General features: G+C 33.2%; 46 protein-coding genes, 1 tRNA gene and 2 pseudogenes (1 of these 49 only partly in view). 23 read left to right on the plus strand and 26 right to left on the minus strand.

The window, feature by feature from the left end; genetic code table 11:
• Positions 1-83: the beginning of a hypothetical protein gene (locus tag ACUN28_RS29815; RefSeq protein ID WP_445423499.1), read on the minus strand. Its footprint begins 100 nt before the window's first position; 83 of the gene's 183 nt are visible here — the first part of the coding sequence; its start codon is at positions 81-83; the stop codon falls past the left edge of the window.
• A gap of 398 nt (positions 84-481) precedes the next feature.
• On the opposite strand from ACUN28_RS29815, the gene ACUN28_RS29820 reads away from it, so the two are divergent.
• From ACUN28_RS29820 to ACUN28_RS29845, 6 genes are all read left to right on the plus strand, one after another.
• Positions 482-667, plus strand: a complete 186-nt coding sequence (locus ACUN28_RS29820; protein WP_445423500.1) for a DUF5659 domain-containing protein — start codon at positions 482-484, stop codon at positions 665-667.
• Positions 668-699: 32 nt separating this feature from the next.
• A complete protein-coding gene (locus ACUN28_RS29825) occupies positions 700-1,857 on the plus strand; it encodes a hypothetical protein (protein ID WP_445423501.1) in 1,158 nt (385 codons plus the stop codon).
• A 132-nt stretch (positions 1,858-1,989) separates the two neighbouring features.
• The gene (locus ACUN28_RS29830; RefSeq protein ID WP_445423502.1) at positions 1,990-2,235 is read left to right on the plus strand and encodes a hypothetical protein; all 246 of its coding nucleotides are present in this window, start codon (positions 1,990-1,992) and stop codon (positions 2,233-2,235) included.
• Positions 2,236-2,446: 211 nt separating this feature from the next.
• Positions 2,447-2,695 carry a helix-turn-helix domain-containing protein gene (locus tag ACUN28_RS29835; RefSeq protein WP_445423503.1) on the plus strand — a complete coding sequence of 83 codons (249 nt, stop codon included), beginning with the start codon at positions 2,447-2,449 and terminating at the stop codon, positions 2,693-2,695.
• 601 nt (positions 2,696-3,296) lie between these two features.
• Positions 3,297-3,506: a hypothetical protein gene (locus ACUN28_RS29840; protein ID WP_445423504.1), complete on the plus strand. Its 210-nt coding sequence runs from the start codon at positions 3,297-3,299 to the stop codon at positions 3,504-3,506.
• Positions 3,507-3,562: 56 nt separating this feature from the next.
• The gene (locus ACUN28_RS29845) at positions 3,563-3,745 is read left to right on the plus strand and encodes a hypothetical protein (RefSeq protein WP_270785352.1); all 183 of its coding nucleotides are present in this window, start codon (positions 3,563-3,565) and stop codon (positions 3,743-3,745) included.
• Positions 3,746-4,161: 416 nt separating this feature from the next.
• On the opposite strand, the gene ACUN28_RS29850 is transcribed toward ACUN28_RS29845, so the two are convergent.
• Positions 4,162-4,677: a hypothetical protein gene (locus tag ACUN28_RS29850; RefSeq protein ID WP_445423505.1), complete on the minus strand. Its 516-nt coding sequence runs from the start codon at positions 4,675-4,677 to the stop codon at positions 4,162-4,164.
• Positions 4,678-4,719: 42 nt separating this feature from the next.
• Complete coding sequence (locus tag ACUN28_RS29855; protein ID WP_445423506.1) at positions 4,720-5,958, minus strand: hypothetical protein; 1,239 nt, start codon at positions 5,956-5,958, stop codon at positions 4,720-4,722.
• Positions 5,959-6,218: 260 nt separating this feature from the next.
• On the opposite strand from ACUN28_RS29855, the gene ACUN28_RS29860 reads away from it, so the two are divergent.
• Complete coding sequence (locus ACUN28_RS29860) at positions 6,219-6,713, plus strand: hypothetical protein (protein ID WP_445423507.1); 495 nt, start codon at positions 6,219-6,221, stop codon at positions 6,711-6,713.
• A gap of 113 nt (positions 6,714-6,826) precedes the next feature.
• On the opposite strand, the gene ACUN28_RS29865 is transcribed toward ACUN28_RS29860, so the two are convergent.
• On the minus strand, positions 6,827-8,134 hold the full coding sequence (locus ACUN28_RS29865) for a putative phage abortive infection protein (protein WP_445423536.1): 1,308 nt from the start codon (positions 8,132-8,134) through the stop codon (positions 6,827-6,829).
• A 324-nt stretch (positions 8,135-8,458) separates the two neighbouring features.
• Between ACUN28_RS29865 and ACUN28_RS29870 the strand changes: the two genes are divergently transcribed.
• The 4 genes from ACUN28_RS29870 (at position 8,459) to ACUN28_RS29885 (ending at position 10,282) form a co-directional block, all read left to right on the plus strand.
• Complete coding sequence (locus ACUN28_RS29870; protein ID WP_445423508.1) at positions 8,459-8,917, plus strand: hypothetical protein; 459 nt, start codon at positions 8,459-8,461, stop codon at positions 8,915-8,917.
• An 82-nt stretch (positions 8,918-8,999) separates the two neighbouring features.
• Positions 9,000-9,072 (plus strand) — tRNA-Val (locus tag ACUN28_RS29875).
• A gap of 152 nt (positions 9,073-9,224) precedes the next feature.
• A complete protein-coding gene (locus ACUN28_RS29880) occupies positions 9,225-9,596 on the plus strand; it encodes a hypothetical protein (protein WP_445423509.1) in 372 nt (123 codons plus the stop codon).
• 44 nt (positions 9,597-9,640) lie between these two features.
• Positions 9,641-10,282, plus strand: coding sequence for a tyrosine-type recombinase/integrase (locus tag ACUN28_RS29885; protein ID WP_445423510.1), 642 nt, complete (start codon positions 9,641-9,643; stop codon positions 10,280-10,282).
• Between the two features lie 156 nt (positions 10,283-10,438).
• On the opposite strand, the gene ACUN28_RS29890 is transcribed toward ACUN28_RS29885, so the two are convergent.
• Positions 10,439-10,927 carry an NUMOD3 domain-containing DNA-binding protein gene (locus ACUN28_RS29890; protein ID WP_445423511.1) on the minus strand — a complete coding sequence of 163 codons (489 nt, stop codon included), beginning with the start codon at positions 10,925-10,927 and terminating at the stop codon, positions 10,439-10,441.
• Positions 10,928-11,287, minus strand: coding sequence for a GIY-YIG nuclease family protein (locus ACUN28_RS29895; protein WP_445423512.1), 360 nt, complete (start codon positions 11,285-11,287; stop codon positions 10,928-10,930).
• Positions 11,288-11,767: 480 nt separating this feature from the next.
• Between ACUN28_RS29895 and ACUN28_RS29900 the strand changes: the two genes are divergently transcribed.
• Positions 11,768-12,952, plus strand: a complete 1,185-nt coding sequence (locus tag ACUN28_RS29900) for a hypothetical protein (protein WP_445423513.1) — start codon at positions 11,768-11,770, stop codon at positions 12,950-12,952.
• 417 nt (positions 12,953-13,369) lie between these two features.
• Here the strand turns inward: ACUN28_RS29900 and ACUN28_RS29905 are convergent, their stop codons facing one another.
• Complete coding sequence (locus tag ACUN28_RS29905) at positions 13,370-15,205, minus strand: hypothetical protein (RefSeq protein ID WP_445423514.1); 1,836 nt, start codon at positions 15,203-15,205, stop codon at positions 13,370-13,372.
• 378 nt (positions 15,206-15,583) lie between these two features.
• Between ACUN28_RS29905 and ACUN28_RS29910 the strand changes: the two genes are divergently transcribed.
• Entirely contained in the window at positions 15,584-16,165 is a 582-nt protein-coding gene (locus tag ACUN28_RS29910) for a hypothetical protein (protein WP_445423515.1), read from the plus strand.
• 286 nt (positions 16,166-16,451) lie between these two features.
• Here ACUN28_RS29910 and ACUN28_RS29915 read toward each other — a convergent pair whose 3' ends face one another.
• The 6 genes from ACUN28_RS29915 to ACUN28_RS29940 form a co-directional block, all read right to left on the minus strand.
• On the minus strand, positions 16,452-16,811 hold the full coding sequence (locus ACUN28_RS29915; RefSeq protein WP_445423516.1) for a hypothetical protein: 360 nt from the start codon (positions 16,809-16,811) through the stop codon (positions 16,452-16,454).
• A 95-nt stretch (positions 16,812-16,906) separates the two neighbouring features.
• The gene (locus ACUN28_RS29920) at positions 16,907-17,668 is read right to left on the minus strand and encodes a TRADD-N-associated membrane domain-containing protein (protein ID WP_139893383.1); all 762 of its coding nucleotides are present in this window, start codon (positions 17,666-17,668) and stop codon (positions 16,907-16,909) included.
• A gap of 318 nt (positions 17,669-17,986) precedes the next feature.
• Positions 17,987-18,523, minus strand: a complete 537-nt coding sequence (locus tag ACUN28_RS29925) for a hypothetical protein (RefSeq protein WP_445423517.1) — start codon at positions 18,521-18,523, stop codon at positions 17,987-17,989.
• Between the two features lie 30 nt (positions 18,524-18,553).
• The gene (locus ACUN28_RS29930; protein ID WP_445423518.1) at positions 18,554-19,390 is read right to left on the minus strand and encodes a hypothetical protein; all 837 of its coding nucleotides are present in this window, start codon (positions 19,388-19,390) and stop codon (positions 18,554-18,556) included.
• Between the two features lie 34 nt (positions 19,391-19,424).
• Positions 19,425-19,868 carry a hypothetical protein gene (locus tag ACUN28_RS29935; RefSeq protein ID WP_098952926.1) on the minus strand — a complete coding sequence of 148 codons (444 nt, stop codon included), beginning with the start codon at positions 19,866-19,868 and terminating at the stop codon, positions 19,425-19,427.
• A 72-nt stretch (positions 19,869-19,940) separates the two neighbouring features.
• Positions 19,941-21,077: a competence protein CoiA family protein gene (locus ACUN28_RS29940; protein WP_445423519.1), complete on the minus strand. Its 1,137-nt coding sequence runs from the start codon at positions 21,075-21,077 to the stop codon at positions 19,941-19,943.
• A 187-nt stretch (positions 21,078-21,264) separates the two neighbouring features.
• On the opposite strand from ACUN28_RS29940, the gene ACUN28_RS29945 reads away from it, so the two are divergent.
• Together ACUN28_RS29945 and ACUN28_RS29950 are read left to right on the plus strand one after the other, a co-directional pair.
• The gene (locus tag ACUN28_RS29945; protein ID WP_445423520.1) at positions 21,265-21,768 is read left to right on the plus strand and encodes an Arm DNA-binding domain-containing protein; all 504 of its coding nucleotides are present in this window, start codon (positions 21,265-21,267) and stop codon (positions 21,766-21,768) included.
• Positions 21,722-21,925: pseudogene (locus tag ACUN28_RS29950) on the plus strand (DUF3898 domain-containing protein); the annotation flags it as partial. The gene ACUN28_RS29945 and the pseudogene ACUN28_RS29950, both read left to right, overlap by 47 nt.
• 702 nt (positions 21,926-22,627) lie before the next feature.
• Here the strand turns inward: ACUN28_RS29950 and ACUN28_RS29955 are convergent.
• Both ACUN28_RS29955 and ACUN28_RS29960 read right to left on the minus strand, forming a co-directional pair.
• Complete coding sequence (locus ACUN28_RS29955) at positions 22,628-24,517, minus strand: hypothetical protein (protein WP_445423521.1); 1,890 nt, start codon at positions 24,515-24,517, stop codon at positions 22,628-22,630.
• A gap of 282 nt (positions 24,518-24,799) precedes the next feature.
• Positions 24,800-24,985 (minus strand): annotated as a pseudogene (locus tag ACUN28_RS29960) (hypothetical protein); the annotation flags it as partial.
• 374 nt (positions 24,986-25,359) lie between these two features.
• Between ACUN28_RS29960 and ACUN28_RS29965 the strand changes: the two are divergent.
• The 3 genes from ACUN28_RS29965 to ACUN28_RS29975 all read left to right on the plus strand — a co-directional run bounded on the left by ACUN28_RS29965 (position 25,360) and on the right by ACUN28_RS29975 (position 27,586).
• Positions 25,360-25,869 (plus strand): recombinase family protein, encoded by a 510-nt coding sequence (locus tag ACUN28_RS29965; RefSeq protein WP_445423522.1) that lies wholly within the window; start codon positions 25,360-25,362, stop codon positions 25,867-25,869.
• A 52-nt stretch (positions 25,870-25,921) separates the two neighbouring features.
• Positions 25,922-25,999 (plus strand): hypothetical protein, encoded by a 78-nt coding sequence (locus tag ACUN28_RS29970; RefSeq protein ID WP_445423537.1) that lies wholly within the window; start codon positions 25,922-25,924, stop codon positions 25,997-25,999.
• A 327-nt stretch (positions 26,000-26,326) separates the two neighbouring features.
• Complete coding sequence (locus tag ACUN28_RS29975; RefSeq protein ID WP_445423523.1) at positions 26,327-27,586, plus strand: hypothetical protein; 1,260 nt, start codon at positions 26,327-26,329, stop codon at positions 27,584-27,586.
• Positions 27,587-27,910: 324 nt separating this feature from the next.
• Here ACUN28_RS29975 and ACUN28_RS29980 read toward each other — a convergent pair whose 3' ends face one another.
• From ACUN28_RS29980 to ACUN28_RS30000, 5 genes are all read right to left on the minus strand, one after another.
• Entirely contained in the window at positions 27,911-28,039 is a 129-nt protein-coding gene (locus ACUN28_RS29980; protein WP_445423524.1) for a hypothetical protein, read from the minus strand.
• Between the two features lie 592 nt (positions 28,040-28,631).
• Positions 28,632-29,690 carry a DEAD/DEAH box helicase family protein gene (locus ACUN28_RS29985; protein WP_445423525.1) on the minus strand — a complete coding sequence of 353 codons (1,059 nt, stop codon included), beginning with the start codon at positions 29,688-29,690 and terminating at the stop codon, positions 28,632-28,634.
• 86 nt (positions 29,691-29,776) lie between these two features.
• The gene (locus tag ACUN28_RS29990; protein ID WP_445423538.1) at positions 29,777-30,319 is read right to left on the minus strand and encodes an HNH endonuclease signature motif containing protein; all 543 of its coding nucleotides are present in this window, start codon (positions 30,317-30,319) and stop codon (positions 29,777-29,779) included.
• A 197-nt stretch (positions 30,320-30,516) separates the two neighbouring features.
• Entirely contained in the window at positions 30,517-30,738 is a 222-nt protein-coding gene (locus tag ACUN28_RS29995; RefSeq protein WP_097819102.1) for a helix-turn-helix transcriptional regulator, read from the minus strand.
• A 149-nt stretch (positions 30,739-30,887) separates the two neighbouring features.
• Entirely contained in the window at positions 30,888-31,715 is an 828-nt protein-coding gene (locus ACUN28_RS30000) for a hypothetical protein (protein ID WP_445423526.1), read from the minus strand.
• 505 nt (positions 31,716-32,220) lie between these two features.
• Between ACUN28_RS30000 and ACUN28_RS30005 the strand changes: the two genes are divergently transcribed.
• Complete coding sequence (locus tag ACUN28_RS30005; RefSeq protein WP_445423527.1) at positions 32,221-33,543, plus strand: GIY-YIG nuclease family protein; 1,323 nt, start codon at positions 32,221-32,223, stop codon at positions 33,541-33,543.
• 217 nt (positions 33,544-33,760) lie between these two features.
• On the opposite strand, the gene ACUN28_RS30010 is transcribed toward ACUN28_RS30005, so the two are convergent.
• Complete coding sequence (locus tag ACUN28_RS30010; RefSeq protein ID WP_445423528.1) at positions 33,761-35,194, minus strand: ATP-binding protein; 1,434 nt, start codon at positions 35,192-35,194, stop codon at positions 33,761-33,763.
• Between the two features lie 1,018 nt (positions 35,195-36,212).
• Here ACUN28_RS30010 and ACUN28_RS30015 point away from each other — a divergent pair.
• The gene (locus ACUN28_RS30015) at positions 36,213-36,806 is read left to right on the plus strand and encodes a hypothetical protein (protein ID WP_445423529.1); all 594 of its coding nucleotides are present in this window, start codon (positions 36,213-36,215) and stop codon (positions 36,804-36,806) included.
• A gap of 437 nt (positions 36,807-37,243) precedes the next feature.
• Here the strand turns inward: ACUN28_RS30015 and ACUN28_RS30020 are convergent, their stop codons facing one another.
• Positions 37,244-37,594 (minus strand): hypothetical protein, encoded by a 351-nt coding sequence (locus ACUN28_RS30020; protein WP_097819107.1) that lies wholly within the window; start codon positions 37,592-37,594, stop codon positions 37,244-37,246.
• A 147-nt stretch (positions 37,595-37,741) separates the two neighbouring features.
• Positions 37,742-37,975 carry a helix-turn-helix domain-containing protein gene (locus ACUN28_RS30025; protein ID WP_445423539.1) on the minus strand — a complete coding sequence of 78 codons (234 nt, stop codon included), beginning with the start codon at positions 37,973-37,975 and terminating at the stop codon, positions 37,742-37,744.
• Between the two features lie 543 nt (positions 37,976-38,518).
• Between ACUN28_RS30025 and ACUN28_RS30030 the strand changes: the two genes are divergently transcribed.
• Positions 38,519-39,337, plus strand: a complete 819-nt coding sequence (locus tag ACUN28_RS30030) for a hypothetical protein (RefSeq protein WP_445423530.1) — start codon at positions 38,519-38,521, stop codon at positions 39,335-39,337.
• Between the two features lie 439 nt (positions 39,338-39,776).
• On the opposite strand, the gene ACUN28_RS30035 is transcribed toward ACUN28_RS30030, so the two are convergent.
• Positions 39,777-40,175 carry a hypothetical protein gene (locus tag ACUN28_RS30035; RefSeq protein WP_445423531.1) on the minus strand — a complete coding sequence of 133 codons (399 nt, stop codon included), beginning with the start codon at positions 40,173-40,175 and terminating at the stop codon, positions 39,777-39,779.
• A gap of 193 nt (positions 40,176-40,368) precedes the next feature.
• Between ACUN28_RS30035 and ACUN28_RS30040 the strand changes: the two genes are divergently transcribed.
• Entirely contained in the window at positions 40,369-41,787 is a 1,419-nt protein-coding gene (locus ACUN28_RS30040; protein WP_445423532.1) for a right-handed parallel beta-helix repeat-containing protein, read from the plus strand.
• Positions 41,788-42,072: 285 nt separating this feature from the next.
• On the opposite strand, the gene ACUN28_RS30045 is transcribed toward ACUN28_RS30040, so the two are convergent.
• Both ACUN28_RS30045 and ACUN28_RS30050 read right to left on the minus strand, forming a co-directional pair.
• Entirely contained in the window at positions 42,073-42,366 is a 294-nt protein-coding gene (locus tag ACUN28_RS30045) for a hypothetical protein (protein WP_330540603.1), read from the minus strand.
• Positions 42,367-42,370: 4 nt separating this feature from the next.
• Positions 42,371-42,571, minus strand: coding sequence for a helix-turn-helix transcriptional regulator (locus tag ACUN28_RS30050; RefSeq protein ID WP_000933887.1), 201 nt, complete (start codon positions 42,569-42,571; stop codon positions 42,371-42,373).
• Positions 42,572-42,912: 341 nt separating this feature from the next.
• Between ACUN28_RS30050 and ACUN28_RS30055 the strand changes: the two genes are divergently transcribed.
• A partial coding sequence (locus ACUN28_RS30055) for a DNA/RNA helicase domain-containing protein (RefSeq protein ID WP_445423533.1) occupies positions 42,913-43,799 on the plus strand: 887 nt, incomplete at its 3' end.

Consider the following 43,799-nt stretch of genomic DNA (forward strand, 5'->3'; position numbering starts at 1 on the left):
TTACGAGCTTCTTCCTCATAAGCTTCAAATTCAGCTCGTGACAGTTTAAACCGAACTTCAACATATTTGCTTTTATCTGACATGTTTTTTTCTCCTTTTTCGTCTATTAACGTCAAATTGCGTCTCATAGTATATATACATGGTTAAAGTGGAAGTAAAGACAGTTAAAAAAAATAACATGACAACATTGCTAATTATGATTCACGACAGTTCTTCAGCTGTTGTTTGACACCATAATTGAATTGCATTATTCGGCAGTTTTTTATGAATGATTGTTTTGAAATAGATGTACCATTTTCCCTTCCTCATATATGAATTACTTATATGAGCTAGCGATTTTGGTACATCTATTTTTCATTCAGCATACAAAAAGAAACAGCATATATAAGCGCTTGCGATTTTTTTATTTTGGCTGCCTTACCTACTCCGAAATGTTCAATATAATAGTACAGACAAAACTTCAAACTGGAGGAAATTCACAATGAATGGTAGCAAAAAGAAGCGCATTTTTAAATTTAACGTGGCAAATTTCTTAATTAAAAACGGTGCAGAACTGTTAGAAATTCGAGCTGGGGAAGTGAAAGACGACCCCAAAGCAATCACATTCTTATTTAGAAATGATGAGAAGTTGTCGGAAGCATTGTTAAATTTGCAACACCGAATTTAACTGCTTAATAACAACTAAGGAGCAATACTTACATGAAAAATCTAACAAATTTAAAAAAGAAAGAGATGTATGATTATTTTGGCTTGGATAGCACATTAAAACACAGCAAAGGTCAGACCGAAAAGAAAAAACTTGATTCATTTTGCAAATATGAAGATAACGGAAAAAAAGGTCCTGCCATCCGTTATAACATTTTGGAAATATACGATGTTCCAAAAGAAAAAGTACATGGTAATGCTGGCAGAGAACCAATAAACAAAGGCGTTATCGACAAAACTTCATTAAAATATCAAATGGCGGAAGCTCTTATTGAATTTGGTAAACCAGATTATTATGAATCTAAAAGATACTACTTAGGAGAAATGGGATTCACAAAAGGTAATTTACAACATATTCAAACCTTGTTTGAACATCGTAACTACAATGAGCTTGATACGATAGACAAATTTGTATTTACACAAATACAAAATTTACAACTTTCCTTGAATCGATTAATACGTGGTGCTTTCGATTTAATTCGCAATGGAACTTTTGATAATGTTACTTTACAAGAAGAATTGTGGGTAGCATATGAGGATAAAGAACATAGAGAAGCTTTAGAGCTCGAGGAACTATACCCGTTATACGAAGAAGCACGTGCTGAAGCACGTGAAATTGTAAAGCAAGGTTATGGAAACGATATGTTTTTTACCACGAGGGAAAAATTCATTACCGCTGAGTATGAAGGTCTTATTTATAATGAGCTAAAGTACAAGCCCTTATCTGATAATAGCATAGCGTATTTTTACAAGAAATATGCCATTGATAAAAAAATGGAAAAACCTGTGGTCAATTTTGATTACGAAACGGGATATTATGATGGTGGATTTGAATACGCATATGAGCACGACTATTTTAATTATCCAGACGCTCCCATTGATTTGTTCGAAGAATTTGTTTCGCATAGGAAAAGATGTTCCATAAAAAATATTGAAAAATTGCTGGAAGAAGGAGCAACTGGGGGGTTTTTCAGCAAGAAAATCATGATTGACTTTGCTGAAAAATTGTTCGATTTCATGTTTTTGAATGGAACTTACCTTCGATTCAAACAAGGTTATGAATCTATGATTGAAGATGTCAAAACATCGTATCAACAAAAAATTGAAGAAACTGTTGATGAAGCTTTGTCAGAGCTAGCATGGAACATGTAAAAACGAGCCATATTATTGGTTCGTTTTTTTATTGATTTCATGTTTTACATGGCCTGATTTCTTCTTGTCAGTAGGTTTCTAGAGACATATAATGAAATTGATATTTTACCAATATATGGAAGGATGAAGCGAATGAAAAGACAAAATGTCCATTCAGCAATAGGAGCTTTAACGACATTGTTTTATGTGCATCGTGATACAGAAATGGGGATTAGAACTTTAGAACGCTACATTGAATGGGGTCTTTTAGAAAATGCTAGTTTAATAGCCGAAATAATGGAGGAAACGAGATGTTGTGACTTATTGAATGTAATAAGGTTGTTCGATAATGTGGCTGCTGAACAAATTGAAGGTATCTTGAAAGGTGTGAAATCCTGAGGTAATTTCAAATTACCTTAAATCCCAAGGTCATCTCGAATGACCTTCAAAGTCGTTTGTACCGACTTTAGAAATCATTGAAATAACCTGTAATTATATTAATGATTCCGATGTGCAAACTTTGCACGTCGGAATTCCAAGAATGCAAGTTTTACATGTTACAACGGTCTATGTTATACATAGGCCCATTTTTTTATAAGGAGCGATTGCTATGAGCGACGTATATGTAATGCAACCATTCGATAAACGTCAATGGGCATTCGATAATATTATGACCACTCCAGAAGCTATTGAATATTTAGGAATATCACGAGCTAGAATGAGCCATTTGATAAAGAATGGAAAGATAGTTCCTTTAAAGAAGCAAGGTTGTGTCTCGTTGTTCCTACGTGAAGATTTGGAAAAGAAAAAAGAAGAATTGATAGCTTTGAGGAAGGTATACCGCCCCTATGAAAATTGACCTGATGAATATAGGATATGCACCAGACCTGATGCAACCTACATTTGCATGAGACCTGAACGGAATACTGTTCCGGTCTGCTATCTGATAGAAATAATCTTTCTATCAGACCTGCTCCGATTACTATTCGGAGTAGAGACCTGCCATATACATTGTATATATCAGACCACTGTGCTTAGTAAGCGCTCTGGTTTTAATGAAGGCGATAGTATCGCATTCATACCTGCATGAGTTATTAACTCACTCAGCTTTGACCTGACCGGAACTACTTTCCGGTCTGCTACACTAAAAGAGTGTAGGAGCTTCATATAATTTAGGGCGCTGCCTTAACCTGCAGATGAATCTCCGAAAATTCGGAGGTTAAATTCTTGTCGAAAAATGTCTCAACAAATGTTTGTCCAATTGTCAAAAGGAGAAAGGATACCAATGAAAAAGAAAAATGTACCTACAAAAGTCATCTATAAATATTCGCTATTCCAATATCTTGTAAAGAAAGATTGTCAGTTTTTATATTCCACACGTAATAGAACCAACCCTGAATGGCAATGTTACATGTTCCTTCATGATGAAAAATTAGACCAAGCGTTAGACGAATATCCAAATGAAAAGTATATTTACGATGAAAAAAACAATAGATTTTGAACGTGTGAAAACGATATTGTTATTCGTGTCGGTAATAATAATGATGCTAATGTTTGCTATTACCGTGTGGGGCGATTTGTTTCATAAAGACGATGAAACTATAAGGCAAGAACAAGAGCATGAAGCTCGTCGGCTACAACGTTTAGAAATGATAAAGGATATAAACTAAAAAAGGGATTTACCATAATTTGTCGAAGTATGTAAGGTTGAAGGGCGGTGAATAATATGCAATATAAAGAAGGTGCAGAATTAAGAGCAAAATGGAAAGAAGAAGGCGACAAACCTTGTTCTCATCCTTACACAGAAAAAGAGTATAACTTGGGAGCTCAAACTGGTGACCGTGTGTGTACTACATGTGGATTTGATGCCAGCCCTGAATATTTTAAGGAATTAGATGCAAACAAATGATTTAAGAGAACACTCCTACAGGGGTGTTTTTTATTTTCACTTGTTATTTCAAGGGTATATATAATGTATATACCCTAAGGGTCTAAACATTGTTTATGCCCTTTTATTATTTTAGGGGTCTACACAGTATGTAGACCCTTAAAGGAGGGAACGTTTCGCTCCTACCTTCAAGGGTACGAACATTCTTCGTAACCCTATAACTAGCGGTTATTGTGCTAAAGGAGGTCGTGTTTCACGATTCCCTTAGGTGTCTAGCAAAATGCTACATACCCAGTTTGTAGGTGCTTCGTGTTTCATTAGGTACCCTCTAAAACGGAGCATACCTCATCCACAGGTACTCGGTGATTTACCGAGTACCCAATTAACAAGGAGTGAACGTTTTGTTCCTCCCTTTTTATGTTAATACTTAACGAACATTAAATTACTAAATCATTTTTAATTTTCATTATTTTATTTTGTAATTCTTCTAATTCCGATATTTTATGTTCAAAATTCATTGTCAAAAAGAAAGAATCTTTACTGTCCCCTTGATATCTCGATAAAAATTTACCATAATCTGATTCAAACATTGATATCAGTGCTTTTGTTTCTAAAAAATATTGGTAGCTTTCATGAATAATATAATCATCTGGAATTTTTTCTAATTGATTAAGTCCTTTTTTAATAACTTCGTAGTAAATGGTGAACATTTGATTCTTTTGAAAATAAACCAAATCAATAGGTGCTATTGCATCTATACCTTTTAAAGATTTTTTTATATCTTCTACAACATGATTATATACATAAGTAGCTTTTAAGAAATTATTATGCTCTTTTCTCTTTTCTTTCAATACATCATAACTTTGATTTTTTCTCATTATTATAAAAGCTACCATTCCAGCAAGAAAAGAACCAGTTAATGGACCAATTATTACAGTTAAAAAATCTTTCAAAAGCTTTCTCCCCTTAAATATCGAAAATATATTATTATTTTATCAGTACATTTTCTTCCTGTATTTTCCTTCGTATCCAAAAATACCAGTTAACGCCCTTTCAAGAAAATAAACGCCTTGTTCATAAACAATAGTTTGAGTGTTGACATCTAATTGATGCGCATTCATTTTTTTATCTGGATGAACAAGATTGTTTCTAAAATCCACGAACATAAATACGCCGTCTTTTTGATACTTCTTAACAATATCTTCATCTAAAAGACGTTCATATATAATTTCTTTTGAAATATTTAATTGATAACAAAAGAGTTTTAAAATATCAGTGGCTCTTAATTTTTTATACCCTTCTTTATCTAACATTTGTTCCTGGTTAACAAGGTAGGTCCATGCTAACTGTTCCAACGCTATTTGGGTAGAAATAATCTTATTCTCAATCATACCATTCCCTTTTATCTCGAGATACCAATTAAGAACAATTTGCAACACATCTTTCCACAATTCTTGTTTTAATTTTGTTGCCACATTTGAAAAAAACTTATTAAATGCGTCAACTCCCCCTTTTGGCACCCATCCATAGCTATCTTGAAAATGATTCATTGTATTATCTTTAATTACATAATTCTCCCAAACTTTGCTTTCATTTTTAAATCCGATTTGAATTGGAATAGACACACTCTGAGCACTACAAAAAGATAAATACCATTCAAGAATGAACAGGATTTCTTCAATTTCCTCAGTATTAAAACACGTTTTATCTTTTTTCGAGATAGAACCCACATGAGTTATTTCATTACCTCTATTTTTTCTTAAATTATCGTAATGAGTTTCAATATTTTTATCAGGTCTAAACTTAAATTTTATTAACCAATCATCATACACAAATTCATATTCTGTTTCCTCATAAATCGTTAGCCCTATGTGACTACAATTCATAATAAAAAAAACGACTTCGTCAACCTCTATATCCTCTGTCCTAATACCATTTAAATACATTGTAAAACCCTCAAGAACATCCTCATTATAACTACATTCAGAACCTGAAATATTCATTATATGATTTTTCATTGTCCTAATACCATAGCCATGTGGGAATGAATCCATCCCTACTTTCAAGCCCATAGGGATATCTGTAGTTAATAAAATCTTGGGATATGGTGAGTTTTGCAGAATTATTTTATTATAAATAGGTATAAGTTCTTCTTGATTTTGATAAATAATTTCCCCTTCATAAATGTTAAATAGATTTTCACCTAACACATCAACATACAATTCATCTTTCATATTATATTACTCCTCCTAATACATTAAGCCGTTCTTTGTTTAGTATATTTATTTAATTATATCAATTTAAAATTCTATTGTAATTCAATTGGCTTCATTATTTAACAAAACAAATAAAATCGTTATGGCTTTATGAGTTTAATATTTTCTTGATGTTATCTATTAAGTTGTTCCCTGAACACCAATCACGATACGAGCTTATCCCGTACACCTAAAGTATAATAGCAATATACTAATTGAATTGTACGGAGGTCAGTCACATGGAGAAAATACCTTTAATTGAAAAAACATTTGCTAACGATAAAAATTCTATTACACTTCGTTATCCAAATGTACGATATGCTAAAGGGAATTATTTGCTAAGATATACACGACCAATATCACATGAAATGATTATGTATAATATGAAATTGTGTGGATTCGACGTTATTTCTTTTGGTGAACATAACGGTGCTAAAACAATAATCGGTACAAGATGTTCTAACATTGACTGTAATGACACATGCCAAAAACCATATTTTCGTTATATTTCAGCAGAAAGGTTACCCTTGTGTAAAACATGTGTCTCAATAACTAGAGGAATAAACCAAAGCAATAAACGTCCAATCTTGGCTTTTAAAAATTCTAAAAAATTCAAATTTGAGTCTATAGAAGAAGCAGGTAGACAATTAAACATTAGTGGCAGAGATGTTTACAATTACTTGAAAACCGGTAAAAAACATTCATCTGGTTATCGTTTTGAATTTCTTGATTAATCATCACAACCACCAGTTCGTCGAGCTTGGTGGTTTATTTATATTCCGAATACATTCCTATTACATACAAAAAAGACATTGAATTACTCATCCAATGTCTCTCTTCTCAGTTATTAAATTGAATTAGTTTCCGTTGTACCTTTAGCAGCATTTAAACTAGCTAATTCTTTTACATCATTTTTCCAAATAAAGTCTTTTTCAATTAGATGGTCATCAAAAAAGTTAGTCCCTGCAATTAATTCTTTGAATTTTTTTCCTTTTTCAGAGTATGAAATATTATAAAATAACATCAACAACTCAAAGGAAGAAAGCTGAGCTCTAAGTATCCCTCTATATTTACGCTTTTCTTCATTATCTCGTTCTTGCGATTCACTATCAAAAGTATTGTTTTGTATTAGTTTTACAATTCTATATAAATTACGATAGTAATGACCAATTATATTTTCTTGTCTCTTATACAGATTTTCGTATGAATCTTGCTTTATTTCTATCAATGTATCATCATCGTAATTCATTTTAAATTCAGTTATATATTCATGTTTTATCTTAGTTTCACTTTCATTTTCAAAATGCGATTTAAAGTCAAAATCCTCCAGTACCTCTCCGCACTTTTCACGCTTATCTTTAATATCCTTTTCAAAATCCCGTATAACATCACCTTCTATTTTATTCCATCCTCTATTCGTTCCATCATAAAGCGATTTATAGAATGCTTCTTCTTCACTAAAATCCTCTTCGCCATTTTCATTTGTAGCTGGCATGAAATAACTATCAAACTGATGTCTATAATGCCATAATTCCCAACCAATTAATGTTTGTTTGACTAAGTCATTTAAACTGTCAATATTTCCTGAATTAACTTTATTATTTATAAATTCAGTCCTGTACTGATTGTATATTCGATTATCATATGTATTTTTTAGTTCTCTGTATAACGCTAATATAGCTTTACGCCCTGCATAATCCCCATATTGAATTTCTTTTAAAATATTATGTTGCAGATTAATCATATTAAAAAAAGTAGTTTCAAACTGCTGTTGTTTCATTGTTTCATTTGTTATTCTGGTTTCTTTCCTTGCCTCTTCAGCTTGTGCTACTGACGCTTCTGTTTGTTTTACTAGTTCTTCAATATTTCTCTGGCTAATTTTTATCTCTTTACGTTGCATAATGATGGTGGCTAATAAAAAAACAGTACTAGCTGCTGTTAAAAACGCTACAGTTGTTCCTCCAATAAAATCACCAATTGGACCCAAATCCCTCACGTCTGTATAATTAACTATTTTCAGGCCGTCACTTTTAGGTACGAAATACTCATAAACTTTAAAAGGCATTTTTACTGCTATAAATAATAAAGCTATTCCAACTATCACTAAAAGTATCGTTACAAAATCACCAAATTTTTTTTTGAATTTAGTCCACATTTTTCGCACAATATTTCTCCTTTATTACTATAATTAATTAATTTATTATAGCAATTAATCTAGTTATTTACTATATTCCCACTAGATACTTCAGCTTAACGAGTTATATATTTTCTCGATGTTATACTATTACGTACAACAAAACCACGCCCAGTGACGAGCACGGTTCGTTTACTTGTATTCAACTTCCACCGTAGGTTGTTTATCGTCTTTGGCATACAACCAGTCAATTCGCTCAACATCATAACTTTTCGAGGAAGTTTCTCCTGTCATCTGTATTTCTTTTCAATATAATACTAGTACACATGTATTGGAGGAATGAACATGATAGATAAAAAGAAACACAGATTATATTCTACATGGAAAAATATGATGGCTAGATGTTATATCAAAAGTCACCCAAATTATAAATATTATGGTGCTAAAGGAGTGACAGTCTCCGAGCGATGGCATAGCTTCAATAATTTTATATATGATATTGATAACATTATGCCAAACGGTCATTTATTATATAGCTCTGATTATCAATTAGATAAGGATAAAAAAGGTGGGATACTATATTCCCTCAAAAATTGCAGTGTTATATCCAAAGAAGAAAATAAAAAAATAGCATATAAAAAACAGCAACGGAGAATTATTGCAATTAACAAAACTGAAGAAATCTCATTTCATTCAGTCTCAGAGGCGAGACGAGCTCTTAATATTAAACGTCCCACCCTTATCAATTATTTAAAAAATGGGAAGCAACATCCTGCGGGCTTTTATTTTAAATATTACAATTAAAAACTGTTGTAAGGTGTCACTCATTTCTGTATAATTAATTTAACAGAATTTTCGGATATGTTGGTGCATCAACGTTAGTTGGGACCCCGTAGCTCAGCAGGGAGAGCGCCACCTTGACAGGGTGGAAGTCGTGAGTTCGAGCCTCTCCGGGGTCATAGTTGTAGAAACCGTGTCAAATTAATGTTTGATGCGATTTTTATTTTCCGTTGACTTAACATTGACTTGACGCAGGGTGGCGGTCGACTACAACGGGTAAGTTATACGCCTCCTATTTCGTTTTCAAAAACGAAATAGGAGGCGGTTTTTTATGACATCTAATAATGAAAGAACCGATTCTAAACGTAAAGGAAAACGTGTGAAGAAAGAGTTAAGGACATTTATGGCACATACGATTGACGACTTATTCGAGAAATTCTACCATGCTAAGGTTGCTGAAGGACGAGCTGAACATACTTTGCGTCAGTATAAAGAAAACTTTCGATACTTTACGTATTTTCTAGATTATAAATATCTTAGTAGAAATATCGATACAATTACGACCGATGTGATCCGCAACTACGTAGTATTTATGAAGAACGAGAAGGTACAATTTGAAGACCATAATTACAAACCAGATGATTGCAAAAAGGTGGGGCTCTCCCCTTCTACGATTAATACACGCCTGAAAACTTTCGGGTGATGTTTCGTTTCTTTGTTGATGAGGTGTTGATTGAGGGTAATCCAATGAAGCAAGTGAAAGACGTAAATGAACCGCAAGAAGAAATCGTCGTGCTTACAGTTGATGAATTACGAAGATTACTAAATACACCAAATAAACGAAACTACAGTGATTTTCGAGATTACGTTATTATGAATCTCTTATTAGACACATTTTTGCCTATTAGCGAAGCACTATCGCTTACCAGCAATGATATTGATTTCTCTACCAAAGTTATTACAGTTCGTGCATCTGTTGCCAAAAGTCGTAAAGCACGTATTGTCCCGATTAAAAATACGACAGCAAACTTACTGAAAGATTTGATAAAGGAGAATGAAGAGTTTGAAACGGATCACGTCTTTGTTACAAACCACGGTGAACCGATGAATCGGAATCATATTCGCAGACGACTGAAGAAGTACGCTGAGGCAGCTGGAATTACGAAGAACGTTCATCCCCACTTGTTCAGACATACAGGTGCTACGATGTTTCTAGAAGCTGGCGGGGATATACGTCACTTACAGATGTTACTCGGACACGCTGACCTACGCATGGTGATGCGGTATACGCATTTATCTAAGCAGGCGTTAATTAATCAGCATGATAAATTTTCTCCGTTGAATGCCGTGATTGGGAAGCTGAACAAGGAGCAAAGGATATTACGTTAGGCGTCATCTTCAGATGGCGTTTTTTATTTTATATAGATGGTTGGCATAACCGTAAGCATATTCACAATGTATTATACAACAATAGAGCCTCAGATTATCCCGATTTGTTAATCAATATAACTGTGAGGTTAAATACTTCTGATAGTCTTTAGAGATTTATATACTAAGATAATAGTACGTCGGATACTTATCTGATTTGAGCCTATCACGTAAAGTTTTCTTTGTTTTTCCTAATGTACGTACTGCCTCCATCAAGCTTGGATACTTTACATCATTTATACTTATATGTTTACTGTTGAGTGAACTTGCTCTCATCTTAAGCTTCTGTTCTTCAGACTTAGGAACACCTTTCAGCTTCCCTTCGTTCTTTTTCGAGATAATACGTCGCGTTTCTTCTGAGTGCGTTTTACCATAGCAGGGGTTCTTTTCGCCGTCATAACGCCCCTTCATCATCTCACTCTTCAGCCGTTTGTACTCTTCAGTATGATTCTTCCCGAGTATACCATTCGCTTCACCATAATTTGCGCATTTTTCTCGAAGATGCTGTATTACTTCTGGTGTATGCTTTCTATTATAAAATGGATTCTTTTCACCTGTCTGACCCTTCAGTTTCTCAATACGCTGTTTATTCGCTTCTTCAGACATCTATCCACTTGGCGGTTTTCCATAGAAATGGTGTTGATCTCCTCTTAAATTTTCTGTCTTAGATGACCAAGAGCGATTATACAAAATTTTGTTGGGTTTATACTGATCAATAAACAATTGCTCCATTTCTACAGCGAGTTGTAAATCCTCATACTTATTTCCAGTATCTATAATGTCAATAAGATTGAACTCAAAAGACTCTTCTCCATGTTTATTCAAAGTACGTTGCAGATGAATGATATGGTGTTTATTAGACTTTAGTAGTTGTATGTGAGTATTCCACCGTATTCTAAGATTGACTGTTCTTCCTACATAAAATTTCTCATCGATTTTGTTTCTAATAGCATAAATATATTGCATAAGAACCACTCCCCCAAAAAACTAACCTTCCTCACCCCCATTATGGTCCATTTAATGATAATTGAAACTTCGAGTTTTTATTTCCACGTTCGTCCGCCGTTTGGCGTAATCCGATGTAACATTCGGACCTTCTCTTGTGATAGGGTGGCCCCCTCGTGCTGATACGTAGTGAAAGTTATACGTACTCAACTGAATTGATATAGTTGTAGACGATGAACCATCTGTTTCATAGCTTAAGAGTTGTGGAAGAATTCCTTTTTCAACTAACAAGGTGGTTTAGTGGAATAAGAGGTAACTAAATTTTCATTTCCATATTACTTATAGGATACAGTAAATTTAAAAAATCATTTAAATTCAAGGGTTAATATGGTATACATAATAAAGAAGTACTTACAAACAAATCCAGTACCAGATTGTAAAATAATCTACTCAAACTATAAAACGAAGTTCAATAACAGTAATTGCTTAGAGGTGAAAAAGATGGCAGTAGGTCCAATAATACAAGGTTTTACTTATCAAACATTAATCTTTTGGATAAAATCTTGTAAACTATTAATTCCAAAAGAGAATATTAAGGAAGTATCTTTTGAGGCTAATGATAAACGGTCATTTGACGATGTTAAGGTTGAATATGAAACAGAAATTGATGGTGACAGTAATACACCTAAAATAAAATTTGATTATTTTCAAGTCAAATTTCATACCCACCCGAAACTAATAACAATGGACAATTTAATTGATCCAGCTTTCGTAAATGCTTCAAAACATTCGATATTACAGAGACTAAAAAAAGCTGTAGCTTCACAAAAAGAGAACAACAGTCGTTTTTATTTTTTAAGTCCATCGGTAATTAATCCGGAAGATAGACTGTACAAATTAGTGAATACAAATGGACAATTTAATTTAGAAAAATTGTTTGAAGGTAAAACAAAAACATCCCAAATGTTCCAGTTGAGGGATTGCTTGAAACAACATTTAAAAGTTGGTGATGAAGAACTTAAGGTAATATTTAAGGCTTTTCGTTTGGTTTCAATAAAAAATTATGATCAAACTTATGACCACTTTAATGATTCTCTTTCTGCAGCTGGTTTAAAGCGTCTAGATACAACTCAAAGACAAAATCCCTATGAATCAATTTATAACAATTTATTGAGAAAAGGCCAAAACACCTTTACTAGAGAATCTTTGAAAAAGATAATGACCGAAGAAAATCTAATTGAGAACAAAAATAGCTCTAAGAGCCGAGATCGTTTGCAATACGAGGTACTTCTTGATCACATTAAAAGAGAACGAATTATTGATATTATTAAGGATGCAACAGGGTATGGAAATAATCCATCACTTTATATAATTGAAACAAATGATAAAAAGGATCTAATAAATTTTGTAGATCAAGAAAGTCAAAAAGGGTTACAGGACTTTGACGAAAAACAATCATATTATATATACGAAGGGTTAATAAATGAGATAAAAGAATTTACTGGTTATCTATGGGCATATCGTCCAAACGGTCAGTCAGGTGAATTGAGATTAAGATGTGACATTAACAAGCGTGAAGATCCGGACATCTATTCTGAAGCAACACAAAGGGCTCATGAACACTACAAGGCTATCGACCAAGCTTACGACAAGCTGTCTGATTATTACGAGAATAATCTACATTAATGCAAATAACATAGTTAAATGTCTGTTTTTTAACAGGTGTATAGAACACTCAAATAAATAATTGAAAGAGATTTCTTCTTCAACTAGCAGGAGTTTTAATTCAAGAACAGGACTGTCAATAGACGGTCTTTTTTTTACACTTTAAGCGTCATAACTTAAAGGTTTTGACACTCTTTTATCAAAGTGATAATTTCAACATGTCGCTTTGGGAGATAATTGGCAATTGTTTTAAGTGCTATTTTGCACTCTGGGTAAATATAAAAAAGTCCAATTTTCCAGCATTAGAATTAGGAAATTAGACCTTTTTTGTTACTCCACAAACGCGCCCGATTGTGGAAAAAAGCATATTTTAAACTGATAAATTTTAGCTGTTTCGATTATAAAAATTTCTACCAATAACGTGTCTATCAGATACATTTACAATAAATCTTTAACCTTATCTCTCATTCTGCTGACTAATACGATATTTGGTGATGTCCGGCTTAATTTAGATTGTACTTTATCTACAACTTTTCCAACTGATTCGTAACGCTCACCAGTTTTCTCAATCACTCTCCCGATTTGTTTGGTTATAAACCCAGAAAAAGGAATAGCTGTATTGGCAATTTCTTGTGTTAAGTCCAAACCTACACCCTTCACATCCCAAGAATCTAATCTTCTTTTGTTTCGTTCATACTGTTTAACACTTTCATTAAAATTACTCACAATAACATCAATCTCTTGGGCTGTTTTGTTATGCGTTAGATTACCTATCAATGCTCTAAACCTTCTTACTTCATTACCTGTAAACGTTTGAGCTAAATCAATCACAGGCACATGCTGGGCAATTGTTAGTAATTTCCCTGTCGCAATATTAGGAGTAGTTTCAATCTCTAGTTCCCAGTCTTGTTTTACACCTGAATATAAATATGCCAAATTCTCTTCATTAAACGTTAACGGACCTGTTGGACATAATACTGCCCCAGTTGCAGCTGCCCATTCAATTGAATTGGATGCTTGCATAATCTCAATAAAATAATCTTTACCAGATATGTTTTTAATCATACTACTTATAAATGGTCCTAATCCCACATTAAACGTGGCAAGCGCCCCCCTAACAGATAATAACTCATGCATTGAACTCCAGGAGTTAGATAATTCTTTTACCAAACCGTTTAACCAAACTCCTTCACCATTCATTCTCGATGCAAGAGATAGCAATTCCTGTAATATAGCTTGCTTTTCTTCTAGACTATTTGGAACAAATAAAAGAGGGTTCCTTATTTTCAAATCTGTAATAGTCTTACAAGCCAATTCTCTTGAAAGCATAATAGAAGAAGGGTCTATCGCAACAGCTTTTTCAAGTAAATCTGTTTTGTATCTAAAAATTGAATGTGGTAGTATAAGCTTTACCTTCCCTAGTTCAATTAACTTTATTAATTCTTCTTCTGTAACTCCTAAAGAATTAATAAAGTCTAAGTACATTGATTCAATAGGCAATATAATTTGTAGCTTATCAAATAATGTTAAATAGTTTCTAATATTCTCGGCAGTAGCCATTTGACCGTTGATTAGACAACTTGTTTTTTCTTCTCTTTGATTAGACTGAGTTTTATCATTTTCCGTGTCAGTAAACAATATCTCTTTATTATCTGACCAAATCTGCTCATCTGATTCCCACTTTTCCATTAGGTCTTTAGAAAAATTTTGATTTGAGAACCTACTCACAGAGATGGAAAAGGGGTCATGTTTACTTTCTTTTATCTGGACATTTAAAGATTGTTCGAAAATATAATTAATTTTTGCATTATCACCTATTAACTTGTGTAACGATAGTTCAAATCTAACTTGTTCTTCTTTTGACAGTTCCCTCTTTATTTTTACATCCAAAGTTTGATTATTGTTATTAAAATCTAACCAAAACAAAGGAAATTCCCTAGATAATAACAAAGACAATTGTTTATTTAAATCGAATATATTAAATGGATTACCTTTTAAATTTATTATTTCGGTATATGATCGTTCATTAATTCTAGATGCATTATTAGGTATTACATTTGATATTGTTACTGGACAACCTGCAACTCTTATTTCATTATTAAATACATCTTTTATACTTTTTCCATTTCCCTCGATTGCGGTTAAACCTGGATTTTCACAGTGGATAATATACTTATTTCCTACCCTGAATATGCCAGTTGTTTGTATATGTGGTTGTAAAAGTCTAAGTCTTTCATAACTATAAATTGCATAATTTTTTAGGTGATCAAGCAATTAAGTTTTCCCCTTTCTTTCACAAAATATCTTTTCATTCAAAAGGCCTTTCTTAATATTACCATTTTCATCTGCTTCAACTATCGAATTCCATTTATAACCTTAATTGGATATTTTATGTAATATTATATGGTAAATATGTAATTTATCTTGATAAATGTTATTCAACAATCTGGCCCGATTGCGGAACAAAATTAAAAAACGCCCTTTAATCAAAATGGTAACATGTTAATATTTTACACGCTAGATATATTTTACAAAACTCGTAGAATGTATAATGATTTAGATCATAACAATCATTTAAATTTAAACGATGAGTATTGATACGATTTTTTAAAAATAGATTATGGTAATACTGTTTTAAATGAAGTAGTATTTATGTTCCGTACTAAAGTTTCAGGAACAGAAGAAAACAAGGGAAACATTCTTATTGATGTTGTAAAGGAAGAAATTATTAATGCGATAAAAGTAGCTAAACACGCTAATTCTTTTATTCATTTTTTAGAAGATACAAATTTTATAGGCAATCGTTATAAAATACATTATTCAATAGAATTAGTGAAATATGATAATGAAATTTACAGTTCCATCTGCATAAACTGTAAAAATCAGCGATTGTATCATAATATTTCAAAAGAGGTATATGAATTTAGAGAGGTTAGATATTTGCTTTTCCATGAATATAATTATGAATCCATTAAAAACATATCGAGCTTAGTGCTAGCACCTGTTTTGGCAAAACAATTAGATTTCTTGTGGAACAAGGAGAGATATGAGGAATCAAAGGAAAAATACTTCCTTGATCCAAGAGGTTTAAACGCAGAAGATACATGGGAAATTATAAAAAGCAAAATGGAAGAAAAGCGCAAATATTGGCATGATAGATATGAACAGGCAATATTTGCACTCTCAAAAGAACCTTTAGAGTTTACCTACCTACCTTTACGCGATATAAAGTAAAATAATACATACTATAAAAACAACGTCATAATACTTATTAGGAAGAAGGTTATTTAACATTCATGTATTCATACATTCTCTTCCTTATAAGATCTCCATTTAAAAATCTGAATTATATCAATAAATTAATTCACCTTTCAGTTCTTCTACTGCACAACAAAGACATAAACTTGTTTCTCCAGTAGAAGTAAAAGACCAGCTTACCTCTCCACTAGATAGACATTAATATGTGTTGTTATTAATTAGTACTATCATACTCCCCCTCCTTTAAGGTAAAATGAGAATTTTACCCTATCACATTTAAGTTTCCATAATTACCTAATGATAATTGCAGACGATATTTTTCTGCTTTTATCATCCAAGCATATGCATCTTGTAAAACTTTTTTCTTGTTTTCTGATTTATTTAGCACTTCACACTGCAATATCTTTACTTTACAACAAGGACAAATATCTCTGATTGTATGGGCATTTACTGCTCCAATAGCATTGTTTTTTATATTAATGAAAAAGTATAGACAAAGAGAATGTTCTTCTATTGTAGTTATCTTCATTAGTGAAGTTCCATTCTCATTCCCAAAAGCACCATCTACACTCATATCTACTTCAACATCTTTGATATTTAAATTCACTGTTGGACTTGTCATTGCTTCCACTCCTTTAGATAAAACTCTTATTTCACTCAATTCAAAGAGCAATTATTCATAAAAAAATCTGAGTCTTATTATAAATAATTGCTCTTTTATTTAGCGTTGCTACTTCTTTCTATTAAATTAACAATTATTTTTTCTTGTAACTCTATTTTTTTAGCTTCATCATTTATGCTATTTGTTAGTTCGATTGCCACCATAGTATCTTGCGTTTTTTCTAGTTTTTCGTAAAAAAAGTTTAATTGTTCTAAGCTCTTTTTATAAACATAAAAATACATTCCACCTATTACCTCAAGTAGAACTGATGATACGATAGATATGGTAGACGCTGTAACATTTCCTTTGAAATACATAAACCATATGCCAATCAAAATTGTTATTAGTCCTGCAATTATTGCAATCATACTTGCTCTAAAGCTTTGTCTTGCTTGACTCTTGTTTATAGTATAATATTCCGTAGTCTGATTAAGATTTAATTGTATCGTATTAAATACGTTGTTTTCCACTTCGGAATCCTTGTCTTGGACTTTTTCTTTTAACTTTTCTCTTTCCACAGAAAGTTTCTCTAATTCAACATCAAACGGATTTTTAAAATCAATGGGATTTTTAGAAAAAGCTAATATTGAAGCTGGTATTAATATGATTGCTAAAAATATAGATGCAAAGATACCAATTGCAACTTGATAGTCTTCAAAATATTCTCTGTAAAATAAAATTGCAATAACAATACCTACAAGAAGTACTAATGATGCTATTAGTACAAAAATTCTAAGTCTCTTTCTACTTCTTAAGCTGTTGGTTAGCAATTCCATTAACTCTATAAAGACTCCATCGACAAACTTAAAATTAATCATGAACCTACACCGTCTCTTTTGCTAGTATTTTTAATTAATTTACAATATCCACCCTTATTGTCTATTTTGCCAATAGCCTTTAATATTGTAAGGACTCCAATAGTCTTTAATCATAGCGTTCTTATTCTTGTCCCTATAACCCTTGTCTATGGCTTCTTGGAAGTTCTCAGTTCGACACTCAATATCACAGATTCCTAGCTGCCCACGCTCGTACACTTGGAGACATTAGAAGCCGATATACCGCTACACATAACCTTCTGCTCTTCCTTCTTTTTTTGATAGTAATTCTACTTTAGCGAAAATAATCATCCCTGTTATTTAACTGCAAAACAGAAAATTATTTACTTCTTCAATCAAGCTATTATTGTTGTGTTCCAAGAATAGTAACTTATGATTCTCTCTTTGATATTTATACATAGTTTTTTCATTGGTAGAGCTATGGGTAAGAAAATTTAGCATAATTGAATTAAAATTATTTACTCTAATATTATCAATTCGTTTTAAATCTTCCTTTATAGCTGAATTGCTCATCTTATTGACAGCTTTCATTGAGACTACTACTTGGATATCGTTATTTTTATAAATTACCAAATCAGGTATATTATAGCTTTCTATCCCATCTACTCGAACTTGTGGCTTAATAGAAAAGCCTTCCTTATTTTCTATTAAATATAAAAACATCCTATTAGCAAGATATTCACTAATTCCAGTAAGGTTTTCAGAAGTCCCACATCTTTCTTTGTGGATTCTTAAAAAAGACTTATAAAATTGAGAATAGTCGTTACAAGTGAATTTATTTATATTGCTTTCAATATAGGAATCCAGTTGATCAAACCATAATTTCATAAAGTCCATATCTGTACCCCTTTGTATAAAAAATAATTATTATTTAACCAACTCTACATCAGCTGCTTCTTTTTCTAGATCTTTCAGTAAGAAATCCAATTCTACGATAGTTTGTAATGCGTTAAACAACCTTAAAGTATCTACTTGTTTCCAATTCTTCGGATCATCACGTCCGTGCAATACCCAATCTCGGTTTATCATTGGTAAACGAATTGGATTATTATCGAAATCACCAAATGCAAATGCTTCACTTAAAAACTCTGCCACAGAAACATAAAAAATGATATATACGCTATTGCTGTCAATATCTTGTTGTACCTTCTTGTATTTAGTCCTTAAAGAAATTCTTTTATTATGATTTAAGTATTTTTGATATCTCGGTGAAATAAGAATATTAGAAATATTTTCAATGATAATGAATAGATTAGGAATTACGATTAAGTAATTACCTTTTTCGTAATTTTCAAAGCATTGTTCAAGAAGTTCTTTCCAGCCGTTAATTAATTCATGTTCAAGTATATTTGTTTTTATAAATTGAAATTCTTTTTCTTTTGAATAAAAAGTCTGAAATGAAGAGTCTATTACCGCCTTGTCCTCAATTTGTGATAGCTCAAATATTTCTTCAATATCCATATTCATTGGAATAGTCCAGCCTTTTCGAGCTAATGATTCTGCTGCTTCTTTCCATTCTTTTTCGAGACCTTGCAAATCTATATTTTGCAAAGGTTTTAATGCTTCTTTTAATAATTGAGAGTACTGTTTGCCAAGATCGCTAAATAATTTAATTAGATCAGCAAATATATCAGATTTAAGAAGTTTCATGTTTTCTTCTTTGTATTTTTCTGCGATCCACTTTTTCTTCTCTTCTATATTCACGATATTACCCCTTTGTATAAAATATAGTTTTTATTTAATGGTCGTCACGCCTGTAACGAGGTTTGAGCACGCATTGAAGAGCGCCTTCAATTGCGATTCTTCTATGATAGCCTACGCATTCAGTCCAATATATTCGAACATCACCTTGAATTGATTTGAAGAACTCTCTGCTAGTCTTTTTTTCTAAAAGGTATAGCTTTTTAATATGTCTATGCAATCTATCGCGTATCCAACCTTCACCTACATACAAAGCTTCCTCCGCAGTAAGATCGACAAATACATATAATCCTCGCTTATCTTTAGGGACAGATTCATTGATTTTTCTTCTTAATGGTAGGCCTTTCGTATACTTTTCATTCTCATTATATTTAAAAGTGATTTCGAAACAACGCCATAGTGAATTTGAATCAAGTGGCAATAACGAATTACTTACCAGGGTTTCTTTAAGGCTGTTATCAAATTGAATGATGTCTAACATTAAAACTACTCCTTTAAATAGAATAAAACGAGTTTCCTATATTATATATGTAACTTCATCCGATGTATAAAATTAATTTTTTATCCAGCCTCTTTTGATTGTAGATAACATATCATTTAGTATTCTATTCATTTCTTCTACTACAATTTTACTATTAGGCATTAATATATTAAAACCTATTACTTTTTTCTTTTTGGTATGTTCCCAACCACCCACAATAGCTTCAACCTGGTAATGTTCCTGTATTTCGTATATTAATGAATATAATAAATTTTGTTCGTTAGATAAGAAATAACGGTCATTTACCATCAAGTATTTATCTTTAGATTGAGAAGAACTTTTATAAGATATATCAAATAGTTCTTCTCGGCTAGATTCAATACTCATATAGGATCTAGCTTCAACACTATTCATTTTTTTATAAATGTCTCCATTAATATAGTAACGGTAATTTATATTCTTTATTGATTCCTCAACCTCAGAGATTGCTTGTTGTTTATATTGAAGCAATATTTCATCTGTTAAGTCTTCTCTAGCTATATCAATCAATTCATCTTTAAAGATATTATAACTAATATCAGCTGCAGACGATGAAATTTTTGAAGATATATAATCAATATACTTAGAAATAGAGGCATCAGATACCTCGAATATGAATTCACTGTTCTTTCTGGTTGGAATTACTTCTATAAACGGTATATCTTCTTCATCAAAATATTGAACTTTCACATCTTCGTTTGCATGTGTTACATAAACCTCTATTACAAATGGTTGAAAATCGTCATATTCGTCTTTAACTACAACGTCGGCTATAGAATCCCCTACCCATTGCTCAACTTTAGCAAAACTCTTTTTGTAAAACTTCAATATATCTAATAATGATATCTCGTAAGAATCTATATTAATGGCCCTTAAAAATTCTTTGTATTTCTTTTTAAAATAACTTAAATCAATTTTAAGCTTTATGTCTTCTTCTTTATTTATCTTATTAACAAGAAAATGTTTCGCTTCGAAATGTAAGAGGGTTTCACGAGATATAGTACAATCGTTTCCAGGTTTATGACTAAAGTGGTGTTCTCTTTTATTCCCTTTTTTAAAAATTACGTCTTCATGACAGTGTGGACACCTATATTTAATATTTTTATATAGTCTATCTTCAATATGTACGATATTTGTTCCACACAAGGCGAAGTTAAGTTTTACACTCACCCAGACGCACTCCCTTTCTATAAAATTGAATTTACATATTATTATCTCACTATAAATAATAACATATATTTCTTTTTCTAACTTTCTATACTCTTGCATATCCCTATACAAAAAGGGGGCGAAGTATTCAAATACAAGTTATGGAAGCTATTATTTCAATTGTTAGAACCTATTGGGGGTTTTAATTATGAAAGGTAGCGTATTAAAAGATAAAAAAAGAAGCACTTGGTATTTTTCTTTTGATTTAGGAAAAGACCCATTTACAGGAAAAAGAAGACAAATAAAAAGACGTGGATTTAAGACTGAAAAAGAAGCAGAAAATGTACTAATTAAAGTTCAGGCTGAAATGTTAAATGATGAGTTTCTCGACTTAACACAGATATCCTACTCTAAATATCTCGATGAATGGTTTGAAGAAAGACGGATTTATCTCCAGAAGTCAACCTATGAAATTCACTCCATCTACTGTGAGAACATTATAAAACCAAGATTTGGACATTTTCAATTACAAAAAATTGAACCTATTCATATTCAAAAGTTTGTAAATAACCTAGTAAATGAAACAGCTTACTCACCTCACACTATTCATTTAGTATTTCGAATAGTAAGCTCGTCATTAAAGAAAGCTAAAACAATGAAATTAATTAAAGCTAAAAGCAGATCATATCTCTGTGAAGGCTCTGCTTGCTGATTTCGGAGACTTAATACATATTGCAAAGGTTAATGATAAATATGTACTGATGATTGAGGCGGATTCGCTTACGTTTGAAAAAGGGTTCTCCCTTATTGAGTTTTTGAAACCTGATGAGTTAGAGAAGGTAGTAGAACGGATTGCAAGGAAGTCGTGATTTGAGTAATGAATCAAGTGGGATTAAATAAAATTTATGATTTCGAACGTTTTAGTGACCAAAATGTGACCGCTCGTGTTTATTAAAAAACTTGTGATTACAGTATTTTCATTAGATATAGTGACCGCATTTGTGACCAAAAATATGCTCTTAAAGCTGTGGAAGGTTTCCTTTAATTATGTAGGATTTAACTTTTAAATTAAAAAGACAGTGAACTTAGTAAGAGTTACTAGCTGTCTTTTTTGATTTAAGCTTCTTTGGTTTTGAAGACTGTGGAGGACACCAGTACCTCATTCTCAGTTTCAAAATACCGTTAAATCGACATTTTCAAACCTACCAAAACAGATTTCTATTAAATTCTGATACAGTTTTCGTTCAACCCCTACAGATTTATTATAGTTATTAGTTCATATTAGCGTTAATTATTCATTCACTTATTAATTAAAATCTGCTTTTATTTAATCTCAGTCACATCAAAATTTTCGTACAAAAAATCCTACTACCAATATGGGAGGTAGGATTAATTCTGAGGTATTTTTACTGGAACTTTTTTGCTTCAATTCTTCTAGTTTTAGCCATAACTGCATCAGTTGTTAAGAACATAGCAGCAACGCCTCCTGCGTTTTAAAGTGCAGAACGAGTAACTTTTGTTGGCGTATCAAAGTTTCAAGCCGTTTTCCGTTCACAATTATTGTGCAACTACTACTTCTCAATAGTTTTTGTTGTGGAAAACCAGGACAATGCTAAGCATAATTGCTCTTCTTTCCTTACCGTTTTCTCTGATGTTGATAGCCCTATCACCACATATTGACAACCTTTGTCATTGTCGTAGTAATCCTCCAGTATTGTATTATTTAATGATAAAGTATTATTCAAGAACTTCTCAACTAATTGTTCTGTTACATGCAATGCAGTATATTTAATTCTTAGAAGTGGGATGTTATTGCTAATACAATATTTATTCTTGATCTGGTCATGTAGTTGACCTCTTATAAATTTATCTTCTCCACCCCAGTTGTCTTCTAGTAGAAAATGCTGTCTACCATCGAATTCAACTAAAACCGCTTTTTCTCCTATAGTCAATAAGAAATCAAATGGTAATTTATTCTTGTCTCTACAATTGTTAAATGTAGCTTCCCTCTTATACTTATAGAAGCTTTCGTCTAACCACTTTGCTATTCTTTTTTCTCCTTCTGAAGAACTGCATCTAGGACATCTTCTTCCATTCAGGAAATTTGAGGGCTTTACTTTATATACAGTGTTACACTCATTATGTTTCATTAATATTCTTTTTGATGCACCAGTGTATTCGCTCACAACCATATATTCATCTTGGACTAGTTCATGAACCTCTTGCTTAAACTGTTCTGTTGTCTTCATGACATTACCTACACATTCGCCACATCTCTTTCCACTTAGGAAGTTAGATGGATAAACATTATATTCTCTATCACACTTATTGTGTCTCATTTTTATTTTCTTGTTATTGTTCTGGTACTCGCCTAAAACTTCATACTCTTCTCCTACTAATTTATATACTTTTTCTTTGAATTGTTCAGTAGTTAATCTTTTGCTTTCAATGTAACACTTTCTACAGCCTTGACCATCCAAGATACCTAGAGGAAAAGTTTCATACGTGTTGCCACATACATTATGTTTAACTGTTACTCTATCATTAACAGTATTAAAATAACTTAGTACGCTATATTCACATCCATATCTATCATACATATCTCTAACAAACTTACGATGACTAATTCTACCTTGCTTACAGTGGATACAACCTCCTCCCCTATTAAGGAAATTGGCAGGTTTAACCATACTTGAGCGACCACATTTATTGTGTTTAATTTTAATACTATCACTATTTCTTATGTATCGACCTAGGATGATGTATTCGTCACCTACTAAATCATAGACCTCTTGAACAAATTGCTCATGAGATTTTGCTAAATTTCTCCCCTTGTTAATTACATTGCATCTAGGACATCCATTGACTAATCTACTTGGGTTTGTATCAGCTAGATACTCATGATTATCGCAAAGTTCACAGTTATGTCTAATCAGTACCCTTGTATGTGAGTCTACATATTGACCTATAACCACATAATCATCACCGAGCAATTCTTTTACTCTTGCCAAGAACTTCTCATGATTCGCTTTCGTTTTTGCCATTTCTTTACATCTAGGACATTTTTTACTACTCAGAAATTTACTAGCCATAATTTTAAATTCATGATTTTCACACAAATCACTACTATGTCGAATCCCTATATCTTTCGTTGAGCCATTGTATGTACTGATAACAGTAAATTCATCTCCGACCAACTCGTGTACCTCTTGAACAAATTGTTTATGAGTTTTAGTCTGCTTCAAGTTTTGCTCTTTCTTTCTGCATATAGGACATCTATAGCCACTACCTAAAAACTGATAAGGAACAAATAGATGTTCATTGTTTTCACATTGACTAGAATTATGTCTAATCATTATCTTTGTATCTGCATTAACATATTGACCTAGAACTGTATATTCATCTCCAACCCTCTCTTTTACTTCTGCAATAAATTCTTCATGTGTTTTCTTTCTAGCCAAAACTTTTTCTCTCCTTGCTATTAAGCGATATCAATCACCCTACTAAATAAAACATTTGCGGGAATGGAGCTTGACCTCGCAAGGTTTACTAATTGCTATCTTCCTCTTTCGTATCCCTTCACCTTTCCTGTTTTCTTATCTTTTTTGATGCTTCCTTTCATCATTAAGAGTCTCCTTGGAATCCTTAACTGTGCTGTATATGGTGATTTAATTATAGCGGATATCTCGGTTTTATAGACTATAATTTTGTTTCAGAATATCTTCCCTATATGAAAAGGCTCCCTTCGCAGGTTCTTCGTCAACCTTTTCGACCTTAGTCGGGTTGGACGTTTCCTCTTCTCCTTTCTCAGTTTCAACAGAGTCGTGTTTCTTATACAGCTCGTAGTTTGCTTGTTCTTTCGTAGAGCAAGCGCTAAAGATTGACGTTGTAGCCATCCCTGATAAAACTACTTTCTTCAATGACTTCATAGTAATTCCTCCAGTGTTGTTTAATGCATATTAATCAATCTATATTAATTTCATTATATATATGTGGTCACAAATGGTCACATAACTTACAATAACCATTGCTTTTTTAATAGAATTTCATTTATATAAACTCGTAAAAATGCCTTTAAATCAACATTTCTCCCGTAGCTCAGCAGGGAGACCGCCACCTTGAAAGGGTGGCGATCGTGAGTTCGAGCCTCTCCGGGGTCATACATTGGTCGTAAGCCGCGTAAGATTAACGTTTGATGCGTTTTTTATTTTTCGTTGAATTGACGCAGGGTGGCGGTCAGCTGCAGCGGGTAGTTATACGTCTCTTCTCTCGTTTTCACTAAAGACATAGGAGGTGTTTTTTTATGACATCTAATAATGAAAGAACCGATTCAAAGCGTAAAAGGAAACGTGTGAAGAAAGAGTTAAGAACATTTACCACACAAACGATTGACGATTTATTGGAGAAATTCTACCATGCTAAGGTTGCTGAAGGACGAGCTGAACGTACTTTACATCAGTATAGGGAAAACTTTCGATACTTCACATATTTTCTCGACTACAAAGTTATTAACCGAAATGTCGATACAATTACGACTGTTGTAATCTGTAATTACGTAGTATTTATGAAGAACGAGCCGATACAATTTGAAGACCATAATTATAAAGCAAATGATTGCAAAAAGGTAGGTCTCTCCCGTTCAACAAAAGATCTACTGGAGATTATCGAGCGGATCAAAGAAAAAAATGCGGGCTTGAAGTCCGTTACAGAAACGTGGTTAGACACATCAAGTGAAAATCCGATGAATGAATTTCTACTGACTGTATTCTCAGGACTTGTACAATTCAAGCGTTCTATGATTAAACAGCGGTAAAAAGGCTCATAAGGCGTTGCAGGCAATCGAATGGTACAAAGAAGGAAAATCAGTGCGGGACATATGCAAAACACTCACAATCGGCACAGGAACTTTATACAGACTATTGGAGCGTGAAGGGTTACGTTGATGGTTAAGTGTTTAATAACTCCTATTAAGCGGCAGTATACATTAATTGATTGTCCTTGCCAATTAAGGCAGGGACTTTTTGACTTCTTGACGACCTCATCAGTATCCCGAAATATATTCTAACAAATAAATATAAAACTCAATCCTTTATTAACTAAATTCACTTCACTAAAGAACCAACATAAAATCAACCTATTAGTAATTAATTAAATCAACCCGTTAAAAATATTGTTTAAAAGCCAAAAACGTAAATATTGCTTTCTTAATAATGTATGTAGTATCCTATAAAAAAGAAGGAAATCAACCCATTAGATAAGGAGCGATTGAGATGTCTGTTTTTAATTTTCTCGTTACGAAAAAAAATATTAAAGGAAAAGAAATCGCAAATGCAGTAGGAGTTTCTAAACAAACCGTTAGTGAGTGGATAAAAGGAAAACCTATTCCTGAGGACCACCAAACTACTATTGCCAATATGTTAGGAGTACGATTACAATTCATTGGCAAACAACTCTCCCCTATAGATTTTGGAGAAGATTTTAATGAAGAGACGCTTAATTCAGTAGAAAGAGAAATTATTAAAGAAGCAAATTCCAACATCGAAACTTACCTTCCTCCAGTTACTTTGCAACCTGCAGGAAAAGCTGATGACATCGTATCAGCAAACCTAAAGCAAACTATCTATCGCAAAGTCTCTCTTGAAACTCTAGAACCTTATATAGATCAAAAGACATTCAATGACATTTCCAACACGTATGGTTCATCTGGTTTTCATTGTTGGGGAACAACACTTTATCATAGAAGCAAATTCCTTCGTATAACTGCTGGTTCAACTGTATTATTCTGCGGTGATGGGATGGCATATTTTTCAGGGGTTATCACACATAAAATCGAGAGTAAAGGATTAGCAGAAAAACTATGGAAAACAAAAACGGGCAAAGAGCCTTTTGAGTTGATATACCTAATTCAAGATTTAAATCCACAAGAAATAAAGATAAAAGAATTAACAAAGGTCATAGGCTATAACAAAGACTTCATCCAATCTTTCACTGTACTAGATAACGAAAAAAGCGCAAAAGTCTTTAATTACTATGATTTACAAAGTAATTCGTTCCAACCCGCTATCAGTAAACTCGCCTTTGAAAACGAGCTAATAAAATTCAACGGGGACTTAGATGTAAATCAAAATCAAACAGGACGCTTAGAACAATTTCACCTTCGAAAGCACCTACTTAATAATAGTCCAACTGGTGTATGTGCATGCTGCGGAGAAACTATGGGTGCAGATTTACTTGTCTGCAGTCACATAAAAAAAAGAGCAGCTTGTACGTTGGAGGAAAAAAAAGACTATAACGTCGTCACCCTAATGTGTACTTTAAACGGTTGCGATAAACTTTTCGAGCTAGGGTACATAGGTGTAGGGTACGACGGCCGTATCGTCACTGTGGATAAAAATAGTTCGCACACTATAACGAAGGATCTTTCAAGACGATTAGCGCATTTAAAAGGAAGAGCTTTCCTGTCGTGGAACGCTAATAACTCAAAATTCTTCCAGTGGCATTACGAGTTTCACAAATTTCCAAATAAATAGTATTTCCAGCCATCGGAGTAAATAGCCATGTTCTTTTCAAATATACGTGTCTGAACATGTTGCCAAAGTAAATCTAGTAATTAACGCTTCGCCCTTACCGATTACGGTAGGGCTTTTTTGTAGTCAACACTCATTTTATGTAATATATCCAACGTCATACTGTTAAGTGTTTTTACTTTACAACAAATCCGAAACAATTGATCAAACGCTTGATGCATCTAGGCTTTAGAATGTAAATTAAAGGCTAAACGGTCCCCCTCGATATTTTGGGCATTGACGTTTTCGGACAGGCTACACCAAGTATTTCATCATTCTTACGGATTTTCATACTACGCCAATTGCTTCTATAAATTCTCCCCATAACTTCTCAATCCTTAAGATGTACTCTGCCTTTTGTGGATGTTCTAATTCGATTGCATCGGTTATGTGACCGTAAAGACGCTTTCGGCTCATAGATTAACATACCCTACAACAATGTAATAGACTTACTACTGTCCTGTCCGCATAGTACCGTATATAATTTAAGACGTGTTAACGTAATAAGCCAGCAATACGCTTCGCTCCATTGCTCGGCTGAATACCGCTGTGCAGCAGTATTCACATAAAATATAATCGATAGTACTTTACCAGCTGTTACTGAAGCTGATAAGCTGATAGTACAGGACCGAACCGTTGAGCTGTTAAGCTCTTTAGGTGAAGGTTATTACGCTATTACGTTTTATATCTATCTTTCTCTTAAGAGGAAATGCCTGTAACCATTGATACGACTGCGTTTCCAAACGTTTATAGCACGTTTCATCTGCTAGAAAAAAGAACGAGAGGAAATAGCATCCCTCCCGTCAATCAGTCCTATAGTTCGTTATTCAACCATTTTATTAGTAATGCACGCATCCTGCGACTTGGAACGTAGATTTGGACAGGCTTACCTTCTCTTACTGCTGAACGAAATATCCATTGTAGTAAATCTGATAACGCCAATAAATCCTCATCGATCAGCACATCATGCTATGGAAGAAGTGTTTTTCAATCGGGTTCATATAACGATTCAAACAGAAAGCCAGAACGGTCTTGTGCTTGTATTTGTTAGTGGCACGTAAATTAAACGCGGTGAAACACGCTTTACCGATTGAATCAGGGTTATCTTTCTGTTCTTCTTGCTGAAGCCTTTTCTCTTTAGCTTATGCATGACATCCTTGAACGTTGTCCAAAGTATACTGTCCGCCTTTGCTTTCTGTACATTTCTGAAATAGTTATATAGATTGTCTTTCAACTGCTTAACCTTAGTAGCGTTATGTTTGTTTCCAAACCAACTTTTCGACAATGCAGTATCTTTGTCGCCAATCTCATTCAGTTTGCCATCATAAATCTGAATCAGTTCTTTCAATTTTGAACGTTCTTCTAAAGTTTCTGATTTCGGGACAAGCTCGTATCTATCCACTTCTTTAATCACTGCATAGTAATCGTATTGAATACCATGTAAGTCATAATTATAACGCTGTAACTGTCCGTCAAACAAATAAGTCATAATGTACACTTGTTCAAACAGGTTGAAAATCTTCGCAGGAAAATTCCAAACGAATGCAGCGTTGTTTACAGCGTAAAGATCACCTGCTAAAGCATAGTCTCTAACATTATTATATTTTGCATCCAACTTCGGATCAGATATCCAAATAACCTGACTGGTGTCGACATCAATTTTAATTAAGTCACTGGACACTAAAACGGGAATGTCATCCCTTCGTAAACCTTGTAGCTGTAAAACCACTTCCATCACCTCATCAATTATCAGCGTATAATTCTCCCGTCGCAATAAATCCATTAATTCTTCATCTGCCATAGCGAATAACGCGTGAGTTGTCGCAATATCACGTCCATTAGCGATTAAACGCTTCAACGATTCTAATTTCATTCCTGATCCGTGCCGATTTTCCGGCTCTTTAAAGTCTCGATTACTTACTTCAGATTTAATACGCTGAACTTCTTCAAGGAACGGCGTGACGTAAATAAATTTTTGGCTTATGTCTGCTTCCCGCATTAATTGAATCGCATAACTCGTCTTGCCTGTCCCCATCATGCTATCGATTATTTTTACTTGGTTGCTCATTTCGTCTCCTCCATGTTATTTCGAATAAATAGACAGTTCACCGTTCCATCGCTATGAACAACCTATGAAAAGACCACCTATGTGTGTTACATAGCTGACTGTTTATCCTCAAACTTTGCTCTGTTAACGTAATAAAACGGACCTTCCTCAGCACCTGCATCAATAACTCTATCTCGGTCTTGCTCCAAATCCTTCAATCTATGCCTTAACGTTTCTTTCTTGATACCGAAATACTGCGCAATCTGTTCTAACGACATACCGATTTGATACCAAACGCCCATCTCTAAGTATGTAATCGCAGGAAACTGCCAATGCTGGCGATACCGATCTATTTTGTGCTGGTTGTTCTGCTTTTGCGTACCTAAAATTAGATGATCCGGATTCACGCAAGGAGAAATTTCACAAGTATGGCACACCTCCAACCCCCTCGGAATATCGCCTTTGTGTAATTGATACGCTACTCTATTTGCCCGTTTTGTTTTGCCATTTACATTAAATTGCCCGTATCCGTCTTCATTACGATAAGCAGTCCAATTCCAACAACCGTTCTCATCCTCAATCCATTTCGCATCAAATCGTTCTTGTACCGTTGGACTCGGCTTTTCAACGCTCTTTACGTATTTGCCAATTGTGTCTTTGGATTCACCAACCTTCTCGGCTAATTGCTTCTGTGTCCCTTCACCTGTTGCGTATAATTCCCGTACCTGTTATTTGCTCCTCTGTTAACTTCCTCTTACGTTGTTTATTCATCTCAATTTCCTTTCTATTAATGACTTAGTAGATTTCTAACACTTAATTAGCGTTTAAAAAGGAGAAGTAACGTCTCTTATTCCCCTAACTTACTCTGTAGACATACGATATCCATTAAAACGGAATCCATAATACCAACAGCCCGTTTAAATCGTTTGATGAAATTGGGTGTAATTCGTTTGCCCCTATTCTCGATTGCAGACACCAAACTTGTACTAACGCCCATTCGTTCTGCTAATTCTGATTGATTAATGTCCAGAAACGCCCGTACAACTTTAACTGTTGTTGCTGTAACCATCGAATATTCACCTCCAATCGTTTATTAAGTTGTCTTACACTAATTAAATCCGACCCTAATTCGTTTTTGTAACGGAGAAATCAAAAATAGTGCAAAAAAAGAAGCCACATATGTGACTTCCTAACTACTGAGGAGAGACATCTCGAAAATTAAAAATATCCTGTAATTCGATCATTTACAACTGTTTTGTTTTTGTTCTTCAATGCTACTATGACTTCATCACGCAGTGGCATATCTTCAAATATCCAGTAAAACCAATTTGCAGTTTCTAACTGTTTCTTTCTTTTTCTGTACTCTGCTACTTCATTCGGTTGCATGTCCCTTAATGCATCATGTTCTTGAAACATAGCATCTTGTAACTTTTTAGCTGATAAAGATAGACTAGCCTGTAATACATCTTGCGTGCATTGATTCGTTTTCATGAAATGTATGTTTAGTTTGTGGCGATCTTCTCCCCACGTTTTACGTCTTATTCTAAGCATAGCTGTATGCTCTAAATGTTGAAAACTATGGCAATATGTACATAACAATGAAAGTTCCACTAACTTTAATACAATTTTATTTTCATCGTATTCCCACTGTTCATGAACTTCAAGCATACCTGTATCTTCTGGTTTAAAACCACATACAGAGCATCTACGATAATATTTCTCTAACATAACCGTTCTAACTTTATCCCAATTCTTTTTACCAATACCCTCTCTCACTGACCTTTTTTGAGCATATCTAGGCATTCGTTTTACTATTTTTAATGACAGCTGCTCAACGATTGCTTCATATTCACTTAAATCTTTTATTTTAGGATTTTTTCTTTTATAAATAATGCAACCCATTTCTTTTAAATCTTTTTTAATTGTTACTACTGACACCTCACATTCAGCAGCTAAAGAAGAGATTCCTACTTCATCAATTACTCCAAATGAATTATTCACCATATGCCTACTGTTTATTAACTCTATACGCCCTTGTTTGTCCATTTCTTCATTTCCCCCTCTAAAGTCTTAATCTGTGTCTAGCTATATCACCTTTACCACTATCATAGTTATCCATAATTGTCTATATTTTCATCTATCTTAGTTAGTGATGTTTTTTGTTAGTCAGACTTCATAATTTTTTCACGTTTCTTCGATTCATTCTTAAATAAACTCTTGAAAAGCCGGATTAAATTCCCACTTCTGATCACTTATTAATTCTATGGAATAAAGTATCACTTCCATTAACAAATCCATAACTTACAAAAAATTATTAATCTATTTAAAATACTCTACCAATAGAAAAGATTTAACTTTAATTATACAAAAGTTTTTAAATAATTGTTTAGAGTACAAAATGAAAAGCCAATTACTGGTAATCTATGGTAACAAAAACTTATAAATATCAATTAAGAATTGAGAATGAACGTTCCGCGAAATAGAACAAAAAAACGGTATAGTGTTAAATATCATATTCGAATATCATAAAAATAAAGGGGGAGGTTCACCTATGGGATTATTCGATAAATTTTTCGGGAACAAAAAGAAAAATGAACAAGAAGAAAATAAAAACTCTTTCGGAGAAATGAGAAAGATGATAGTCAAAACAAAAAAAGATGAACTGGAAGAAAGTGAAAACAAAAATATCGGACGAGTTATTTCTATCAACCTCACACCAAACTACGAAGATAGAAATATTACAATTTCTTCTTCTCCTGTTGGCGTATCTACTGAAGGTACCGCGAATGATTTTTATGTATATGAATGGTTCATAAAAAAAACTGGCGAAATTTTTTATGTGGGCAAAGGACGGGGTAATCGTTATAAAGAATATCACGCAAGAGCTTATGTAGCTGAAAAAATTCGCGAACAATACGAAACTGACTCTCGTTTCGTTGCAACTGGATTAACAGAGGACGAAGCTATTGAGCTTGAAAGTAAAGAAATGGCTAGAGTGTTAAACGAAACAAACAATAGATTAACAAACCGGATAACCCCTTTATTTGTTAATCGTGATAATGGTTATTCTCGCAGTCCTAACACACCCGAATTAAAATTTGAAACTGCTCCTGTGTTGTTTTCAAATGAAATTGATGAACATTACTTCGGGCAAAAGTCTAGAACGTTTGATAAAGTAGAAGAGAAAAATTTGAAAGCTGTTGTATTCATCACACGCAATATGCGAGATGAAATCAGCATAATCTACGGCGGAAACCTAGAGAAGTATCTAGATGAAGTGAATACTCTACTAACAGAAAACGGAAAAAAAATACTAAAGAGCAAATACGCTAAGTCCGTTAGTGCATGGATATATGTAGGCGACGATGAAGTCCAAAACTATGAGTTAGACCAACAACAAGCCTTAGAGAAATTAGGTAGAAACGTACCTACCTATCATCTGATTGATGTTTGGAAGTTTCTAAAAGAACAATACGGCGAAATTGTAGCAAAAGAGAGTGGACCTTCTTCTATTAACCCTGTTCACTCACGAGTACCTTTATCTGAAATAAAAAATCTACACAACTGGGGCCGAGGTTTTGACGAGGGTATGCCGTACTGGGAAAAAGGAGATAAAGAACGTAAGGCGAGCAACTTAGAAAAAGCTATTGAGTTGTTCGATAAAGCAAGATACAACGGCTACAACGCACCTGCGCTATACACTTCGTATACTATGGCGTTTCGGAAATTGAAAGATTATGATAACGAAATTGCTATCATAGACGAGTGTATTGAGCGTTTACGTACCGAAAAAATAAATGTGAACCAAAATGTCATTATCGGCATGAGAGACCGTCGAGCAAAAGCATTTGAATTGAAACAAAAGCAAAAGTAAAAATACAAAAAAGAGACCCCCTTTCAAAGTTAAGTAGCTCAAATAACGTGGGAAGAACTTTACTTTGATTGTAAAATAGAAGATTTATTCCAATTCGATAAAACTAGGGAGAAATAAATTGGTTTAAAAACGGTAAAGAACGCTCTTTACCGTTTTTTATCATTTATCGCGAGAAACTCCCCGCTTTAACGTTAGGAAGTAGCAAGAGACATACTTACTAAAACTTGAACACTCGTTTGAACCATGTATCTTTTTCTTTACTCGTTATGACCATTGTTGCTATTTTACCTAACATATCTGTTAATCCGCTTTCAAATTCTATTGTTTCATCATCTGCGTCTGTATAAGCATGAACAAACTCATGAATTAAAGTTCCAGCATATGCTTCAACACTTTTCAATTGGCTTCTTTTTATAATAATCGTACGGTCCGATTTATCCCATAATCCTAGCGCATCTGATCCAGTAAAGCCATCAGGTCTCATGGTTTCAGAAATCTTGATTGCCTTTACAGGTTGTATATTTTTCGGAAACCATCCTTGAATCACATGTTTTAACTCATGAATTTCCTTTTCTTTTTTACTTAATTCTTTTTCATCTACAAATTTAAATTCAAAACTATTATTCCAATGCACTGAATAGTAATCCAAATTCACGATTTCATTTCCAGAAATATCTTTTGTTTTAGATAATTTGAGTGCAAGCGTTTCTGGTATGGTAACAATTCTATGCCCTTCATCTTTCGCGTAATTGATATATTTACTGCCCCCGATTAAGTCATCCGAGGTTAAAAACAATATTTTTTCTTTCGAGTTTAAAATCTTACATGCGTGCAGTTGCACATCTATCCATTGTAGCTCATCATGAGAGTTACCTTTTTGAATTTTTTCAAGATCACTAACCAATTTTTCTGCAAATACAGATCCAGTACATGCCAGTAAGATGGATTTCATTCGATCCGAATACGCACTTCTTCCTACATTTGTTCTTTCTCTGTTTAACGATTTTAAAAGTTTTTTAGTTGGTGAGGTAATATTGTAGGAAAAGAGCAAATTTTCTTCCTCAGCTACGCAAAGCCCATTCACATAAATGCGAGATTCCTTGTTATCCACTTTTTCGAGTAAAGCGCCATATTTTGTTTCTTCAATCACTTGTTCTCCTGAATATAACAAGAAAAAGTCTTTTGCTTTTTCAATATCTGAATCTTGCAGCCCTCCTAAAATAAATTCGGTCCCAACCATATTGCGATCTGAAGGTTCCTGAACGATTGCATGCAATGTCGTAATATCTGCAAATCCTTCTTTCGATAACTTTTTAATTGTAATATCATTATGCTGAGATTTTATTAATACATGTATGTTTCTTCTATCAAAAGTTGCCAAAGCGTCTTTCAATCCGACTCCAAATTTTCCAATTACTTTTTCGACATGTATCAACTTTTCTTTATTTTCATTTTGCGTTAAGTGATTATGTTTCAGTCCTCTTCCGTAATCTTTAATATGCCATTTTCCATTATCATCTTTCCATATGATCGGTTCTTTTGTTTCACTTAAAATAGATTCATCCAATGCATTCGCGATGATTTCCCTTAATGCATGTGCTACAGTCCAATGTTCCAAAACTTTTTCAATGTTTAAGTCGAATTTCTTCATCATTGTACACCTTTTCCTCTTTGACATGATTCTTTCTTATGAATTGTTTCTTTATTTTATATTTCACATTTTATAATAATAGGGTTTATTATACAAAGTTAAGACCACGACACTCAAATTATAAAAGCAAAAATGAAAAAAGTTACTTTGATATCAAGTAAGCAGTGCTTCCTATAAGAAAGAAGTAGTACCCACAAAGGAATTAATTTATGTGTTGATCCACTTGACTTCATATAGAAAGATGAGGTAATGGAAAATAAAGCAAATGCATTCGATACAGTGTTTATGTATAATCATCATCTTTCTATCTAAAAATCAGACTTTATTATTGTATCTAATTCTTTTTTAATACCGCTTTATCGCTATCTGATAAATTTTGAAGGACATTATTATTTAACTGTAATGTGACACAGGTAAAAGAACAATCTTTATATGAGTCTAGTAAAAAGAAATGTTTCATAACATACCCGTTACATAACAACTACTTAATTTAAATAAGAAAACTCTTTTTAAGGATACCTAATTTTTTCTACTGAATTCTCCCCTCTACAACATTTATACTGTGCCTGCTTGTTCCGCATTTTGTAATTATCTAATTGAAAAAGCAAACAAAGTTGGTATTGATTTATCATAAAAGCAGTTTAACTGCCTCAAGGACGCTCTCATACAATAGCGTTCTTTTTTTGCCCTCGTCCACTTCCCCTAACTCCCAAGTACCTTGTCCTCCTCTGTATTATCAGTAAGTCGTCTCGTTATTTTCGTTTAAACTTTGCGTCTGCCTTACTCCGTTCCCCATCCACTTACACTTCGCTTAGTTAGCAGCAGTCACTTCCGTTATCCACTTTTCGTAGACAGTGGTGTTATTTTTCGTTTTTCCTTAATATCTGATACTATGCTCGCACTCTATCCTCAACTATTAATAGTGTACATACATTAATCACTTTACAAATGCGATAACGCATGTTAATGTGTGAATAACAATATAAAGTGCGTTACCGCACTAAATAGGAGGGTTCGAATGATTTTAAATAAAGTAATTGGAGTTGAAGAAGCTGCAGTTTTATGGAACTTATCGCCTGGATACATAAAAAATCTATGTGCAAAAGGTGATGTACTATCAAAAAAGATAGGAAAAACATGGGTAATCGATGCTACACAAGGACATCCCGCATTACGTTTGTACATAAAGAATATACAAGGAAGCCCATTTCTAAAGGAAGTATGTATAAGCGAGGATTCTAAAAACGTCAACATTCAATACGTTAATTCTTTCAAAGAATACGTTGTACTAAATGAAAAAACGGGTAATGACGCTAAAGCATACGAAGAATATTTCGGAACAGGCGACAAGATTAATAAAATACTAACTCAAGAAAGCGCTCGCCTACTACGCCAGTTCTCGTTTTTAGATAACGTTTCGATCAATATTCCTTATAAAGGATTAGTTCATGAAATTAAATTGAATCGGGATAAATTTAACGCTTATTTAGGCTATAAAATAGAGGATTTAAACGTCCAGGATAGAACATGGCATCAAGAATTTTTAGAAAGACATGCGTATCCCAAAGAAAGTAGAGCCAGACTTGTAAATGCATTCGTAACAGTAAAGTGATTTCTGAAACTAACATATGACGATTAAAGCCGCTTGAGATAGCGGCTTTAATTCTTTTGTTGACACTACTATTGTAGATAAAAGAAAAAAATTGTAAGGAAGCCACATGAAAATATATGTGATATAAAAAATGTTTATAGCGACAATGACAAAAGGCTCATGTAGTATATGGGAGCCTGAAATAGCAAAATAGGTACTCGGTAGCCAGCCGAGTACCTTCACTCCAAACTCTTAATCATTTCCATGCGTTCAATCCGTCGAGCTTCACGTTCTTGTTCTTTCCTTATAAGTTTCATCATCCTTATGAAACAAGTTGCCCCACATCGTCACAGCGGGTGTTCATGAAGAGGTTTGAAATCACTTTCATATGAAAACTGTTGCATTAACGTTATCCAAGCTTCATGAGCCCTATAGTTGCTTTTTTATGGTAAATGTCCTTAAAACCAAATGAGTGAAATTTGATAATTGAGAGGTGAACCCCAGAATATATGCCCCCGTACTTCTACGTCCCCGCCATGCTTAGGAATGACATTCGAAATTGACATGTTAGCATCCCCTGACCATGGCACCCAATCAGATCCGTTCCAAGATACTTCACAAATTGATGCAACCACCCTACTGGCATGATGAGCATTACGTGTTGGACAATTCACTTTGAAATCCCCGTTACCTTTGAAAAAAAAACGTGCTGCTTGACGATATTCACCTTCAGAGCTTGAATTAACTAACCTCGAAACCTGCTGTTGTTCATTGGTTCCGTTTTGGTAATACGGATTGTAATCATACATATATTATCTCCCCTTTTTTTTATACAATGTTAAGTTATGGAAGATATAGGTGTTTTGTTCTATTGTGGATTTGCTCATTTTTTGGGATGTGATTAAATAAGGAACTTTACTGATTTTGAAATTTAAAATTAAATCGACTGAATTATATTAATTTTCGTAAGGACGATAGTGCTTTCTTAATTTAATTAATCTATCAAGTTTCTTTTCCAAATCTTCTCGTAAGAAAAAGGAGGTGCAACCTTGCTTCTTAATTGGCGTTATCTTTCCTTTCTTTATCAGGTGTGACAATCTTGCTCGTGATATTCCCAATATTTCAATCGCTTCTGGAGTAGTCATGACATTATCATGTACCCACTGACGTACATCCACGGGCTGTAACATATATAAATCGTTCACATTAAATCTTCCTTTTTGAATATCTATCTTCAATTCCCCCGTAAAATATCTTCTATCCGTTCCGCAGCTGTCATATCGAATAGCCTTATTGTATTAAGTTAGTCGTAACACTGTGTTTCTTCGAATATCTTCGCCAGTAACTCTGTATCATTTAACAAACCATTCTCAATGTAAAACTCTAAAGTCTTAATTCCCAGTTCTGAATCTTTGTGTTCATATAATAGTGTCATTAAAGCGGAAATTGCTGAATGAACGCTTTGTCTTTTCATTTACCTCACCATTTTCTATACGTATCTCTTTAATACTCTCAGTAATAATTCGACAAACAAGTTAATTATTATTTATCTGGGTTAGCGGTACTGAAAGAAAAAAACAAGGCGTAATAACCCTGTCTTTTTGCATACATTGTTTATGCAATAACATTTAAAATTAAAAACATTGATAAACACCAAAAATTTATTTTTGTTAGCCTTTAAAATTGTTATAATATTTTATATAAATATTATGTAAAAGGAATGAATAAATGAAATGTTTAACGATCTATCCATTGAAACCATAAGCAAATTTTCCCCCGTCATTGTAGCACTTTTAGGTGCCACTACAGCTGCTTTCATATACATTATTAATCAATTCATTAATGTAGCAACAACGAACGCACTTGACGGACGCTTTAAAGATAAATCCAATCAATTAAAACTAAAGTTTTGGTCTTATACAATAGGCATACTTATAGGAACTCTTGTATATATTATTTATAGCTTCCTCCTCTATCCGGCTTTACATGAATATCGGAACTCCATCTTATTCACTTTGAATGCTATCATATGGTTCTTTCTATTTATATATTTTATTGTTACATTAATACCTATAAAACCATTTAAAAGGGTTATTAAAACAAACTGGCATTTAAAAGGGTTCATTTTTCATATATTAACTAGCATATTTTTAATCTTCTCAATTTCATGTGAATATATCATAAGTAAACAGTATTTGGCTTTCTTTTTGAATATACCACTACTTTCTTTTGTATTTAGCATATTATATTTCTTTACACTCCACAAAATTGCTACCGCTAGAAATACAAAATGTGAATATAATATTCAGCCTATTTCTGAAGAAACATTTAAGTCAGTAGCTAATTTAAAATTTGATTATCAAATGGACGAAAATAGATCAGTCTTCTATAAAGAACTGGATTCAAATGAAAAATTATTCTACGTGTACGATTCTTCTTCTAAACTTTATATGGAATGTAAAAAATTAACCGAAACAGAAGTGACGCAGGAACAAACACCTAAGCCCCGTAGGACTAGCATCACAATTAATATAGAAAGAAACTCTAATTAACAAAAAATCGCGCATTCAGATCGCGGTTTTTTTGTTTTTAAGCATCTTTCAGAATATCAGCAACATCCACTCCACTACTCATACATATTCCCACCATTGCAGAAATAATGATTTTAAATTCTTCAGGACGGATGACACTTATATACGCCACCCTAGGGTTACTTCTTCTTTCCTTAGTTCTTCGAGGTTTCAAATCCATTCCTTTCTCCAACTTATTTACAAGATGTTGCAGCGGTCTTACCAACCTTTATTTGTCCAAATGGTAACGTGAATAACTACAGAATACCGGTTAACGAGCTTACGAAGAATGTGTCCTGGAGTTTTATAATGCCCCTCTTCTTTACTAACGTTTTTTTACCGTCTTTTGTCCTTGTAACTTGTTCTCAATTTTAGCAATATGACGACTTTTAAGCTCTATTAATTTTTCTTTAGCTTGTGCTCAGGCATTGATATCCCCCGACATAAATGCTTGTCCTACCTCCATTTGTAATTTTATTTCTTCATCAATATCCGCGACTTTAGCTTCACTTTTCGTTTTCTCTTCGATATTTAATAGTTGATTGCGAACCTCTTTCACAATTTCTGAATCTCGTAATAACATCACAACACGTAAAATCACACGGCTAATACTTAATGCAACTAGTTCTTCCATTTTAGGCGTGAGATTACCTAACGTCTTAATTTCGGCATATTTCTTATAATGCAGCCCATCCATTTCTAATTCGTCACAATGTTCTTTGATTAGTTGGCGTAGTGTATTTTGATTTATTTCGTAAAAATCCGCTACTTGTCTCGGAGTCGCCATTTCTAAATTAGGTAGCAATAATAACCCTTTCATTTTTTCCAGTATCTCTACATGAAACATGTGAGATTCACGAACGGTAGCGCCCAAAATAAATGTTTAGCGGTTTAACTAGTCATTAATGCGCCACCCAAAATTCCAAGTAAATATTTTTATTGATACAAGATATAAATCGTCAGTTTTAACTATATAGTTGAGAAGGAATGCTAAAAAAAGAAGGAGGATCATGATGAAATATCAAACAATATTTACCTTATTTAAAAAATTGCTTTTTATCTTTATTCTTTCTTTCAGTATGTTAATTTTTACACTCCCTGCCTCTACCATTGCACAATCAAATAACAATGTAATTTCTGTTACAAATTACTATGTATCTCCAACAGGAAGCGACCTCAATCCCGGTACATTAGATCAACCTTTCGCTACTATTCAAAAAGCTGCTAACGTCGTTAAAGAAGGCAGTACAATCTACATAAGAGGCGGAGTTTATTACCAAAAGGTTCGTGTCACTCACTCTGGTGCCTCAGAAGCACCCATTACTTTTCAAAATTACCAGGATGAAAAAGTCATTCTCGATGGTTCTAAAATCAAGTTAGAAGATGATGGGTTATTTACAATAAAAGACAAAAACTATATTCAAGTAATAGGATTAGAATTTCGCAATTTAAAATCAACGAAAGTTAACGAAACCCCTATTGGTATTTATATCACCGGAACAGGAAGTTATATTGATATTAGAAATAATTATATTCACCACATTGAAGCAAATGTAAAGAATGGAAACGCACACGGCATTGCCGTATACGGTACTTCATCTAGTGCACAAAATAATTTAAATCATATTGCCATCGATAATAACGAAGTAACAAATTTGAAATTAGGGCTTAGTGAAGCAATTGCTGTGAATGGGAATGTAGATTCCTTTGAAGTTACCAATAACAAAGTACATGATAACAATAACATCGGAATTGTTCTGATTGGACATGAAGGAGTATCACCAGTAGCTTCTTTAGATCAAGCACGGAATGGAGTCGTTCGTAATAACATTGTTCATCACAATTCATCCATCAATAATACGAGTTATAATGAATATTCAGCTGATGGTATTTACGTGGATGGCGGAAAAGAAATTATCATTGAGCAAAATCAAAGCTATGAAAACGACCTGGGGATTGAAGTAGCTAGCGAACATGCAGGAAAAAGCGCAAGCCAAATTACCGTTAAAGACAATACAATATCCAATAATATCATGAGTGGTATTGCAATTGGTGGATATGACAACCAACAAGGATATGCTAAAAATAACACGATTACGAACAATGTAATTTATAAAAATGATACAAAAGATCAAGAGAGTGGCCAAATCGAATTAAATTATGATACCCGCAATACTGTGATTACCAATAACCAAATCTATGCAAGTAATAGCCGTATTTTTATTAGCAATAATTTTAATAAAAACACTGGAAACATACTTGATTACAATCAATACTATGGCGAATTCGATCAAAATAATGGCTTATGGCAATGGAAAAGAAAAACGTATAAAGGATTTCCTTCTTATCAAGCAGGTATGAACCAAGAAGGAAATGAACAGCATAGTGTATTTAGTAAATTATCCTCTTCGTTCAAACAAATTTTAAAATAAAACAAATCTACTAAAACAGCTGTATCTTAGCTCCCTCCCCTCTCCTATAAAAGTGAAAGAAAATGAAAAGTTGTAGTTTCTATTGAAACTACAACTTTTCCACACTTATAAAAACTCTGTGTTCTTTCTGTAAGTACATAGGCCTATCTATAATTATATTAGTAAGCTGCGGCTAATTTCTCTAAAGATTAAGTACTAATACCTCCGCAGAAATTAATCTATTATTAATTCAGTAACAAGTATATTAAAAATATAATCCCTTATTTTTAGTATTTCTTTTTATATTTAATAGCTCCTTTTCCAATATGAATAAGCAACTTTTATTATCCCTAAAGAAATAAAGAAATATAAGAGAATATTCACAAATTGTTCTGCTGTAATATATTGTAGTATGTGAAAGAGAAATAATATAACTATTCCCAGATAAAGAGTGTTATATAAAAAATTAGTAGTTTTATACTGAATTTCTAAACCTCTCTCATCTCTTGCCTCTTGGCTTTTTTGAAATTTAAACATATATAATTCACTTAGGCATGATAAAACTATAATAATAATTACAGCATATTTTATAAATTCCATTTAATTATTCCTCCTTATATTCGAAAACTTCCTCTAATGGTTTTCCAAAAGCTTGGGCTATTTTAAATGCAAGAATTAAAGAGGGATTATATTTATTCCTTTCCATAGAAGCGATAGTCTGTCGACTAGCACCTACTCTCTCTCCTAAATCTTGCTGTGTCCAACCTTTTTCGGCACGACAAACAACTATCCGGTTGTTTAACAACTACCCTCACCTCCTATAAATAAGATATCCTTTTTTTAACATTTTGTATACTATTTTTAACATTCCGCATATAATATTTAACATTTTGTTAAATATTATAAAACTCTGTATTCATTCTGTAAGTACATAGACGTATCCCTGATTATTTAGTAGGCCTTGGTTAATTTCCCTTAACATAAAATAATTATCTTCCTTCATCCTTCCTTACTTCACCATTTTAATTGGAGAATTGAGGATAAAACACTTCAAATAAAAGACTTGACTCTTTTTTTATTCCAAATTAGTTATATTATTCCTTATAATAAGAATATATCCTACTACACTTCAAGGAGGCCTTTATCTTGAACTATGGCTGGGCTGGAACTATTGAACAATTTAAGCAATTAGATGTACAGTTTTTCGTTAAACAATTGCTAGATCATGTTTATAAAACCAATACAAATGACCCAAAAATAGATTCTCAAAAGAGAGCATGGGTTGATAGTTATAATAAACTACAAGATTTATTTAATCGATTTTCTGATTTAGATGCATCACTTATTTTTGAATATGAGATTTTACGCGGAGGCGGTCGTCGTCCAGATGTACTTTTATTGATTAATGGTTATTTGATCGTTCTCGAATGTAAAAGTTATAATAACGTTTCCCCTTCTGAATATATCCAAACATCCCTTTATATGCGTGATCTCGAACATTATCACTCGGCCATTCAACAATCTGACATGCAAGTCATAGGTGTTTTACTGCTTACAAACTATGAAGGTGAACGCTGGGTTTTCCAAAAAGATTATCAAGTCACCCTTTCCACCGTTGATGGATTGGAAACCATACTTAAACGAATATTAAATAAAACAGAAGCACCAAATTTGACGCTAGAGGAAATAATCGATGGGGTCTATGAACCCTCACCTTCTATGCTAGAAGCTGCTCGTTCTATTTTAAATAATGAACCACTCCCTGACATTAAAGCTGTATCAAGCAGTAATTTCCCAGAAGTACAACAAACTGTACGCTCAATTATTGAAGAAGCCCAACATACAAATACCCATCATCTCATTTTAGTATCTGGCGAGCCAGGAGCAGGTAAAACATATTTAGGTCTAACCATTGCACATGAGATGAAAAATGCAGTTTATTTATCTGGTAACGGCCCATTAGTAGATGTATTACAAGATACGTTGAAAAATAGAGCCTTCGGACAAGGTCTATATGGCTATAAAATGGATTT

Source organism: Bacillus sp. WC2507, assembly GCF_052656125.1.

Coding starts and splice junctions, on each gene's coding strand:
- ACUN28_RS29865 (WP_445423536.1), bottom strand. CDS start 8,134: ATGTGGACTAAATTCAAAAAAAAATTTGGTGATTTTGTAACGATACTT.
- ACUN28_RS29890 (WP_445423511.1), bottom strand. CDS start 10,927: ATGTCTGAAGAAGCGAATAAACAGCGTATTGAGAAACTGAAGGGTCAG.
- ACUN28_RS29855 (WP_445423506.1), bottom strand. CDS start 5,958: ATGAAAGATGAATTGTATGTTGATGTGTTAGGTGAAAATCTATTTAAC.
- ACUN28_RS30015 (WP_445423529.1), top strand. CDS start 36,213: ATGATTTTAAATAAAGTAATTGGAGTTGAAGAAGCTGCAGTTTTATGG.
- ACUN28_RS29835 (WP_445423503.1), top strand. CDS start 2,447: ATGAGCGACGTATATGTAATGCAACCATTCGATAAACGTCAATGGGCA.
- ACUN28_RS29915 (WP_445423516.1), bottom strand. CDS start 16,811: ATGACAAGTCCAACAGTGAATTTAAATATCAAAGATGTTGAAGTAGAT.
- ACUN28_RS30010 (WP_445423528.1), bottom strand. CDS start 35,194: ATGAAGAAATTCGACTTAAACATTGAAAAAGTTTTGGAACATTGGACT.
- ACUN28_RS30020 (WP_097819107.1), bottom strand. CDS start 37,594: ATGTATGATTACAATCCGTATTACCAAAACGGAACCAATGAACAACAG.
- ACUN28_RS30025 (WP_445423539.1), bottom strand. CDS start 37,975: ATGTTACAGCCCGTGGATGTACGTCAGTGGGTACATGATAATGTCATG.
- ACUN28_RS29995 (WP_097819102.1), bottom strand. CDS start 30,738: ATGGTTACAGCAACAACAGTTAAAGTTGTACGGGCGTTTCTGGACATT.
- ACUN28_RS29830 (WP_445423502.1), top strand. CDS start 1,990: ATGAAAAGACAAAATGTCCATTCAGCAATAGGAGCTTTAACGACATTG.
- ACUN28_RS29860 (WP_445423507.1), top strand. CDS start 6,219: ATGGAGAAAATACCTTTAATTGAAAAAACATTTGCTAACGATAAAAAT.
- ACUN28_RS29845 (WP_270785352.1), top strand. CDS start 3,563: ATGCAATATAAAGAAGGTGCAGAATTAAGAGCAAAATGGAAAGAAGAA.
- ACUN28_RS29965 (WP_445423522.1), top strand. CDS start 25,360: ATGACATCTAATAATGAAAGAACCGATTCAAAGCGTAAAAGGAAACGT.
- ACUN28_RS30035 (WP_445423531.1), bottom strand. CDS start 40,175: ATGAAAGGGTTATTATTGCTACCTAATTTAGAAATGGCGACTCCGAGA.
- ACUN28_RS30040 (WP_445423532.1), top strand. CDS start 40,369: ATGAAATATCAAACAATATTTACCTTATTTAAAAAATTGCTTTTTATC.
- ACUN28_RS29885 (WP_445423510.1), top strand. CDS start 9,641: ATGAAGCAAGTGAAAGACGTAAATGAACCGCAAGAAGAAATCGTCGTG.
- ACUN28_RS29895 (WP_445423512.1), bottom strand. CDS start 11,287: ATGCAATATATTTATGCTATTAGAAACAAAATCGATGAGAAATTTTAT.
- ACUN28_RS29935 (WP_098952926.1), bottom strand. CDS start 19,868: ATGTTAGACATCATTCAATTTGATAACAGCCTTAAAGAAACCCTGGTA.
- ACUN28_RS30005 (WP_445423527.1), top strand. CDS start 32,221: ATGGGATTATTCGATAAATTTTTCGGGAACAAAAAGAAAAATGAACAA.
- ACUN28_RS29945 (WP_445423520.1), top strand. CDS start 21,265: ATGAAAGGTAGCGTATTAAAAGATAAAAAAAGAAGCACTTGGTATTTT.
- ACUN28_RS30045 (WP_330540603.1), bottom strand. CDS start 42,366: ATGGAATTTATAAAATATGCTGTAATTATTATTATAGTTTTATCATGC.
- ACUN28_RS30000 (WP_445423526.1), bottom strand. CDS start 31,715: ATGGACAAACAAGGGCGTATAGAGTTAATAAACAGTAGGCATATGGTG.
- ACUN28_RS29900 (WP_445423513.1), top strand. CDS start 11,768: ATGGCAGTAGGTCCAATAATACAAGGTTTTACTTATCAAACATTAATC.
- ACUN28_RS29975 (WP_445423523.1), top strand. CDS start 26,327: ATGTCTGTTTTTAATTTTCTCGTTACGAAAAAAAATATTAAAGGAAAA.
- ACUN28_RS29985 (WP_445423525.1), bottom strand. CDS start 29,690: ATGAGCAACCAAGTAAAAATAATCGATAGCATGATGGGGACAGGCAAG.
- ACUN28_RS29820 (WP_445423500.1), top strand. CDS start 482: ATGAATGGTAGCAAAAAGAAGCGCATTTTTAAATTTAACGTGGCAAAT.
- ACUN28_RS29880 (WP_445423509.1), top strand. CDS start 9,225: ATGACATCTAATAATGAAAGAACCGATTCTAAACGTAAAGGAAAACGT.
- ACUN28_RS30030 (WP_445423530.1), top strand. CDS start 38,519: ATGTTTAACGATCTATCCATTGAAACCATAAGCAAATTTTCCCCCGTC.
- ACUN28_RS29920 (WP_139893383.1), bottom strand. CDS start 17,668: ATGATTAATTTTAAGTTTGTCGATGGAGTCTTTATAGAGTTAATGGAA.
- ACUN28_RS29840 (WP_445423504.1), top strand. CDS start 3,297: ATGAAAAGTATATTTACGATGAAAAAAACAATAGATTTTGAACGTGTG.
- ACUN28_RS29910 (WP_445423515.1), top strand. CDS start 15,584: ATGTTCCGTACTAAAGTTTCAGGAACAGAAGAAAACAAGGGAAACATT.
- ACUN28_RS29870 (WP_445423508.1), top strand. CDS start 8,459: ATGATAGATAAAAAGAAACACAGATTATATTCTACATGGAAAAATATG.
- ACUN28_RS29925 (WP_445423517.1), bottom strand. CDS start 18,523: ATGGACTTTATGAAATTATGGTTTGATCAACTGGATTCCTATATTGAA.
- ACUN28_RS29980 (WP_445423524.1), bottom strand. CDS start 28,039: ATGAGCCGAAAGCGTCTTTACGGTCACATAACCGATGCAATCGAATTA.
- ACUN28_RS29825 (WP_445423501.1), top strand. CDS start 700: ATGAAAAATCTAACAAATTTAAAAAAGAAAGAGATGTATGATTATTTT.